Source organism: endosymbiont of Galathealinum brachiosum (genome assembly GCA_003349885.1).
In the GTDB taxonomy this organism is placed as follows: Bacteria; Pseudomonadota; Gammaproteobacteria; order SZUA-229; family SZUA-229; genus SZUA-229.
Window position 1 is genome coordinate 576714 of the sequence record QFXC01000011.1, and the last position, 57671, is coordinate 634384.

53 protein-coding genes (1 of these 53 only partly in view) are annotated in these 57671 nt (G+C 39.0%); 23 read left to right on the forward strand and 30 right to left on the reverse strand.

Going from position 1 to position 57671, the window contains the following annotated elements:
* Nucleotides 1–145 carry the 5' portion of an MBL fold metallo-hydrolase gene (locus DIZ80_11060; GenBank protein ID RDH82805.1) on the reverse strand. 1244 nt of this gene lie to the left of the window's left edge, so the window shows 145 of its 1389 coding nt (coding positions 1–145); the start codon lies at nt 143–145; the stop codon falls past the left edge of the window.
* Between the two features lie 172 nt (nt 146–317).
* Between DIZ80_11060 and DIZ80_11065 the strand changes: the two genes are divergently transcribed.
* Nucleotides 318–524, forward strand: coding sequence for a DUF465 domain-containing protein (locus DIZ80_11065; protein ID RDH82806.1), 207 nt, complete (start codon nt 318–320; stop codon nt 522–524).
* Between the two features lie 49 nt (nt 525–573).
* Here the strand turns inward: DIZ80_11065 and DIZ80_11070 are convergent, their stop codons facing one another.
* Complete coding sequence (locus DIZ80_11070; protein RDH82807.1) at nt 574–2283, reverse strand: hypothetical protein; 1710 nt, start codon at nt 2281–2283, stop codon at nt 574–576.
* A 181-nt stretch (nt 2284–2464) separates the two neighbouring features.
* Here DIZ80_11070 and DIZ80_11075 point away from each other — a divergent pair, with 181 nt between their 5' ends.
* Nucleotides 2465–3016: a prepilin-type cleavage/methylation domain-containing protein gene (locus DIZ80_11075; GenBank protein RDH82808.1), complete on the forward strand. Its 552-nt coding sequence runs from the start codon at nt 2465–2467 to the stop codon at nt 3014–3016.
* 77 nt (nt 3017–3093) lie between these two features.
* Here the strand turns inward: DIZ80_11075 and ntrC are convergent, their stop codons facing one another.
* The 3 genes from ntrC to DIZ80_11090 form a co-directional block, all read right to left on the reverse strand.
* A complete protein-coding gene (gene ntrC, locus DIZ80_11080) occupies nt 3094–4494 on the reverse strand; it encodes a nitrogen regulation protein NR(I) (protein RDH82809.1) in 1401 nt (466 codons plus the stop codon).
* A complete protein-coding gene (locus DIZ80_11085; protein RDH82810.1) occupies nt 4491–5615 on the reverse strand; it encodes a nitrogen regulation protein NR(II) in 1125 nt (374 codons plus the stop codon). Before DIZ80_11085 ends, ntrC begins: the two co-directional genes overlap by 4 nt.
* Nucleotides 5616–5867: 252 nt before the next feature.
* Complete coding sequence (locus DIZ80_11090; protein ID RDH82811.1) at nt 5868–6422, reverse strand: hypothetical protein; 555 nt, start codon at nt 6420–6422, stop codon at nt 5868–5870.
* 229 nt (nt 6423–6651) lie between these two features.
* Here DIZ80_11090 and DIZ80_11095 point away from each other — a divergent pair, with 229 nt between their 5' ends.
* On the forward strand, nt 6652–7680 hold the full coding sequence (locus DIZ80_11095) for a hypothetical protein (GenBank protein ID RDH82812.1): 1029 nt from the start codon (nt 6652–6654) through the stop codon (nt 7678–7680).
* Nucleotides 7681–7683: 3 nt separating this feature from the next.
* Nucleotides 7684–11235 (forward strand): hypothetical protein, encoded by a 3552-nt coding sequence (locus DIZ80_11100; protein RDH82813.1) that lies wholly within the window; start codon nt 7684–7686, stop codon nt 11233–11235.
* Nucleotides 11236–11321: 86 nt separating this feature from the next.
* On the opposite strand, the gene glnA is transcribed toward DIZ80_11100, so the two are convergent.
* Nucleotides 11322–12731, reverse strand: coding sequence for a glutamine synthetase (gene glnA / locus DIZ80_11105; GenBank protein RDH83157.1), 1410 nt, complete (start codon nt 12729–12731; stop codon nt 11322–11324).
* 291 nt (nt 12732–13022) lie between these two features.
* Nucleotides 13023–14174 (reverse strand): hypothetical protein, encoded by a 1152-nt coding sequence (locus tag DIZ80_11110; GenBank protein RDH82814.1) that lies wholly within the window; start codon nt 14172–14174, stop codon nt 13023–13025.
* 114 nt (nt 14175–14288) lie between these two features.
* Here DIZ80_11110 and DIZ80_11115 point away from each other — a divergent pair, with 114 nt between their 5' ends.
* The 3 genes from DIZ80_11115 (at nt 14289) to DIZ80_11125 (ending at nt 16149) form a co-directional block, all read left to right on the forward strand.
* On the forward strand, nt 14289–14570 hold the full coding sequence (locus tag DIZ80_11115) for a heavy metal transporter (protein RDH83158.1): 282 nt from the start codon (nt 14289–14291) through the stop codon (nt 14568–14570).
* A 76-nt stretch (nt 14571–14646) separates the two neighbouring features.
* Entirely contained in the window at nt 14647–15834 is a 1188-nt protein-coding gene (locus tag DIZ80_11120; GenBank protein RDH82815.1) for an MFS transporter, read from the forward strand.
* A 105-nt stretch (nt 15835–15939) separates the two neighbouring features.
* Entirely contained in the window at nt 15940–16149 is a 210-nt protein-coding gene (locus DIZ80_11125; GenBank protein RDH82816.1) for a hypothetical protein, read from the forward strand.
* A 9-nt stretch (nt 16150–16158) separates the two neighbouring features.
* Here the strand turns inward: DIZ80_11125 and DIZ80_11130 are convergent, their stop codons facing one another.
* Genes DIZ80_11130 through DIZ80_11140 form a run of 3 tightly spaced genes read right to left on the reverse strand, consistent with a single transcriptional unit; the run spans nt 16159 to nt 18916 of the window.
* Nucleotides 16159–16389, reverse strand: a complete 231-nt coding sequence (locus tag DIZ80_11130; GenBank protein RDH82817.1) for a SirA family protein — start codon at nt 16387–16389, stop codon at nt 16159–16161.
* A 48-nt stretch (nt 16390–16437) separates the two neighbouring features.
* Entirely contained in the window at nt 16438–17481 is a 1044-nt protein-coding gene (locus DIZ80_11135; GenBank protein ID RDH82818.1) for a tRNA (5-methylaminomethyl-2-thiouridylate)-methyltransferase, read from the reverse strand.
* 52 nt (nt 17482–17533) lie between these two features.
* On the reverse strand, nt 17534–18916 hold the full coding sequence (locus tag DIZ80_11140) for a hypothetical protein (protein RDH82819.1): 1383 nt from the start codon (nt 18914–18916) through the stop codon (nt 17534–17536).
* A gap of 251 nt (nt 18917–19167) precedes the next feature.
* Here DIZ80_11140 and glyQ point away from each other — a divergent pair, with 251 nt between their 5' ends.
* From glyQ to DIZ80_11160, 4 genes are all read left to right on the forward strand, one after another.
* Nucleotides 19168–20100: a glycine--tRNA ligase subunit alpha gene (glyQ, locus tag DIZ80_11145; GenBank protein ID RDH82820.1), complete on the forward strand. Its 933-nt coding sequence runs from the start codon at nt 19168–19170 to the stop codon at nt 20098–20100.
* Nucleotides 20100–22172, forward strand: a complete 2073-nt coding sequence (locus DIZ80_11150) for a glycine--tRNA ligase subunit beta (protein RDH82821.1) — start codon at nt 20100–20102, stop codon at nt 22170–22172. The genes glyQ and DIZ80_11150 overlap by 1 nt, the downstream gene beginning before the upstream one ends.
* 62 nt (nt 22173–22234) lie before the next feature.
* Complete coding sequence (locus DIZ80_11155) at nt 22235–22984, forward strand: 1-acyl-sn-glycerol-3-phosphate acyltransferase (protein ID RDH82822.1); 750 nt, start codon at nt 22235–22237, stop codon at nt 22982–22984.
* 42 nt (nt 22985–23026) lie between these two features.
* Nucleotides 23027–25306 (forward strand): hypothetical protein, encoded by a 2280-nt coding sequence (locus DIZ80_11160; protein RDH82823.1) that lies wholly within the window; start codon nt 23027–23029, stop codon nt 25304–25306.
* 85 nt (nt 25307–25391) lie between these two features.
* On the opposite strand, the gene DIZ80_11165 is transcribed toward DIZ80_11160, so the two are convergent.
* The 16 genes from DIZ80_11165 to DIZ80_11240 all read right to left on the reverse strand — a co-directional run bounded on the left by DIZ80_11165 (nt 25392) and on the right by DIZ80_11240 (nt 39127).
* Nucleotides 25392–25853, reverse strand: coding sequence for an Appr-1-p processing protein (locus DIZ80_11165; GenBank protein RDH82824.1), 462 nt, complete (start codon nt 25851–25853; stop codon nt 25392–25394).
* Between the two features lie 35 nt (nt 25854–25888).
* Nucleotides 25889–26215, reverse strand: a complete 327-nt coding sequence (locus tag DIZ80_11170) for a hypothetical protein (protein ID RDH82825.1) — start codon at nt 26213–26215, stop codon at nt 25889–25891.
* A 70-nt stretch (nt 26216–26285) separates the two neighbouring features.
* Entirely contained in the window at nt 26286–26663 is a 378-nt protein-coding gene (locus tag DIZ80_11175) for a hypothetical protein (protein ID RDH82826.1), read from the reverse strand.
* A 131-nt stretch (nt 26664–26794) separates the two neighbouring features.
* Entirely contained in the window at nt 26795–27229 is a 435-nt protein-coding gene (locus DIZ80_11180; protein ID RDH82827.1) for a hypothetical protein, read from the reverse strand.
* 138 nt (nt 27230–27367) lie between these two features.
* Nucleotides 27368–27799: a hypothetical protein gene (locus DIZ80_11185; GenBank protein ID RDH82828.1), complete on the reverse strand. Its 432-nt coding sequence runs from the start codon at nt 27797–27799 to the stop codon at nt 27368–27370.
* Nucleotides 27800–28343: 544 nt separating this feature from the next.
* The gene (locus tag DIZ80_11190; protein RDH82829.1) at nt 28344–28793 is read right to left on the reverse strand and encodes a hypothetical protein; all 450 of its coding nucleotides are present in this window, start codon (nt 28791–28793) and stop codon (nt 28344–28346) included.
* Nucleotides 28794–28883: 90 nt separating this feature from the next.
* Nucleotides 28884–30263 (reverse strand): L-serine ammonia-lyase, encoded by a 1380-nt coding sequence (locus DIZ80_11195; GenBank protein RDH82830.1) that lies wholly within the window; start codon nt 30261–30263, stop codon nt 28884–28886.
* Between the two features lie 138 nt (nt 30264–30401).
* Nucleotides 30402–30899, reverse strand: a complete 498-nt coding sequence (locus tag DIZ80_11200) for a hypothetical protein (protein ID RDH82831.1) — start codon at nt 30897–30899, stop codon at nt 30402–30404.
* A 170-nt stretch (nt 30900–31069) separates the two neighbouring features.
* On the reverse strand, nt 31070–31294 hold the full coding sequence (locus DIZ80_11205; GenBank protein ID RDH82832.1) for a hypothetical protein: 225 nt from the start codon (nt 31292–31294) through the stop codon (nt 31070–31072).
* Between the two features lie 115 nt (nt 31295–31409).
* Nucleotides 31410–31739, reverse strand: a complete 330-nt coding sequence (locus DIZ80_11210) for a hypothetical protein (GenBank protein ID RDH82833.1) — start codon at nt 31737–31739, stop codon at nt 31410–31412.
* Between the two features lie 151 nt (nt 31740–31890).
* Nucleotides 31891–32322 (reverse strand): aldehyde-activating protein, encoded by a 432-nt coding sequence (locus tag DIZ80_11215; protein ID RDH82834.1) that lies wholly within the window; start codon nt 32320–32322, stop codon nt 31891–31893.
* A gap of 352 nt (nt 32323–32674) precedes the next feature.
* Entirely contained in the window at nt 32675–33223 is a 549-nt protein-coding gene (locus DIZ80_11220) for a threonylcarbamoyl-AMP synthase (protein ID RDH82835.1), read from the reverse strand.
* 88 nt (nt 33224–33311) lie between these two features.
* Nucleotides 33312–35807, reverse strand: coding sequence for a DNA topoisomerase I (locus DIZ80_11225; protein ID RDH82836.1), 2496 nt, complete (start codon nt 35805–35807; stop codon nt 33312–33314).
* 87 nt (nt 35808–35894) lie between these two features.
* Nucleotides 35895–36386: a hypothetical protein gene (locus DIZ80_11230; protein RDH82837.1), complete on the reverse strand. Its 492-nt coding sequence runs from the start codon at nt 36384–36386 to the stop codon at nt 35895–35897.
* A 119-nt stretch (nt 36387–36505) separates the two neighbouring features.
* Complete coding sequence (gene dprA, locus DIZ80_11235) at nt 36506–37627, reverse strand: DNA-protecting protein DprA (GenBank protein RDH82838.1); 1122 nt, start codon at nt 37625–37627, stop codon at nt 36506–36508.
* Nucleotides 37628–37903: 276 nt separating this feature from the next.
* Nucleotides 37904–39127 carry a peptidoglycan-binding protein gene (locus tag DIZ80_11240; protein RDH83159.1) on the reverse strand — a complete coding sequence of 408 codons (1224 nt, stop codon included), beginning with the start codon at nt 39125–39127 and terminating at the stop codon, nt 37904–37906.
* A gap of 155 nt (nt 39128–39282) precedes the next feature.
* Here DIZ80_11240 and DIZ80_11245 point away from each other — a divergent pair, with 155 nt between their 5' ends.
* From DIZ80_11245 to DIZ80_11275, 7 genes are all read left to right on the forward strand, one after another.
* Nucleotides 39283–39789 (forward strand): peptide deformylase, encoded by a 507-nt coding sequence (locus DIZ80_11245; GenBank protein ID RDH82839.1) that lies wholly within the window; start codon nt 39283–39285, stop codon nt 39787–39789.
* Nucleotides 39789–40739, forward strand: a complete 951-nt coding sequence (locus DIZ80_11250) for a methionyl-tRNA formyltransferase (GenBank protein RDH82840.1) — start codon at nt 39789–39791, stop codon at nt 40737–40739. The genes DIZ80_11245 and DIZ80_11250 overlap by 1 nt, the downstream gene beginning before the upstream one ends.
* A gap of 93 nt (nt 40740–40832) precedes the next feature.
* Entirely contained in the window at nt 40833–42182 is a 1350-nt protein-coding gene (locus DIZ80_11255; protein ID RDH82841.1) for a 16S rRNA (cytosine(967)-C(5))-methyltransferase, read from the forward strand.
* 195 nt (nt 42183–42377) lie between these two features.
* Nucleotides 42378–43754, forward strand: a complete 1377-nt coding sequence (locus tag DIZ80_11260; GenBank protein RDH82842.1) for a Trk system potassium transporter TrkA — start codon at nt 42378–42380, stop codon at nt 43752–43754.
* 53 nt (nt 43755–43807) lie between these two features.
* Entirely contained in the window at nt 43808–45217 is a 1410-nt protein-coding gene (locus DIZ80_11265; protein ID RDH82843.1) for a potassium transporter, read from the forward strand.
* Nucleotides 45217–45780, forward strand: coding sequence for an SAM-dependent methyltransferase (locus tag DIZ80_11270; GenBank protein RDH82844.1), 564 nt, complete (start codon nt 45217–45219; stop codon nt 45778–45780). Before DIZ80_11265 ends, DIZ80_11270 begins: the two co-directional genes overlap by 1 nt.
* On the forward strand, nt 45777–46733 hold the full coding sequence (locus tag DIZ80_11275; protein RDH82845.1) for a hypothetical protein: 957 nt from the start codon (nt 45777–45779) through the stop codon (nt 46731–46733). Before DIZ80_11270 ends, DIZ80_11275 begins: the two co-directional genes overlap by 4 nt.
* An 83-nt stretch (nt 46734–46816) precedes the next feature.
* Here the strand turns inward: DIZ80_11275 and DIZ80_11280 are convergent, their stop codons facing one another.
* Nucleotides 46817–47566: a tRNA 2-thiocytidine(32) synthetase TtcA gene (locus tag DIZ80_11280; protein ID RDH82846.1), complete on the reverse strand. Its 750-nt coding sequence runs from the start codon at nt 47564–47566 to the stop codon at nt 46817–46819.
* On the reverse strand, nt 47566–48372 hold the full coding sequence (locus DIZ80_11285; GenBank protein RDH82847.1) for an ABC transporter: 807 nt from the start codon (nt 48370–48372) through the stop codon (nt 47566–47568). The genes DIZ80_11280 and DIZ80_11285 overlap by 1 nt, the downstream gene beginning before the upstream one ends.
* Before the next feature lie 228 nt (nt 48373–48600).
* Here DIZ80_11285 and DIZ80_11290 point away from each other — a divergent pair, with 228 nt between their 5' ends.
* Nucleotides 48601–49311 (forward strand): hypothetical protein, encoded by a 711-nt coding sequence (locus DIZ80_11290; GenBank protein RDH82848.1) that lies wholly within the window; start codon nt 48601–48603, stop codon nt 49309–49311.
* A gap of 81 nt (nt 49312–49392) precedes the next feature.
* Nucleotides 49393–51048: a hypothetical protein gene (locus tag DIZ80_11295; GenBank protein ID RDH82849.1), complete on the forward strand. Its 1656-nt coding sequence runs from the start codon at nt 49393–49395 to the stop codon at nt 51046–51048.
* 92 nt (nt 51049–51140) lie between these two features.
* Here DIZ80_11295 and DIZ80_11300 read toward each other — a convergent pair whose 3' ends face one another.
* Nucleotides 51141–53147: a hypothetical protein gene (locus DIZ80_11300; GenBank protein ID RDH82850.1), complete on the reverse strand. Its 2007-nt coding sequence runs from the start codon at nt 53145–53147 to the stop codon at nt 51141–51143.
* A 264-nt stretch (nt 53148–53411) separates the two neighbouring features.
* On the opposite strand from DIZ80_11300, the gene DIZ80_11305 reads away from it, so the two are divergent.
* Nucleotides 53412–54116 (forward strand): molecular chaperone DnaJ, encoded by a 705-nt coding sequence (locus DIZ80_11305; GenBank protein ID RDH82851.1) that lies wholly within the window; start codon nt 53412–53414, stop codon nt 54114–54116.
* A gap of 117 nt (nt 54117–54233) precedes the next feature.
* On the opposite strand, the gene DIZ80_11310 is transcribed toward DIZ80_11305, so the two are convergent.
* Entirely contained in the window at nt 54234–55349 is a 1116-nt protein-coding gene (locus DIZ80_11310; protein RDH82852.1) for a cytochrome-c peroxidase, read from the reverse strand.
* 580 nt (nt 55350–55929) lie between these two features.
* On the opposite strand from DIZ80_11310, the gene pip reads away from it, so the two are divergent.
* Both pip and DIZ80_11320 read left to right on the forward strand, forming a co-directional pair.
* Complete coding sequence (pip, locus tag DIZ80_11315; GenBank protein RDH82853.1) at nt 55930–56880, forward strand: prolyl aminopeptidase; 951 nt, start codon at nt 55930–55932, stop codon at nt 56878–56880.
* Nucleotides 56877–57314, forward strand: coding sequence for a D-tyrosyl-tRNA(Tyr) deacylase (locus DIZ80_11320; GenBank protein RDH82854.1), 438 nt, complete (start codon nt 56877–56879; stop codon nt 57312–57314). The genes pip and DIZ80_11320 overlap by 4 nt, the downstream gene beginning before the upstream one ends.
* The last annotated feature ends 357 nt before the right edge of the window (nt 57315–57671 follow it).

The following is a 57671-nucleotide window of genomic DNA, read 5'->3' on the forward strand; positions in this document are numbered from 1 at the left end:
AAGGAAAGTCATCATAGTTTTTCTGGGCCTGTTCGTAATCGCCCTGAATAAGCCCGCAATCCAGTAATATTTTATGGTCATTAATCTGTATAAGGTGGCATGAGCCTGTAACGTACTGTGTTGCACCTAGGAATGTAATATTCATAATTAACCTGAAGAGCTCGTAATCGCAACAGAAGAAGATATATTAAGTGTGGCATAAAATGGCCTTACTTCAAGTTTTGTTGTGTATTGCATTGCCCGGTAGTTACAATCGGGTCTATAATGAATGGCCGTTTCGGTATACTATTCACGAAAGACCATTGCATGGGTTTATTATGTCTGATCTGGATCAAGAGTTATTGCGTAAGAAATTAGATGAGTTACTCCTTGAGCATCGTGATCTAGATGATGTAATACATCGCTTTCATATGACAGGTGGTCTGGATCAAATGCAAATCCAGCGCTTGAAAAAACGTAAGTTAGTATTGAAAGAGTTAATTGTGAAAATTGAAGATCGGTTAATACCAAATATTATTGCCTGAATCAGATTGCAATAACCTGATATAAAATTAAAAGTTTTCCAGCAATATATTATATTTTTGAGCTGGACAGCTGAAAGCAGACATTAGACGGTTCATTATGAATCAGTTGTAATTGATACCCATTTCTTTCAGCTAGTTGTGCAGACTGATATAGACCAATTCCATATCCATCTTTAGATGGCAATATTTGTTTAAATAATACGTTTGTTTTTGAGACGGGGACAGGGTCACCATCATCATAGACCGTTATAACTGGTTGGCCTTTTTCAAGTTTGATGGTGGTAGTAATTTCAGTTTCTGGTCTTGTGCGGCGTTTGTTTCTGGCGTTTTCAAGCAGATTTTCAAGAACAGTATCAAAGACATCAGTATCGATAGAGGTATTTTGATCTGTTTCTCCAACAAACTGAATATCACGTCCATGATATCGGCTTTGAAGTTCTGTCCACCAGACATCCATTTGTTTGAAGCTTTTACCAGTGTCAGTTTTAGTCTGTAATTTATCAAGTGTGTTTTGTAAACGTTGAGATAATATAGGTAGTTGTTTGCTAATAAGTTGATGGCTTTCAGCCGGATCATCTGCGGCATGCACAACACCAGTTAATGCCTGTAGAGACTGTAAAATGTTTTTAATATCGTGTGTTAGTTTTGATCCGGTTTCATAAACCGCTTTTAAATGTGTCTGGTTTTTAAGCGTTATTTCACGTAATTTTGAATTATAAAAATAACTCATTAAATGCATAAGTAATTGCGCATGAATTTTTAAAGCTGAGCCCATAGGAATATGGCTATATAGAATCATCCTGATTCCATTATCTTCAAATAATGTTTGTTGTGCACTTACCTCACCGTAAAGGTTCTCGCTTTTATTGTCTGACCATTTAACGCCGCTTACCCAGGAGAGAGTTAATAATTGTTTAATGCTATTTTCGAGATATAAATCAGGTGTTATTTTTTTATTCTGCCCCAGCAATGATGTATGTTTAACCCAGTTTTCAAATGGATTGCCGATATTTAAAATGTGTTGTTCCCATATTTGTCCTATGCCGGCAAGACCATGTCTGGGTAACCATATAAGACTCAGAATAATAAAGAAAACACCAATGGATAATGCCGTAATTAGTAATGACTGGAGATAGTGAATGTTTGAAGTAAAGCTAATTAATATGCTGGTGACATAAAAGCTAAATAACCCAAAACTGATTAAAATACTGTGTAGGTAATCAATTTTGACAGAACGAACTTTTTTACAAGGCCATAAAATAAGTAAAGCACAGGCAAACAATAAAACATAAAAAATAATTTGTTCGAGTTCATGATCAAGTACATTTAAATGAAATAAGCGAGGTGTCAGTATAAGGCTAAGTTGTAGAAATAAAATTACAGCTGAAAGCGCATATAGGGTTCGTTGAAAGCCATTAACAAGAGCGCTTCCGCTAGTTAAGCCAATTAATAAAATGATCCATAGCGCGATAAACCAGTCACCGAGAAGCAAATACAGCGCTATGTTTAGGAGTAAAACAGGTATTAATGTCTTTAGGTGTATTTCTTCAGTCGCATTTAAGGCGGGTTGCCAGAGTAGAAAAAAACCAATGTGTGCGAGTAGAAGTGCTGAAACAAGAGGGCTGTTTTCCGTTGGTTGGTGTAATGCCAGGTGTAGCAATAACAGCATTAACCCAAGGTTAATAAACTCAAACCGGGTGCTGGTGGTGACTCTGTAAATATTAGGTTTATTAAACATATATTGTTGAAACATTGTCATTTGTTGATATTTCAACAGAAGCTATCTTTAAATTGTCGAAATATCAACATAAATTAATGCAAAAAATCACCTTTATTAGCTAAGTTATTGAAATATATGTGCTATATATTTATGGCATGGGCTGTGCAATATATCCATCAAAGCATTATTTTAATTATAAAATCTTTCTGGAGAAAGAATCATGAAAAGACAATCAGGTTTCACATTAATCGAAATAGCCATTGTACTTGTTATTATCGGTTTGTTATTGGGTGGGGTATTAAAAGGTCAGGAAATGATGACCAATGCTAAGATCAAGCGTATTTCTAATGACTATAACGGTATTTCAGCAGCAACATTTTCATATCTTGATCGTTATTCTTCATTCCCGGGCGATGATCCAAATGCAGCAGCGCGTTGGGGTGGTGCAGTTGTAAGTGGTGACGGCGATGGCCTTATTGATGCCGGAGAGCAACCTGACGTTTGGGAGCACTTAAGAGCATCTGGTCTGGTTTCAGGCACGGGTACTACTAATCCCACTCATGCATTTGGTGGTATTATTCGAGTTCAGCAAAATGGTGCAGGTTTAACGGGCACAGTAATCTGCATGTTAAATATGCCAGGTAAAACAGCTGAAATTATAGACAGACAGGTTGATGACGGTAATGGTAATACCGGTGAGTTTAGACAAACTGTTAACTCTGTTACTTATGATCAGAATGTTACCAATCTGGAAGTTTGTAAAAAGCTTTAAGCGCACACTGTAAATTAGCACTTAAAAGGCCTGCATTAGCAGGCCTTTTTTGTTTGATGTTTATAATATAAAAAACTCTATTCCATACCAAGTTCTTTGATTTTGCGGGTTAAGGTGTTTCGTCCCCAGCCAAGCAACTTGGCTGCCTCCTGACGTTTGCCTCCGGTTTTAGCCAGTGCGGCATCAATGAGTATCTGTTCAAATCTTGGCTGAATCTCAGCTAGAATATCTTCTTTTCCCATATTTAATTGAGCCTCAGCCCAGCTTAGTAGTCCGTCCTCCCAGTTTTGAGAAGGTCTGTCCATTGGGCTAACACTTTCAGGAGAAAGCTCGGGAGGCAGATCAGACATATGTATTTCACGGCCAGAAGCCATAACTGTAATCCAGCGACAGCTGTTTTCCAGTTGTCTTACATTGCCCGGCCAGTCAAGGCTGGATAAATAAGCCTCAACATCACTGAGCAGTATTTTGGCTTCTACCTGAATTTCTTCAGCAGCCTGCTGTAAAAATAAGTGTAACAATGCAGGAATGTCTTCTTTGCGTTCGCGCAATGGTGGAATCTGGATGCGAATAACATTGAGACGGTGAAAAAGGTCTTCTCGAAACAGGCCTTCTTTAACCCGTTGTTGTAAATCCTGGTGGGTCGCAGTAATAATTCGAACATTAGATTTAACCGGAGTATGCCCACCAACACGATAAAACTGTCCATCAGCCAGGACCCTTAACAACCGTGTTTGTAAATCTGCAGGCATATCACCGATTTCATCGAGAAACAGGGTGCCGCCATCTGCCTGTTCAAATCGACCTCTACGCTGAGATGTCGCGCCTGTAAACGCGCCACGTTCGTGCCCGAATAATTCTGACTCTAATAAGTCCTTAGGGATAGCGGCTGTATTAATGGCAATAAACGGATGGTTTGCTCGGGGGCTATGTTTATGTAATGCACTTGCTACCAGTTCTTTTCCTGTGCCTGATTCACCATTTATCAGAACGGTGATATTGGACTTTGATAAACGACCAATTGCCCTAAATACTTCCTGCATAGAAGGGGCTTCACCAATAATATCTGGTGAGCCAATTTCCTGAGATGTGTTTTTATTTGCATACTCATCACTTTTTTTGCAGGCGCGTTGGGTTAAATCTACAGCATCATCAATATCAAAAGGTTTAGGCAGGTACTCAAAAGCGCCACCCTGATAGGCAGAAACAGCACTATCAAGATCTGAATGAGCCGTCATGATAATGGCCGGAATTTCAGGGTGTTTTTCGTTTAAGATGCTTAGAAATTCGATGCCATCCATACCGGGCATGCGGATATCAGTAATGATGACATCGGGTTTGGAATTGTTTAAATATTCCAGTGCAGCATCAGCGGTTTCAAAACTACTTACTATAAAGTCTGCAGATTTCAATGCTTTTTCAAGCACCCAGCGAATGGAAGGGTCGTCATCTATAACCCATACATTATGCTCGCTCATTTATGTTCTCCAATTTGTTTCTTTCCATTTTTATGATCCTGAGAAGCAACTGATAAGGGTAAATAAATTGTAAAAATAGTTTCACCGGGGCGGCTGCTCATTTTGATCAGTCCACCATGTTGATTAATGAGTGACTGTGCAATTGATAAACCTAAACCTGTTCCTTCAGGTCGCCCTGTGATCATGGGATAAAATATTTGTTCCTGTATCTCTTCGGGAATGCCCGGGCCATTATCAATAATGTCAGTTTGCAGCACCAGACGGTGATGAGTATGGCCAATAGTAAAGTTACGTAGTGGTCGGGTTTTAAAAGTGATTTCCCCATTTCCGTTTAACGCCTGTACCGCATTACGTGTAATATTCAATACGGTCTGAATCATCATGTCAGAGTCCGCCATAATATCTGGCAGGCTTGGGTCATAGTCCAGTTTAAAATAGACATGTGCATCTTCAGCTAATTCAACCTGAATTAATTGACGAACATGTTCCAGTATCTGGTGAATATTTACATTGTGCTTTTTGGGTACATTGTTAGGGCCTAACATACGATCGACTAATGATTGCAAGCGATCTGCTTCGCCAATAATAATTTGAGTGTATTCTTTTAGTTCTGTACTGGGTAATTCTCGTTCAAGTAACTGGGCAGCACCACGTAATCCACCAAGTGGGTTTTTAATTTCATGTGCCATCCCGCGCACCAGACTTCGTGTAGCGCTTTGCTCGCTGAGTAATTTTTCTTCCCGGGCAATGCGAATGTGTCTATCCATATGTGAAATTTCAAGTATTAACTGTATTTCCTGATCCGCTAACTGGAGCGGGTTGAGGTGGTAATCAATAATGATTTCACGGCCGCCAGGTAAAGAAATAGCGGCTTCATGTTCAGTGACAGGGTGAAAATTTATAATGGCATCGTGCAGACGATCAATAAAATCATCATCGACGTGCATAACTTTATTTAACTGTGAGCCTGCTGCCTGTCTTTTTGATATTTGAAAGAGATTTTCGCTGGCCGGATTTATGTATTCGATAATAAGGCTTGAATTTAGTAGTACGACTGCTGTACTTAGGTTATCAAGAATATTCCGTTGGTAGTTTGTATTAGAATTATTTTTATCGACCATAATATGTAGAGTTGCAAGAAATGAACCAATTGCATTCGATGTATCAAAATGACAGATGGTTGTTTAATAAAACATTATAAATCAATTGGTTGTGAAAACTATACAGTGACTAATATGTCTTATGAGTAGCTGTATTTTATGTGCATTTGTATATGATAGCTCAAATAATAAAATAGCGCACCATATTGGTGCGCCATATGTTGTGTGACATTTATACGGGAGGAAAAGTTTATTTAGATGTTTATATTCAGACTATCTGGGCTGTTTTCTTATAGCGCTCTGACGGTGCAGATGAATAGTGGTCACTTTTGACTTACGTAGGGTTTTGCCCTTTTTGTTTTTAACTGAAACACTGAGTTTGTGCGTACCTCTATCAATATTTTTCATACTTGTTGATGAAGTCGTGAGTTTATTATGCACTGTGTTCCCATCCATGCTCACGCTAAAGTAATGCCCCTGACTGGTGTTTAAAGGTGGTTTAACGGTAATCGAGATAGAAAAATTTCCTTCGTTATTTCTTATAGTCCCATCATTTTCAGGTGAAGTGATTTTAAGGTAAGAATACTTAGTAACCTCTTCTTTAGCGTCATCTTCTACTTGAGGAGCGGTCGAATTATTTTCAGGAGTACTAGTGGAAGGCATTGTCGTTAATGCAGGGGTATCCAGAGTTTCAGCGCCTTTGAATGGCGGTTGGTCCGAGTAGCTGATATTTCCTTCCTGATCGACCCATTTATACATTTCGGCAAGTGTATTAGATGTATTGAAGGTAAGGAGTACAGGGGTGATCAATAATATTAATTTATTCATAGGAATATAGTAGAGGGTTTTAGTCAGCTGTGCAAAGAGTTTACTGTGAGCAGGTTGGCTGTGTCAGAAGATGTGAAAGTCTTCAGGCTAAAGATATAACCACGAGTATTAGTCTATTATTTAGTATTAGGTACTTATTTACACTTCTCATTTTTGTAACGAATAATTGATAGTGTATGCGATAAGAGTAGATGTCTTAAAAGGAATGATATTTATAAAGGCACTTTAAATGAAAAATAAATTTAAGTCTTACAAAATCAGTATGTTGAGTCATTTAGTAGCAGTCTGTCTATTAGTCTCAGGGTGTGATTCAACATCAGATGTATCAAAATCAAGCCAGTCTGAGCAAGTGATTGATGTAGTTAATATCGGACGATTAATTTGTGGCGGTCATCTGCCTTTGGCGGTAGTAGAGAAAAAATACCAGCATAAACTTAAAACATTTAAATTACATACAGTTCAGAATCATGACTGGAAAGATGTAATTGTCGATATGAAATCCGGCAAACTTGCGGGCACATTTATTTTATCACCTCTTGCTATGAATCTTATTCATCAAGGGTTCCCGGGTAAAATTGTGCTTATGGCGGATCGTAATGGTAATGGCTTTGTTCTGTCGAAAAAAATCAAAACGATTGAATACCTGAAAAAACAGAAAGCAATTATAGCAGTGCCACATATATATTCGCAGCATCACGTCTTGTTACATCTGATATTAAAACAAAATTCGATACCTGAAGAAAATATAAAAGTATTAGCTATGCCGCCAAGAGATATGATTAATTCTTTACGTAATGGTGAGATTGACGGCTTTGTTGTTGGTGAGCCTGAGGGTAATCGATCAATAAGTCTGGGTATTGGCTGGATGGCAAGTATATCACCGCAGATCTGGAAGGATCATATGGATCACGTGTTTCTTGCTTCAGATAGTTTTATAAATGACCAGCCTGATAAATTACAGGAGCTGGTTAACCAGCTTGTTAAGGCAGGTGAGTTTATTGAAAACAATGCCCATGAAGCAGCGGTAATGGGAGAGGATTATACAGGTGCGCAGGCAGAGGTATTTGAAAAAGTTCTGACGACACCACCTGACTGGATAACCTATACAAATATGGTTGCAAATGAAAATGATATTAAATCTATGGCCGAAAAACTGGTAGAAATGAAACTCTGGTCAGAGGTTCCAGAAAAATTAATCAACGATTATTTTGATATGAGTTTTGCGATAAATGCAGAACAGAGGATGCGAACAAAATAAGAAATGAAGATAAAATTATCACTTAGACAGATATGGACGTTTATAGTTTTAGTGGCAGTGATTGTGCCAGTTGTGATTGTTATGGTCTGGTACGGATCAACATTATATAAACATGAATTAAAAAGTGCTCTAAAAATAGAGCGTATGGCTAACGAACATTTAAAAAATCTAATTGAATCTGAAATAAGACGATTTAAAACTCTGTTAAGAAATAGAAGTGACCCCCTCTCTTTTTTAGCGAGCACACCTGATAACCCGGAAAATATAAAACAGATAAGCTCTTTAATGGAATTAGTTATAGAGCGTGAATCTGCAGTGCATGGGATTATGTTGTTATCAATGCAGGGTGAAGTTATTGCAGCAATTGATCCTGGTTTAAATTATTCAGGTAATAAAATATTATCTGAAGAAGAGAAGAGTACTGTTCTTAAACATTGGGGTTTTGAAAACGTCAAAGAGTTACCTGAATTTGTTATTCCATCACTAGGTCGAACCTATATTAGTTCACTAATGCATCATCCTGATGAAACGGTTTTTAAAATAGCTGTGTCTGTCGGTATGCCTGTTATCGGGGTGTTGATACTGGAGTTAGGTGTGGAAGAGTTTTTACTGCTAGATAAACGGCATAAGTATTCTGAGCATGGTCTGGGAAGTGAGGTTACACGAGATTACATTCTAGATCGACGTGGTGTTCTGATTACGGGTATAGAAGGCAGTGAAAAAAAACATGGTGAATTGATGACATACATACCAATCGTACGTACGGCATTAATAGGTGCTGAATGGCCTACGGATATTTCATATATTGGTGTTACCGATCAACCGGTATATGGAACATTAACTAACATACCTTCCTTAAACTGGACGCTGGTATCTGAAGTTATTGAATCAAATATTATTAATCCAATCTGGAAGTCATTACTTGAATTGTTTTTAGTAACGTTAGTTGCAATGGTAATTTTTATTTGGCTTATTATGCGTCTTGTAAAGACAACGTTAGTCCCAATTCAACATGCTCGAGAAGCAATCGATCATGTGGCGAGAGGTGATTATGATTATAAGCTGGAACCAACAGGCGTGCATGAACTAGATGATATGATCTACAGAATCACAAATATGACAAAAGCAAGGCAGGTTGCTGAGATTTCATTGCAGGAGAGTGAACAGGATCTGTTAATCACATTAAATAGCATTGGTGATGCGGTAATTGCCTGTGATGCTAATGGTTTTGTTACACGTATGAATCCGGTAGCAGAACGACTGACAGGCTGGTCGATTACTGGTGCATATGGTCGGTTTATAAAGTCAATATTTTCCATAGTAAATGAAACAACCCGTGAGCCTATAGATAACCCGGTTGATAAAGTGCTGACAACGGGGGAAACAGTACATCTTAGTGATCACACTACACTAATTTCCAAAGACGGTAGCGAATATCAAATAGCAGATTCCGCTGCGCCTATACGCAATGAAAATGGAAAAATTCTCGGCATGGTGCTGGTGTTTAACGATGTCACAGAGCAGTATAAATTACGTAAATCAAGTGTTGAAAGCGAGGAGCGGTTTAGTCAGTTAGCTGAAAATGTTAATGAAGTTTTCTGGATTGGATCACCTGACTGGCATAAGGTTTTTTATATTAGTCCTGCTTATGAAAAAGTATGGGGCCAGAGTGCTGAAGGTTTATATCAGAATCCTCGTTTGTGGTTAGAAGCCGTGTACCCTGAAGATCGAGACCAGGTGATTGCAGATATTCCTCAGGATATAAATAACATTGGTGAGTATGTAGAATTTAAAAATTATCGTATACAAACAAAAGATGGAAAAATTTTATGGATAAAAGCCAGGGCATACCCTATTCACGATCAGGATGGAAAAGTGGTTCGTATAGCAGGAATTGCAGAAGATATAACAGAGCAGGTGGGGATGGAAGAATCATTGCGACGCAGTCAAAAAATGGATGCGCTTGGTAAGTTAACAGGCGGTATAGCGCACGATTATAATAATATGCTAGGTGTGGTTTTGGGTTATGCCGAACTATTGGAAGGTGCGCTGATTGATCAGCCTAAACTTGCAGGTTATGTTAGCCGAATAAATAAAGCAGGAATGCGAGGTGCAAAATTAACTAAAAAATTACTGAGTTTTTCCAGACAGAAAAATATAGATGCCCAATGTGTGGATATCAATGAATTGTTGAATGATATGCAGCATATGTTGGAAAAGACATTGACGGTACGAGTTAAGCTTAAGTTTGATTTACAAGGGGATTTATGGCCAGTCTGGTTAAGTAGTGATGATATGGAAGATGTCGTGCTTAATGTGACAATAAATGCAATGCATGCAATAGAAGGTAATGGAGTATTAACTATTCAGAGTAATAATGAATATGTAAATAGTGTTGATGCAAAATTAGTAGGCTTACAAAATGAAGGAGAATATGTCAGGTTAAGTATAAGTGATACCGGTTGTGGTATGGATGAGGTAACAAAAGAAAAAATATTTGATCCCTTTTTTACAACAAAAGGAGAAAAAGGAACGGGTTTGGGTTTAAGTCAGGTTTATGGTTTTGTTAGTCAGAATAAAGGTGCGATAAAAGTATACACTGAGCTGGGAAATGGTACGAAATTCGTATTTTATTTTCCTCGATATCAGGAAAGTGATAATAAAAAAATAATTATAGAAAAAATTAAAGAGTCAGAATCTAGAGGCAATGAAACAATTTTAGTTGTTGATGATGAGGTGTCGTTGCTAGAGTTAAGCTGTGAAATGTTAAGCATGAAAAACTATAAAGTGTTTTCTGCGGAAAATGCGAAACAGGCGCTTGAAATTCTTCAAACAGAGCATGTTGATTTAATGTTATCTGATGTAATTATGCCAGAAATGAACGGATTTGAACTTGCTGAAATTGTGCAAAAAAAATATCCTGATATAAAAATACAGTTAGCCAGTGGTTTTACTGATAAGCGTAATAGTGATGATGTTGATGCTACGCTGCAGAGCGAGCTATTGAGAAAACCATTTAACTCACAAAATCTGTTACAAAAAATAAGATCATTATTAGATAGTAAAAAAATCAGTGTTAAAAGAAATACAGGAAAATTATCTGTAGAAAAAGATCATTTTAAATCAGTTGAGTGGAATGAACAATTGAGTGTAGGGTTGCCGCAAATAGACAATGATCATAAAAAACTATTTTCATTATTCAATCGTTGTGCAGAAGCTATGGAGAGTTGCAGGCTGGATGAGAAAAAAAGTCGTTCTGTTTTAGATGAGCTTGTTGAATATACCGAACACCACTGCAAAAGAGAAGAAGAGTTGATGAAGGTATGTGGTTATCCAGGTATGAGCCAGCATCAGAAAATTCATCAGGAGTTATTAGAAGATATCAAACAGCAGATTGTGTTGTTTGATAATGAAGAACTGACAGAGGACGAATTATTAATATTCTTATCTGACTGGTTGGTTGGTCATATCATGCATGAAGATAAAGCAATGGCAGCTTATTTTGAAGGTAAAGAAAATAAACTAAATCAGATTTTGGATAATGAAATAAAATAATAGAGAAGTTTTGTTTTGGTAAAAAAGAGAATAAAAAAAGCCCCGTTTCCGGGGCTTTTTTTATTCTAAATAAGGTTTAAAACTTATTATAGAGAGTAGTACATGTCAAACTCAACTGGGTGAGTTGCCTGACGTAAACGCTGTACTTCTTCGTTCTTAAGCTCAAGGTAACCATCAATCTGGTCATCAGTGAAAACACCGCCTTTAGTTAAGAATTCACGGTCAGCATTAAGCGCTGCAAGTGCCTGATCAAAAGAGTGAGCAACTTGTGGAATAGCTGCTTCTTCTTCAGGAGGAAGATCATACAGGTTCTTATCCATAGCATCGCCAGGGTGAATCTTGTTTTCAATTCCGTCAAGGCCGGCCATTAACATTGCTGCGAAGCAAAGGTAAGGGTTAGCTGTGTTATCACCGAAACGAACTTCAACACGACGTCCTTTAGGGTTTGAAACGAAAGGAATACGAATAGATGCCGAACGGTTACGTGCAGAGTATGCAAGCATAACAGGTGCTTCGAAACCAGGAACTAGACGCTTGTAAGAGTTAGTAGATGCATTAGCAAATGCATTTAACGCTTGAGCGTGCTTGATGATGCCGCCGATATAGAATAATGCAGTTTCAGACAGGCCGCCGTAAAGGTCGCCAGAGAAAAGGTTATTACCATCTTTAGCAAGAGACATATGAACGTGCATGCCGTTACCGTTGTCACCAACTAATGGCTTAGGCATAAATGTAGCTGTTTTGCCGTAAGCGTGTGCAACGTTATGAATTGCATATTTAGTTTTCTGAACTTCGTCTGATTTTGCAACAAGAGTGTTAAATACAGTACCGATTTCACACTGACCAGCAGTCGCAACTTCGTGGTGATGAACTTCAGTTTCAACACCCATGTCTTCCATCACTAAACACATTGCAGAACGTAAGTCCTGTAGTGAATCAACTGGAGGTACAGGGAAGTAACCGCCTTTAACGCCAGGACGGTGACCGAGGTTACCGGCTTCAGTCTGGATGTGCTTGCTCCATTCCGCTTCGTCAGAACCAATCTTGTAGCTAACAGAACCCATTGAGTTCTCCCAGGTTACAGAATCGAATACGAAGAATTCGTTTTCAGGGCCGAAGTAAGCTGCATCAGCAATACCAGTCGATTTTAAGTACTCTTCAGCACGCTTGGCGATTGAACGTGGGTCACGCTCATAACCTTGCATAGTTGCAGGCTCGATGATGTCACAAGTGATGTTCATGGTCGCTTCTTCGCAGAACGGGTCCATTACAGCAGTTGATGGGTCAGGCATCATGATCATGTCTGACTCGTTAATGCCTTTCCAGCCTTCAATTGAAGAACCGTCAAACATTTTGCCTTCTTCGAAAGTGTCTTCTTCTAAAGTATGAGATGGAACAGAAACGTGCTGTTCTTTGCCGCGTGGATCTGTGAAGCGAAAATCAATGAATTTAACATCATTGTCTTTCACCATTTTTAGTACGTCACTAGCTGTCATATCTGACATGTGGTTGTCTCCAAATGTTAATCTAAAAATTCAGGCCATAAAAACTGACCATAATAAAATTGTGAATCGAAACTTGTCGTATTTAAATATTGAAGCGTTAATCCAGTTATTCGCCCAAAATACTCAAATGCGACAGGTCTCTCGTGTCACAAAAGCTCAGCGGACTATTTTGCACAAAATATGCCACTTGTAAAACCTATTCGTAGGGGGATTTAAAACTAGTTTCCATGTTTTTCTGCACCATTTAAGGGCAAGACTCATATTGCCGCACTATTATGGTGCTTATTTGTATAAAATGGTGACAGATCCTATGCATTCCAGCTTTTTTGTGGCTTTTTCTATCTGTTGATTCAGCTCGTCTGTATTTTTTCCAGACTGAATTATTTTCAGGGGTAAAACTAATTCGATATTAACGCTTCCATCAAGATAGTGCAGAGTTGTATGTAGTAGTTCACGGGTTTCAGGAATATCTTTCCAGTGAGCCGTTAAGTAATTCATTACATCTGCTCTCAGAGGCAGATGTTTGCAGCTGTTTTCCGTGTGTTCATCATCTTCAGGATCGATATGAACGGTAACATCATTAACTTCATCAAACTGTTTGATGAGAGACATTTCAACCGCTTCAGATATCTGGTGTCCTTCAGACACACTAATTGTGGGTGATACCAGTATATGTACGTCGGCAAGTGCACTGTGCCCCATTCTCCGTGTACGTAACATATGCATCTGATTAACGCCGTCAATTGATAGTATGGTTTTCTCCATAGCATCCAGCGTTTCATGTCCAAGTCCGGTATCGACAAGTTCCTGAAAGCTCTGGTGTCCCAGGTCCCAGCCAATTTTACAAATCATCAAAGCAACAACAATGGCTGCGACTGAATCTAATATAGGGTAGCCCCATATAGCGCCAGCAATACCGGCAAAAACAACAATGGAAGAAATAGCATCACTGCGATGGTGCCAGGCATTTGCTTCAAGTAATTTTGACTTAACCCGACGCGCCACAAGCATAGTGTATTGGTATAAAATTTCTTTGCTGACAATGGATAATCCGGCGATAACAAGTGTGATCTGGGTGGGGACAGCAATATTCTCATAGTCCATCAGTCGGTTTATGGCGTCTATACCTATGCCGATACCAACAGCACTTAGTAATACGGCCAGAGTGATAGTGGCGAATGTCTCATATCGTGCATGGCCATAGGGGTGGTCTTCATCTGCATCAATATTGGAATGATGAGTTGCCAGCAGTACCATGCCATCGGAGACAAGGTCTGACAAAGAGTGCAGGCCATCAGCAATGAGTGCCTGTGAATGGCCAATGTATCCAATGACCAGTTTTCCAATAGAAAGCAACAGGTTAACAATAAGCCCCCACCAGGTGGCTTTGTCCATGGCTTTCTTTCGTTGGTTGCTATCTAATTCCACAGGCATCTAGTTATCTAATTTAAATAATGCGCTATTGTCCTGTCTTGTGACATTGCTTGCAAGTCATGCTGTATAATTAAACACTAATTTATTTAGAATCAGGTCAGGTAATAAATGAAAATCGAAATTCAGGTAGAAAATATTAAATGTGGCGGCTGTGCCGGTACGATTAAGAAAAACATGTTAAATGACAGCAGAGTCAGTGGGGTTGAAGTGGATATTGAGCAGGGTATGGTAATTATTGATTCTGCGGATGATGCACGAGCTGATTTTAGTGCGGCGTTACTTAAAATGGGATATCCGGAAAGTGGAACGGCCGAAGGTTTAGCTGCCGCGAAAGCCAAAGCAAAATCATTTGTAAGTTGTGCAGTGGGTAAGGTTGATAACATGGTGAATAAGTAATTCTACTTATTTCTAATTGATAATTTAAAGGCTTTTAAAGAGTTATATAAGAATTACTCCCCCCTGAAATAAAATTATGAGTTCATTTTCCCATAACGTACCAGTGTTGGCTTTCTGTCAGGCCATGTCTATGAGTGGTGCATCGTTAATGGTTGCGAGTGCCGCCCTGGTTGGTCTTGAGCTGGCAGAAGATAAGTCATTATCTACTTTGCCATTAGCGGCTATGTTTATTTCTATTATGTTAACAAGCATTCCTGCAGCAATGTTGATGAACAAAATTGGTCGTAAGGCCAGTTTTCTGTTTGCATCTTTATTTGCTTTAAGTGGTGCGGTGCTTTCAAGCTGGTCAATATTGCAGCATGAATTCTGGGGGTTTGTGGCAGGTGTTTCATTAATAGGTGTGTTTAATAGTTTTGCAAATTATTATCGTTTTACAGCGGCCGATGCAGTTGATTTTGATCATAAAAGCCGGGCTATATCTTATGTTTTAGCCGGTGGAGTTTTAGCAGCGGTGATAGGCCCGAATCTGGCAAGCTATACTCATGACAGTTTTAATGGAGTTGCTTTTGCCGGTAGTTATGCATCGTTAGTTATTTTGTATCTTATGTCAGTAATGGCGTTAAGTTTTTTGAAGCTGCCGGAAGCAGAACACAAAGATGAAAAATTGCAGGTGCAAAGATCGTTAATAGAAATCGTTACACAGCCTGCCTGTATCGTTGCAATAATATGTGGGATGTTGGGTTATGGTGTGATGAGTTTTGTAATGACGGCTACACCACTGGCAATGAATCATCATAGTCATGATTTTTCAGATACCTCTTTCGTTATTCAATGGCATGTATTGGCTATGTTCGCGCCATCATTTTTTACCGGATCTATAATAAGAAAAGTGGGTGAATTAAAAGTTATGTTTAGTGGCGTGCTGCTGGGCTTTACATGTGTATTTGTAAATTTAACAGGATCAACTATTACACATTTCTGGCTGGCATTGGTCTTACTTGGTTTGAGCTGGAATTTTATTTTTGTGGGCGCAACAAGCCTGTTGACGCAAACATATCATCGGGCAGAACGATTTAAAGTTCAGGCATTAAATGATTTTATCGTTTTTAGTGTGGTCGCTTTTGCATCATTGTCTGCCGGTTACCTGCAGTTTCACTATGGCTGGAAAAGCGTTAATCTGGGTGTGTTGCCTTTGTTGATGATTGCACTGTCCAGCATTGTTTATTTAATGATATACACAAAGAAAAACCAGTTTGCTCGTTAAATTTAGCAGGACATTTAATATACTTTTCATCTTGCTGTAATGATTTCGTCATATATTTCCTTAAAAATTATATTTATAAATTAATATAATTAAGAGGAAAATAAAATGAAATTTTGTATTCGAGTATGGAGTGAAAACACGGTGGTATTAATGACAGAAGCCGGGCATGTATTGTCATATTTTAATTCTGTTAAAGAAGCATTAGATGCCTGTTCGCAGTGGTATGACTGTAATGCTAGTGAATTAAAACATAATGTGGCTATTCAATATAAGCAGGTTGGGTTAGAAAGCAGTTCTGTAATGGCTTATGCCTGATTATCAGTCTTAGCTGTCACAGACTTCAATTAAAACAAAAACTTCATCATCCATGTCACGGGTTTCAATAATTTTGTGACCATTAATTCGGCTCCAGGCCGGAATATCATTTAAAGCGCCAGGGTCCGTTGATACAACTTCAAGCGTATCGCCAACCTGTAATTCTTTAATTTTATCCTGAGTGCGTATAACGGGCATCGGGCAAAACATACGTCGTGCATCCAGTTCAAAGTGAGCCAATTTATTAATCTCCGTAAAAATTAAGTGTGATGAAAAGGTGATTTAAAATCACACATACCACTCAGGATCGATTTCAGAAGCAGGCATAGGTTTGACGACTAAAGTGCTGGTGTCTCCATTGGTGCGTCTTGCTTCTATGGTAACACTGTCTGAATTTCTGCCCTGAGAAAATCGGGCGGCTATGCGGGCAGCAAACTCAAGGTCTGCATCGGATGCAACGCCGTCGAGTAATGTCAAAGGGCCGGGACAATCCATGGTTTTAAAAGTAATGTAACTGTTTTTATAACCCTGAAGAAATTTATTTTCACCATCCTCACGACCGATAATTAATTTATAGTGTGCCGCAGGGCGAACATGCCTGCCTACTTTGAGTAACATGATGTCATCCATTTCGTATTCACGATTACCCCGTGCATCCCATAAGTCCACAAGTTTGGCCGAGTAGTTTTCATCGGTAAGGAAGCAGCAACCACCGGCGGGTTTTGCGTAATCTTCAAAACCGTATTGTTTGGCTAGCTCCATTTGAGGTTTGCGGTTACGGCCGGAAAAAGCAAACAGTTCATCACGTTTAACCCAGCCTTCTTTTTCAGGTAACGTTTCTGGTAAATTTTGTGCACATAACGGGCGTAGTAAACGATCATCTGCACCAGACTCTTTTGAAATAACCGGCATGGTGTCTTTGCGTTGAGACATAGGGCGCTGGCCGATGACTTCACCGGTAATAATAAAATCAAAACCGTTTTCTTCAGCCCATTGTTTGGCTTTATTGACCATAAAGATTTTACAGTCCAGGCATGGGTTCATGTTTTTCCCATAGCCGTGTTTAGGGTTGAGTAATACATCTTTATACTCTTCAACAATATCGATAATATGCAGTTTGATACCAAGCTGTTCAGCAGACCATAAAGCGTTATTACGTTTAGGTTTGGATTTATCTTTTTTGCGTATTGCGTGAGTATGGCCTTCGACACAAAATCCGGTAAAGAAGTTAATGCCTTCAACATGGATGCCCTGCTCAAGCATAGCGCGAGCGGCAAGTAATGAATCAAGGCCACCAGAAATAAGGGCGACGGCTTTACGTTGTTGGGACATGGGGGAACCTGGCTAAATATGAAACAGAATGGGTTATTTTATCAGTAAATGCTTATTTCTTCATCAACCAGGGTATCGAGCCTGCCACAGATCGCCATAGTTCAGTATTTTGAGCCGCATATAAAACAGCTTCGTCTTTGTCGCCCGAGCTTAAATGCTCTGGCATGCGCTTAGGCATTTTTATCTTGCCCGATAATACTTTAGGTACATATTTATTGTGAGCCAGGGCCTGTTTCTTTAATATCTTGCTGTTTTTATCGTCACCTGAATCGATAAAAGCGATCAGAGCCTGATCAAATAGAAAAAATGCACCCTGATCCTGTTGAAACTGCTGTGCCAGTTGTCGAGCCTTTTCCAGATCTCTTTTTTGAATATAACAGTTACTCAGGGGGTATCGGTTAAACTGGTTATCAGCGGGATTGAGCGATATAGCCCGTTCATAACAACTGATTGCATGGTTAAAATCTTTTAACTGGGCATAACTACTGGCTAAATTAGTCAGTGCTTCCATAAAGGTGCGGGTTTCTCTAATTAACCAGAAACGGCCAGTATTTTTCTCGAAAAAATCTTTTCCAAGACTATTTTCGCAACCTTCGACCGCTCGAACAAGCAGGTCTTTACGTTCTGCTGAGTTTGCAGCTTCCCACTGTGCTAATAACATCAGCGCATTGATATTGTTCGGGTCCTGTTTAAGAACCTGATGAGCAAGCTGCACTTTCTCAACCGGGTTGTCTGTCGACCAGGCCTGCTGAATTAACTGGTTAGCGTCCTGTCCCGGGTTTGAGTTATTCATAATCGGGATGCCCGCACTATTTTTAACAGCACTGGATGTAATATTGATTTTTGCGGGTGCGGTATCCTGTTTATATTTTTTGGCCAGATCAGCATAACCTTGCATGAGTTTATTGAATTCGCTAAAAATATGACGGGTGACAGACTCAATTGGCAGGGCGCCATTTTGAAATTTGGCAGTAAGTTGTTGTGCATTCTGTAAATTAGAGAAGAAACTTAACATCATCCAGAATGACTGAGGCTGGGCTTCTGCTTTGCAGTCATCCCAGAAATGTTCGGTAAGGGTTAGTCCCAGCTCAAAACCCTTGCTCCACATATGTAGTTGATTATCATTGAAATTTGCCTCGAAAGGCTCAGTAAGCTGGCAGGTTTTTGGAAGGCCAACCATGAAATCGTTGATGTCCTGCGTTATGTGTTGCTGCATATTTGTAATGGCATCAAGGTATTCATCAGCATCTTTGATCAGGTTGAACTGGTCAGCAAATATAGCCGGCATCCAGTCACTGTGTTTGAGCGATGTTGGCGTGCAGTTTATAGCGAACAGATATCCGAAGAGCTGGTCGAGTGAAAGCGTATTGGCAGGGCGTGATTCATCACTTAACCAGATTGCGAGTTGATTTAATGTAATGGTTGATTTGGGCATAATGCTTCAGATGATAAAAAGGAAACGTATTATCCGTTAAAGTAATTCTAATTAGTAGGCTGGATTAAAGCGGTTGAGAATTTAATCGCCAAGAGCATGTTTTTTGTATTGATGGCAAAGAAATTTCAGTCAAAAGTCGTTTATTGAATGTATTCAGAAATAAGCACAAAAATTGAAGGCAAACTTACAGGCCATTTGGTGCTTAATTCGGTATACTAGCGGGCTCGTAAATAAAACAGAATAATATTTAAATGGCACACGACGTATCGACATTTCAGGGGCTTATCGGCGCTCTGCAGGATTACTGGGCGGAGCAGGGCTGCGCAATCATTCAACCACTGGATATGGAAGTGGGTGCGGGTACCTTTCACCCGGCGACATTCCTGCGTTCAATCGGCCCCGAGCCATGGAGAGCAGCATATATTCAGCCCTGTCGTCGCCCTACAGATGGTCGTTATGGTGAGAACCCTAATCGTCTGCAGCATTATTATCAGTTTCAGGTAGCGCTCAAACCTAACCCTGAGAATATTCAGGAGTTATATTTAGATTCTCTGAAAATGCTGGGCTTTGATCCCCTTGAGCATGATATCCGTTTTGTTGAAGATAACTGGGAATCGCCTACATTAGGTGCCTGGGGTTTAGGCTGGGAAGTCTGGTTAAACGGTATGGAAGTTACCCAGTTCACTTATTTTCAGCAGGTGGGTGGAATAGAGTGTCGTCCGGTAACCGGTGAGATTACATATGGTCTGGAACGTCTGGCGATGTATATTCAGAATGCAAAAAGTATTTTTGATCTCGTCTGGACGAGAGGCCCTCAGGGTGTTGTGACTTATGGTGATGTTTTTCATCAGAATGAAGTTGAACAATCTCATTATAATTTTGAACAGGCAGACACAGATTCATTATTCGCCTGGTTTGATACCTGTGAAAAAGAAAGCGCACGTTTAATAGAAGCAGGTTTAGCTTTGCCTGCATATGAGCAGGTTTTAAAAGCATCTCATACGTTTAATTTATTAGATGCCCGTCATGCTATATCTGTTACCGAACGTCAGCGTTTTATTCTACGTGTGCGTACATTATCCCGTGCTGTCGCTAAAACATATTACGAAACACGTGAAGCATTAGGTTTCCCCATTGGTCAATCTGCTCCGTTAGATAAGGTATCAACAGGGGGAGAAAAATAATGAGTAGCCGTGATTTATTAATTGAAATAGGCACAGAAGAGCTTCCACCGAAAGCCCTGAATAAATTATCCGATGCATTTGCATCTGGTATTGAATCAGGCTTAAAAGAAGCGGGTGTTAATTTTGAAAAAATAAAAACATATGCCTCAGCAAGACGTCTGGCAGTATTAATTGATTCAGTAGAAGAGTCTCAGGCAGACCGTAATGTAGAAAAACTCGGTCCTGCTGTAAAGGCAGCTTATGATAAAGATGGTAATCCTACAAAAGCAGCGATGGGTTTTGCCCGGGGTTGTGGTGTCGAAGTGGCAGATCTTGCTACTACTGATACTGATAAAGGTGAACGTCTGGTTTTTCGAATAGAAGAAATTGGTAAGCCGACGGTTGAAATTGTACCTGATATTGTTAGTCAGTCATTAGCCAAACTGCCTATACCAAAACGCATGCGTTGGGGTGATAGTAATGCTGAATTTGTGCGCCCGGTACACTGGGTTGTTCTATTGTTTGGTAAAGATGTAATTAAAACTGAAATTCTTGAAATTAAATCAGGCCGTGAATCTCGCGGGCATCGTTTCCATCACCCTGAAATTATAAATTTACAGACACCAGATGAATATGTGTCACGTTTAAAATCTCCCGGTTACGTTATGGTTGATCGTGATGAACGATTAAAATATGTAAAAGAGCAGGCAGAAGCCGCAGCAAAAAAACTCGGTGGTGAAGCATTAATAGATGAAAATCTGTTGCAGGAAGTCAGTGGTTTAGTTGAATGGCCAGTAGCTGTGTCAGGTGATTTTGATAAAGAATTTCTAGAAGTGCCGGCAGAAAGTTTAATTTCATCTATGCAGGATCATCAAAAATATTTTCCTGTCATTGATAAGAAAGGTGACCTGTTACCTCATTTTATTACGATCAGTAACATTGAAAGTAAAGATGAGAAAAAAGTTAAAGAAGGTAATGAACGTGTTATTCGTCCACGCCTGGGGGATGCAAAGTTTTTCTGGGAGCAGGATAATAAAAAGAAACTGGAAGATCATATAGAATCATTAAATAAAGTGGTGTTCCAGAATAAGTTAGGTTCGGTGGGTGATAAATCTCGCCGGGTTGCAAGCATTGCAGAAGCAATTGCTGAAGACTTAAGTGAAAATACAGATTTTGCAAAGCGAGCTGGTTTATTAAGTAAGTGTGACCTGATGACGGAAATGGTTTGTGAGTTTTCAGACTTGCAGGGCATTATGGGGCGTTACTATGCTATTAATGATGGTGAGCCAGCTGAAGTTGCCGATGCATTAGACGAGCAATATATGCCGCGTTTCGCAGGCGATAAATTGCCAGCTGGTAAAACTGGCCAGATTGTTTCTTTAGCAGACAAACTGGATACACTATTGGGTATATTTGCGATTGGTCAAAAACCCACGGGTGAAAAAGATCCATTTGCATTACGTCGTGCTGCATTAGGTTCGTTGAGAATTCTAATTGAATGTAAGCTGGATTTAGATTTAAAAGTATTGCTTGGATATGCAACGAAAGCGTATGGCGAAAAAGTTGAAGGTGAAAAGGCCATAGATGAAGTAATAAACTTTATGCTGGATCGATTAAAAGTCTATTACACCAGCCAAAATATTACAGTGGATGTTTATGATGCGGTTATTGCGCTTAAACCGACGAGACCAATGGATTTTGATAAAAGAATGCATGCGGTGAATGAGTTTAGAGAACTTGAAGAAGCAGATAGCCTTGCTGCTGCAAACAAACGAATCGGTAATATTTTGAAAAAAATAGAAGGAACATTACCGAATACGATAGAGCAAAATTTATTGCAGGAAACAGCTGAAAAGAATTTAAATGATCAGCTGCAAAAAATGTCTGCAAAAGTTACCCCGAAGCTTGACTCGGGTGATTATTCGGACGCATTGAAGCAACTTGCATCAATGAGAGATCCGATTGATGCTTTCTTCGATCAGGTGATGGTAATGGCTGATGATGATGCATTGAAAAATAATCGCATAGCATTGCTGAATCAGTTGCACAGCATGTTTATAAAAGCTGCTGATCTTTCGCGTTTGCAGTCATGATTAAAATGCCATTCCAAAGATGATGTTCGGGAATGACGAAACACTATTCATAAGGAAATTTAGTGAGTAAAGAGTTTTCAAGGTTTGAATTATATATTCGTTCCTCAATCTTCTGGTTGTTTCATTTTGTGAGCATGATCCTGGTGGTGGCGCTAGTGCTTGTTTTTTTCTGGCTGCCGATTAATCAGCGCTATGCGATTGGTTCAAGCTGGGCAAAAATGAATATGCATTTTCTTCGCTGGTTTTGTAACTTAAAATACGAAATAAAAGGTAAAGAAAATATTCCAGATGATGCAAGTCTGGTTATATCAAATCACCAGTCAACCTGGGAAACCATGTCGTTTCAGGATTTTTTACCAAATCAGTTATGGGTAATGAAAAAAGAACTTTTCCGTATCCCTGTCTTTGGCTGGGGGCTTGCGTTGATGAGTCCTATAGCGATTGATCGAAGTGCAGGTAAGAAAGCGGTCGACCAAATTGTTGAACAGGGTGAGCAGAAGCTAAGTCAGGGGCGGTGGGTTATTGTGTTTCCTGAAGGCACGCGAATTTCTCCCGGTGTAGAAAGCAAATTTAAGATGGGGGCATTTATTTTTGCTTCAAGAATTTCACATCCTGTTTTACCCATTGCGCATAATGCGGGCGAGTTCTGGCCCAAACATAGTTTTATAAAATATCCCGGCACCATTACAGTTTCAATTGGTGATGCTTTTAATGCGAGTGAGATGGATTCATCTGACGTAAAGCAGAAAGTAGAGAGCTGGATTCGGCAGGAGCTGTTAGAAATAGGTGATTCATCTCGCTGGAACCGTTAACTATTTATCGAATGTAAAACTTATAAATAGAAAGAGGGAATTATGTCCAGGTTTATTAAAGAGTATCTATTCCCCGTCATAATGCTGATTATCTTCTCTGCATGTGGCTACTGGCTTGCAAATAACGGTTTTGATTCTGTAAAGCAGATGCGTCAGCTTGAGCGGGTTCCCGCAACTAAAGTAGGCGCTATTTTACCCGGCGAAGTGAATATAACTGCCACAGCAGTAAAATATAAAAGTACAGTCAGTAGCTTTTATACGCATACACCATCTCTTTATTATCTCTATACCGAAGAAGTTGAAGAAACAGACTCTGATGGTAATACAAGCTGGAAAACAATTAATACAGTAAGTAAATCCGTAGATTTTTATGTGTCTGATCAAACGGGTAATGCTTTGGTTAATAGAGGGGCATCAAGAATCGACTGGTCTATGCCCGAAAGTTTTCAGGTGATAAAAGGTGATTATCGTTACACAGAATATCGTCTGGAAGAAAATGATACGGTGTTTATATTTGGTATGGGTAATCTGATCCAGGACCAGCCGGTAATTAATTTTATAAATGCAGGTGAGTATACACCCATAATTTCAAAATACAGCGAAGCTGAAGAACGAAGTGATATGGGTGTCGCAACGATATTAAAAATATGGTTAGGCATTACGTTTATGTCTCTATGTGTTTATTTTGTAGCGTATTTATTTAAAATTCACAGACTGATTAAATATCTAAGTATTCTAACTTTTGTTTTAGCCTTTATTCTAATTGATATGGGTCTGGTTATGATGCAGGAAGACCTTAAAGGCGGTCTGGCTCGTTATAACCAGCAGGAAAAAGCATCGATTTATCGCGTAGAACAACTGCTTGAAAGAGATGGCGTCACATTCTCAGGCTGGTCTGAGTTGTATGAGATGAATAATTTTCGATACAATAACTTACAAGCAGCAAGTAAAGAAAAAACAAACGAAATCAGATTAAATTTATTATTTGCAAGGCAGCAGCTTATAAGGCAAATGGAAGCATTTCCTGAAAAATGGCTAACGGGTTTATGGGGGATGGATAAACCTGAAAAAATTGTAGTGCCTTTAGAGGTAAAGAAAGCATTACAGCTTAGAATAAAAAACTACCAGCCAAGTCGATTATCAAAGTTGTGGCCGCTTATCTTTACGTTAGTAGGTATTGTTCTTGCGGTTGTGTTTTCCTGGTTTGGTATCAGGCAGGTTAAGTTAAAGCGGTATATCGAGAATATACCGACCTCAAGCACGTCAGGTGTAGTTTATGGTGTGTGTGAGGTGAAAGGTCGTCTAATTATAAAAGAGAGCGGCGATAGCCTGAGTTCACCTTTAACAAAAAGTTCCTGTAGCTGGTTTCATTATCTGGTTGAAGAGCGTAGAGGTTCAGGTAAAAATGCACGTTGGGTAACCATTGAGGAAAACACAGAAAGCATAGATTTTTATTGTGAAGATAATGATGGAAAAGTACAGATAGATATAGATAATGCAGAAATCATTACGAAACATTGTGAGGTTAATCGAAGAGGTTCCAGACGTTACACAGAAAAAACACTCAGACTTAATGATGAGTTATATGTGATTGGTTATGCAAATTTAAATAATCAACTGGGTTCAAATCTGGCAATAGGTTATTCGAGTGAGCGAGAGCCTTTTATTGTGAGTAACCGAACTGAAAATGAAGTGATGATATCAAAAGCAAGGCTTGGTATTTTTAATTTAAATATGGCATTTAGCTCTGTAGTACTGGCTTCTTTATTGTTATTCGGAATGGCGGGTGGTTTTGCAGCAACTGACTTTCTTATGTCGGCATTAATTGCACCTTTGTTTATGTTGTTAATAATGATTATTTTACACTATAACGATATTGTATTTTTAAAACAAAGAGTCGAAAGAAATAAGTCTAATATACAGGTGAGTTTAAAAAAACGTTATAACTTGCTACCAAATATTGAGGTGCTCGTTAAAGAATATGCGAAACATGAAGCTGATGTATTTAAAGAAGTGATTGAGTTTAGAACGCTGTTTAAAAAATCTATCAAAGATATTAATAAATTAGACGACTTGTCAAACAGGCAGAAAAAAATAAAAATTAGCATAAACTCCCTGCAGGAAAAGTATCCGGAGTTAAAAAGTAATCAGTTATTTGAAAAAATGATGGATGTAATTAATGCGATAGAAAATGAGTTAATGTATATGCGTGTTGGTTATAATGATGCGGTTGAGGTGTATAATACACGAATACAATCAATACCGGATGTTGTTCTTGCTAATATGTTTGATTTTAATGAAGAGAAATTTATAGTGAAATAGACGATAGATTTGTTGTTCCTGATTGAAAAATATAATGGCCTGTTTTAGCTAAAAAGCATGCCGTTGGAGCGAATTGTTGATCGGGTCATTCATATTTAACAAATATCACTTTAGCGTTGCTTTCAATCGATGACAGAGCTTCATTCATTACGTTTAGTGCCCATTCATCTCCTCTGTTTCCCGATCCAGAACCAATTAATGGAAATGCCACACTTATATACTTTTTTTGATTAACAATTTGCATCGCAGAAATTACAGACTGCTTTACTGAGTATTCAGTAGCAAACCAAAACATATTAATACCGGCAACATGAATAATCGCTTTAAAGTTTAATCTTCCAGCACTTGTTTCACGTGATTCACCTAATGGAATTGCTCCATATTTAGCAAGTTCTTTGAAATGTTGGGTTCCGCATGCTTTTTTTATTGCACCTGACACACCTTGAGGTAGTAATAACCACCATGGAATAATATTGCGATTCCAGCTATTTACTATGACCTCTACGTCCTGTTGAAGAATGTTTCCACTAATTAATTTAGCTTTCATAATATGCTCAATAGTTTGCGCCTTGTTAAGATTGGTTAGTTACTTCTGTTCGACTTATAAGATAAATATTTATTTAATTGATTAATAGTGACACCTGTTATACAAGAGATTAACGCAGTTATGAAGATAAATCCTAGCTTAGGGTTTGAGTTCATGAGGATTGCGGGCATAACAATAATAAGAATTAGCTTCACAATATCTTCAATTATTGTTTCACCTAGCAACACTAAAAGGCTAGATAATAATGCACCAATCGAAGCTGAAACTATTAATGTCCAAAACTCAACATTAAATCCGAATTCGATAAGACTGATAAATATACTCAGCCATGTGATAATGAATGCTATTAATATGTAGGGCATGCGATAATCTCTTTAGTTAATCATGGCTCTTCTAAGCGTAGCTTGTTAGTGATTTAGCAGATATTGTTGATTATTTGTCCCAAATAACTGTATCAAGTTGTTCCAGTGCCTGATAAATTATAATTGCCTGTTTACCATCTTTTGCGGGAGTTTTTCTAGTGGACTTTAAAAATGCGTGAATAATGATTAAGTTTCCCTCTTTTGATTTATAAAAAAGGACTCTTGCTGATTCATTGCCATTGTCAATTCTGAGTTTATAAATAGTACCTTTATATTTCCATATTTTAGAATTTAATGCTTTAAGATGTTTGCCATGATAAATGTCTCCATACTGCGTGTAAGATTGAAATTTATTGTATATCTTAATACGAAGACCGCCAGATATATTGTCTAAAAATAAATATAAAGGGAGAGTCATTTTGTTTTTTTCAACTAAAAGTATGTTCATAAACTCACGATAAAAAATAAATTAAAAATTATGTTATTAAAAAACACTAAATTAACTGGTTCAAGAACACACGCATTTTAATATTGGCAACAATTTTGCTCTGATTCAAGTTATTAGGGCTTGTTTCTAGTTTAGTATTGGATGACATGTCTCATAGATTTCGAAGAGGCAGGGCAGAGTTCTTTGAATTGTCTGGTTTTTTTTATTTCAATAGGTAGTTCAAACTTTTTTACTACTGAATACCCGAGCATCATAAAAAAATCTACTGTTGACTCTGTTAATAAATAGAGTTCATTAACTCCTAACTTATGTGCTTTTCCTTCTAATAATTTGACTATTAGTTTTCCTATGCCTTGTTCTCTGTGCCCGGGTTTAACTATTATTGATCGAAGTAGGCCAATCTTGCCATAAACCTCGATGCCACCAGCAGCAATTATTTCTTCGTTATTTTCAACAACAATAAAGTTATTAATGTGCTCGTCACAGTCTTCAGAAGGTAAGTTTCCAGTATAAAGTAATTTTTTAATTACTTTTAGATCTTTATGGGTGGCTTCCCTGTGATTCATTTATTATTGGAACCCTAATGCCAGTTAAGAGTGGAATAACCCAGTAGTAAGGTTAAAAATGTAATGTTTTGTAATTAGTTGGTGCCAGAGCGCAATCATTCTACAACGGATGCTTAATGTTTCAGGCGCCATAACAAACTATGATACCAAAGCATTGATAGAGTATGAAATAAGAACTATAGCAATAATCGCCATAATTATATAACTAGCAAAGAATAATTTTTGCTGTTTATCTGTGCCGACTTTAATACCTTCATGGCGAAAGCTAATGTTTTTTGCTGCTTCTCTACCTGATGTGTCTAAATATATTGCACCGCCAATCAGTGATATTATTGGCCACCACTCATGATTGAAAATCATAAGAACACCAGCTAAAGGTAACCACACAAGTGTCACTAAATCCCAATAAGCTGCGTATAGTTCTGATCTTTGTAATATTTTATCTGTAAACTCAGGTTTCTCTTGAATACCCAGTCGCTGTGCTAATCTGAAATTGACAGATGAAATTATTTGGGCAAGGTATAGTGCGCCACCTATAATCAATATTCCCCATCCTATAATTACTTGCACAGTTTCTCCTTATTTACTAACGTAACGTCTCATTAAGAATTGCTGACGCAGTTGGATAATTAAAATTGTAGTGCTTAGTAGTATAAATTAAAATTGCCACAGAAGTTAAGGGGTAGCAGGCTTTCTTAAATGATTTGTTATGAGCTTTTTTTTCATTGAGCTCAATTGCTTTTCTTTGTTTCTTGTTTAGGGCTAAACTGCTCGCGATCTTATTCTTTCTAATTCCTCAGGATTAATTGAGAGCTTCCCGATAACCATTTAGGCTAATTGAGGTCCTGGTAATAAATGCAGAGTTTGCATGCTTCCAGCTTGCTCTGGAATCTTGTTTTTATTTTTTTAAACTGTTGGCTATGGCTTTGACATCGGACATCATTAATTTACCAGCATTTTTTAGATAAGTCTTCGCGTCGAGCACAATCATACTCTGTACAATCAAAATATTTGTAACATACATCTTTGTTTTTATCTGGAATGTTGATGGTTTGCTCCTAATGGTCTGATGAGTTAAATAGAGATCAGACGGTAGTCCCGTTTGAGCTTTTTGTTAGGCAATGTTTTGGGTAAAAGGTGACACACCATTTAGAGTGGCTTTGCCATATTTGTTTTTAACCATATTTACTACTTGGTTCTGAAACTTATCTATCGCTAATGCTTCAAATTGCACTTCCATTTTTATTTCATGTTTTTCTTCTTTTCTTTGGTTGCTGGCAATATTAGCTTCTATATTTACTAATGCAGCTGTGTGGCCTGTGACAGAGAAACAATAAAAATAAATTGACGCAAAAGAATAGCTGTTTTTTTCCCCAGCAGAATAATATATATTTTCAGAAACTGATTTAGGGAACCCCATTAATGAAAGGGCTAAGTCGGACAATTCACTGTAGTTAGTATACACTTCTGTCTCGCCATAGAACTTTCCATTAGATGATTTGATTAGTATTTCCACTAGATCCTGGTCTTGCCAAATTATGTCTAAAGATATGAAAATTTCCATATTATGTATCTTTCGCCTAACGTTTGAGCTAACAGGCGTGCGAAGCCTTAGCGTAGCACGACCGGTTGAGTGATGTGTTTGTGCTAACTCTCAACACTCTGTGATACTAACAGCAAGCCCGCCTAATGATGTTTCTTTATATTTATGAGACATTTCTAAACCGGTTTGCTTCATCGCTTCGATACAACTGTCCAGTGGCATAAAGTGTTTGCCATCACCTCGAAGCGCAAGAGATGCTGCAGTATAGGCCTTAATGGCTCCAAAACCGTTTCGTTCAATACACGGTACTTGCACAAGACCATTAACAGGGTCGCAAGTCATTCCAAGATGGTGTTCGAGAGCTATCTCAGCAGCATTTTCTACTTGTTGCGCTGTACCACCACGTATCGAGCATAAACCAGCGGCGGCCATTGCTGCCGCAGAGCCAACTTCGCCCTGACAACCTACTTCAGCGCCAGAAATAGAGCTACGATGTTTAATTAAACCACCTATGGCACTGGCCGTAAGTAAGTAATCACGCACCTGTTCAATTGTACCTTGTTCATGGGTAACGAAATAGTAAAGTACAGCCGGTATGACGCCAGCAGCACCATTAGTTGGTGCGGTGACAACCATATGACCCGCGGCATTTTCCTCGTTAACTGCCATGGCATAAGCGCAAAGCCAGTCGTTAATGTTTGCAGTCTCCGGATTATTTTTTATATCCTGATATATGTCTTTAGCACGTCGTGAGATATCCAGGCCGCCAGGTAAAGTTCCTTCTGCTGCCAAACCTCTTTGTATACATGTCTGCATGGCTTCCCAGATTTTATCTATACCATTAAGAAGTGCGGTTTCATCAAGGTGCTCAAGCTCATTAACGCGCTTCATCTGTACAATCGATATTTGATTGTCCTCTGCCATCTGTAACATGGTGTTGGCTGAATCGAATGGGTATCGGCACGAGTCAGACGACACCATTCTAAGTGGTGCCTGTAATTGATTTATTTCGGCCAACGTGTTGATGAAGCCACCACCAATTGAAAAATAAGTTTCTGAATAAAGCGCCTTATTATCACTATCAATAAGTTCAAAAATCATGCCGTTAGGATGTTCGGGTAAAGGGTCACCTTTATCAAAAACAATATGGCTACTTGGATTAAATGAAATCGTCTGATTTTTTTCAAAAGTAATATGGCTAATTTGCCAAATTTGATCAATTAATGTGTCTACATTTTTATCAGTTAAATCGGCTGGGAGATAACCATGTAATCCGAGCGCAACTGCACGGTCGGTAGAATGTCCCTTCCCAGTAAACGCCAAAGAACCTTTGAGCGTGCAACTAATATATGAATCTTTTAAGTTTAGCGCATTGAATGCCTTATCTTTTATGCGGTTAATGAAGTCATTCGCAGCAACCATTGGCCCGAGTGTATGCGAACTTGATGGTCCGATACCTATTTTAAATAGCTCTAAAACACTGATAAACATAGAAGGCTAGTTACTCATTTATTGATTAAACGCTCATGAACTCGTTTACGTATATAACGCTGAGGTAAGTGGCAGAGCGTAAGCGGAGTCCAAGCATGTGAGTTTTTTTCACATGCTAACTTGACTGTTTTGTTAGGTTTAATTGCGCTGACGTAGAAAACCACAAAAACCAATTAAACCGCTAAAGAATAGTATAATAGATGGTGGTAATGGAACAGCAGATATTTCACGAATAACGGCATTTTCATTCGTATAACTGAATTCAGTATTTTCATAATAAGCAACAAAGCTATTTAAAGTAAAGGAGAATGGGTCGCCTATATATGAGCCGCCTGTATTACGCTCTGTGCCTAATTGAAATGAGGCTCCTCCTGGTGAAGGGTAACCAAAATATACTAAATCATTAATATCAAAATCAAATGTATATAATCCAGTATACGTTGCTTCAAAACTAATGATTTCAGGGGTAGTTATATATGTGTTAAGTTCAGCCCCGAAAGATGTTTCAAATTGCCCGCTTAATTGACCCCCATCAGACCAACCGCCTAGCTCAAAGCTATACGTACTGGCACTTGTATTTTTTACAAATACAAAAACTGTTATCAATATTAATAAGCATGTTGATATTATTCTCATTTTTTATTCCTTTATAAACCTAACGCCCAGTTAAGACGCGGCAACCGGTAGGGTAGTTAAAATTGTAGTATTTTATAGTATAAATTAAAATTGCCATGGAAGTTAAGGGTTGACCGTCTTTCTTAAACGCCTTGTTATGTGATGCATAGATTGGATTGGTTGCAACAATATTAACGACATGATTTGCCATGCTTCTTTTCTTCTTTGCATTCTTCTGAATAAGGGTAAAGTAATAAATTATCTTTTATGTCTTCATTGTTTTCCCAATGCTCTTTATATTCTTTTGATTTATCTGGCTCATAAGAATGATAGCTAGCACAACTCATAAGTAGAGTTAAAGAGAGCAATATAATTATATTTTTTGTTTTAATGATCTTGTAATTCCTTTTGCACATAACGCCCAACTAAGAGGAAAATAACCCAGTAGTAGGACTAAAATTGTAGTTGTTGGTAGTGTAAGTTAAAACTGCCATAAAAGTTAAGGGTTAATTTTCCTTCTTGAGTGTCTTGTTATCCGCTTTTTTGTACATGCAGCTGAATGCTTTCAATACCAGAAATTGTTGCTTCATTACTCCATGCATCTAGCTCTGTTTCAATGTTTCCATGTATAGCCCAGCCTCTACCTACAATTTGTGCTTTAGATAATGAATAAAGTATAACTTCTGGCCATTTTTCTTTTGTTGTTTTTATTTCAAATGAACAGATGTAACCACCTTTATGATATGGCTCTATATTTAGATTTACATATTCACAATTAAGATTATTAATGAATTTACTAAATAGCTTTTTAGTTTTGTCTTCATTGTTTGTATTGGTGAATAATTTTAAATGTATATTCATTTCTTTTTACGCATAACGCTTTGCTAATGGGCTGCTAACCCAATAGGCTAATTGTTTGTAATAGTGATTAGTAGTGTACGTTAAAAGAGCCATAGAAGTTAAGGGTTTGTCAGTCCGATTGAGCTACTTGTTAGGCCATTAGCAATTGGCATTAATGTTCATACAAAGGGCCATCTGTGCCGCGTAAAAACTTGGGTAAATCATCTATTACGTTTACCACGCGTTGTTCGTAGAAAAAATGCATGTCGGATTTTAAGTGCTCAGGAATTTCATTGTTATTACATTTAGATATCAGAAATTGCGATACCACACGCCAATCCATGACGTTTGTATTAAAAACTGTTTCTCCACATTTTTTACAAAAACACCTGGTCATATCCAATGAAGGGTGTTTATAAATAGCAAGGTCTTCCTCGCCTTTCACAATGAGCACATCATCTTTATTCCATGCTGTTACAGCATGAAATGGAATATCTAATAAATCGCGGCAATCTTCACAATGGCAAGTTGCGTGCACAATAGGGGAATTTTGAATTTTTATTTCTATTGCACCACATTGACAATGCGCTTGATATTCTTTCATGCTATTCCTTATGTGGCCTAACAGTTAATTAGACAGAAAGTGGGATATTGAATATTTGACATTCTGCCTATTTCTTTTGTATTTTGTCTGTAAGTTATGCATTATTTGGTTAGATTTCAACTTTAATTATATAAGGATGTGCCTATGACTAATATGTATGGTTAGTAGTCATGTTTCTTGTTTCTGAGAAAAATTTATTATTAAATAAAAGAGATATAATATACCAGATAATTTAGTGCGTCGGTATGTTCGTTATGCCGAGCTTTATATTAAGGATCATTCAGATCGTTTAAAAGGCCATACTGCTGATACTGTGGATAAATATTTACAGGCGAAAGGCAGAAACTTTGTTTTATCTGATAATGGTATCGGTTGTTATGTCTTTAATTTGAGAGGGTTGTCCGGTACGTTCACTTTGATCGTCAATATATAAATCAATATTATTAAAAAAATAATCTTCACTTTGCTGGCTGGTAGTGGCAGGCTCTGCCTCAGCTGGGTTGGCGCTTGTTGATATTAAGGGCTGGTTGATTAACTGACATAAATTAATTATAAGTGGGTATTTAGAAATGCGAACAGCTACTTTTTTATGTTTTCCGCTGACCCAATTTGGTGTGAGCGAAGATTTATTTACCAGCCAGGTTGTGACTGGTTTTTCATTTAATATTTTTTGCTTTTCATTTTCAGATATTTCTATATAAGGAGAGAGTTGTTTCAGGTCGCCTGCAACAATAATCAGGCCTTTATTAACAGATCTATTTTTGAGTTTAAGAATACGATGAACTGCTTTTTCATTTAGTGGATCACAGCCCAGGCCAAAAACCGATTCTGTTGGGTAAGATATAATGCCGCCATCTAAGATTATTCTTGCAGCTTGCTGGATTTGTGAAGTTGATGACATATGTTTGAGGGTGCGGTCGAGTTGATTGACTCGGGTATGCCCCTTTAAGCTTGGGGTATACCTTCATAACGTGAGATAGAGCAGGTTGTTAATCTGCTGATTTCTTTTTCACTGCTTTTTTCTTTGCGGTTTTCTTTTTAGCGGCTTTTTTCTTTACTGTCTTTTTCTTCGCGTTTTTTTTCTTTACTGTTTTCTTTTTAGCCACTTTCTTCTTCGCGACCTTTTTCTTGGCAGCTTTTTTCTTTTTGCCTTTTCTTTCTGGAGCGGCTTCAATTAATGCCTCGCACTCTGCAAGTGTCAGGCTGGCAGGTTCTCTGTCTTTAGGTATTTTGGCGTTTTTATTGCCATCAGTTATGTATGGGCCATAACGACCGTTCAGCACCTGTATTTCAGAGTCATCGAATGTTTTGATGTATTTGTTTGCTTCAAATTCCTTCTTTTCACGAACAAGAATCATCGCGGTTTCAAAATCAATATTGTAAGGGTCTACACCTTTTTCCTGGAATTCCTTACGAATTGAAACAAAGAACTTACCGAATTTAACGTATGGGCCAAAACGACCGACATTAGATGAAACTTCTTCACCTTCATCCGTTTCACCAAGTAGCCTTGGAAGAACAAATAAGTCATAGACATTATCCATTGTAATGTCATTCATTTTCTGCCCGGGTTTTAAGCTGGCAAAACGTGGTTTGTCTTCATCGTCTTTATCACCAATTTGTGCAAACGCACCATAAGGCCCCATGCGAACAGTAATGGGTTTTCCACTTTCTTTATCTGTGCCTACATCACGACTTTGAGCAACATCTGCACGGCTGACATTTTCATCTATGTCTTCTACTTTCTTAATGAAAGGTGTCCAGAAGTTTTCCATGAGTGGTAGCCACTCGCTTTCGCCACGAGAAATAGAATCAAGTTCATCTTCCAGGCGTGCGGTAAAGTCGTAATCTACGTAGGTTTCAAAATATTGAGTTAAGAATTGATTAACAATTCTGCCCATATCTGTAGGTGTAAAACGACGATTCTCGTTTTCTACATATTCACGATATACCAGTGTAGAAATTATATTTGCATAGGTAGAAGGTCGGCCAATGCCGTATTCTTCTAATGCTTTTACCAGGCTTGCTTCAGTATATCTTGGTGGTGGCTTGGTAAAGTGCTGGTTAGTGATAACTTCCAGCAACCTTAACTCTTCACCTTCTGTTAATTCAGGTAAAAATTTCTCATCGTCATCTTTTTTCTTGTCGTCTGCTTCGTTATCGCTTTCCGTTTCGGCATCATCCTGATCTTCCATATAAACAGCCATGAATCCCGGGTGTTTAATTGTTGATCCATTTGCACGGAACTGATTGGCATCGCCACAGTTTAAATCAACTGCAACTGTATCTAATGTGGCCTGCACCATCTGGCAAGCAACGGTACGTTTCCAGATGAGCTCATATAGTTTGAATTGATCAGGCTTTAATGCGCTTTTTATCTGGTCGGGGATATGATTTGCCGACGTTGGGCGAATTGCTTCGTGAGCTTCCTGCGCATTTTTAGATTTATTTTTAAATACACGGGCTTCATCTGGCAGGTTTTCTTTGCCATAACGATTTGAAATTAATTCACGTAATTCATCTAATGCATCTTGAGATAACATTAATGAGTCGGTACGCATATAACTAATTAAACCAACAGTTTCACCGCCGCCTATATCAATACCTTCATATAATTGTTGTGCGGTTCGCATTGTTCTTTGTGCTGAAAACCCGAGTTTTCTGGAGGCTTCCTGCTGTAATGTCGATGTGGTAAAAGGTGGTGATGGATTTCTTTTGGTTTGTTTCTTGGTTATTTTAGAAACGACCAGTTTGCCATTGGAGGCACTGAGTAATGATTTTTGAGCGGTTTCAGCCAGTTCGGTATTATTTATTGTGAACTGAGAAACTTTTTCATTATTGTAAATGCGCAGTTTGCTAGAAATCTTTTTATTATCTTTTTCAGTGTCAGCAAGGATAGTCCAGTATTCTTTTGAATCAAAAGCTTCTATTTCTTCTTCGCGGCTAACAATCATACGCAATGCAGGGCTTTGTACTCGACCTGCAGATAAACCGCGTTGAATTTTCTTCCATAATAATGGTGAAAGGTTAAAGCCCACCAGATAATCTAAGCCACGTCTGGCCTGTTGAGCATTAACCATCGGCATAGATAATTCACGTGGATTATCTACCGCTTCTCTTAATGCGCGTTTGGTAATTTCATTAAAGGCAATCCGGTGAACTGTTTTGTCTTTGAGTGAGCCGTCTTCTTTCAGTAATTCATATAAGTGCCATGAAATGGCTTCTCCCTCGCGGTCGAGATCGGTCGCGAGATAGAGGGTGTCGGCTTTTTTAAGGGCTTTCTTTATGGCATCAACATGTTTCTCATTTTTTTCAATGAGCTGATACTTCATGCTGAAGTGATCATCCGGGTCTATGGCGCCTGTTTTAGGTATCAGGTCACGTACATGTCCATAAGAAGCAAGTACATGAAATCCTTTGCCCAGATATTTTTTTATGGTTTTGGCTTTTGCCGGAGACTCTACAATTAACAGGCTATTACTCATGTAATACTCATGATTTTTGTTATTTTTAATAAATTATGTTTTTGATGGTAGTAAATTTTTTTCAACTTTGTGTAATTTTTTAACAAATTAGTTCAGGTAATTAGATTCATTTGTATCAAAAAGCTGGTTTTCCATCCATGCATACGCATTTTCTTCACCTGGCTGGCTGTACAGTACAATCATAATAATCCATTTAAGCTGTTCCAGTTCAAGTTCTACATCCAGAGCGATGACACGATCCAGAATCACTTCGCGGCTAACATCTGAAATTACCTGACTTTGTTCCAGGTGAATCAGAAAGCTAATGCATTGAGGGTCTAGCAGCATTTTTTCAAGCTCACTAAAAATCCGCACGGATTGTGTACTGATTATGGGGCTATTTTCAGAGGAAGATAACAGGTCAGTATGAATATTGGCCAGATCTTCTAACCAGTCAAAGGCCAGTAAAATTTCATGCTGTGGGAAACCTAAGTTTTCCAGATGGTCGAACATCTGTTCGTTTTCCGGAAAAATCTGACTTTCATCAGTGATGATGTTTTCAAATAAAAACATCAAAACATCAACTACATTTTGTTTCATTCTTTCTCTCTTAGTTTTCACGCTATTTATAAATAGTGTGAAAAAACAACAACTTTAATCTCTCATAACAATAATTCATTGTGTTAGGAGTCATGCTTTTCTTGTGATTCATACGCTTATCAGGCGCGTGAATATAACCCGTTTTGCGAAACAACCTGGTCTTTTAGCTCGAGTATTAAGAGCATTGAGGCAATGTCAGACGCATTTAAATGGCTGCGTTCTACTAGTTCGTCAATCCCGACAGGTTCAAACTCCATGTGTTTTAACAGAGTCTGGTAACTGGAATCAAGCCCATCCAGTGAATTATTTTCAGGGGATTGTCGTGTTTCTGCGGCGCTAGTATGGCGAATTGGAATGGAATTTACCAGTGGTAACAGTTCTTCAAGGATATCTGAGGCTGTTTCTACCAGCTTAGCGCCTGATTTAATCAGCTTATGACAGCCTTTTGCCAGAGGGTTATGGATTGAGCCCGGAATGGCAAAAACTTCTCGTCCCTGCTCCATGGCGTGGCGTGTAGTAATGAGTGAACCACTATTTACTGCGGCCTCTGTTACTAATGTGCCAATACTCAAACCACTGATAATTCTGTTTCGTCGAGGAAATAAGCCTTTATGAGGATCAGTGCCGACGGGTGATTCGGTAATCAGGCAGCCATTTTGTGAAATTGCTTCAGCCAGCCGGGTATTCGCTTTGGGGTAAATGGTATGCAAACCATTCGCAACCACAGCTACGGTGCCGGCTATACCCTTTAACGCACCCTGATGGCAGGCTGCATCGATGCCATGAGCCAGACCACTGGTGATGGTCAGGCCTGCATTAGATAAATGACGGGCAAAATCTTCAGCTATCTGTTTGCCAGCCGCGGTGGGCGTGCGACTACCAACCATGGCGAGCTGGGGTTGTTGTAAGTAATCAATATCACCAATGTAAAACAGGGCATAAGGTGGATCGTTTATTTCCAGTAACTGTTGGGGAAAATTTTTATCATCCTGAAACAAAATGCCATGATCTGCATGGTCAAGCCAGGCCAGATCACGCTCGATGTCTTTATTATCAATACCCTGAATTCTGTTTATCTGTGCATCCGTTAGATGAACTTTGTTGAGCTGGCTTATTGAAGCATCAAAGATATCACTGGCACTGGAAAACTGATCTAACAGCTGATGTATTATTGAAAAGGGCAGGTTACAGCGTACCAGCTTGAGCCGGTTATGTAGGTCATTATCGGATAATGCTGCCATAACGTGTCCATATGAGGTGGTTTAGAGCGATAGTTTATAGCTAAAGAATTCAGGATGGCAAATGGAAGTGTTTATTTTTGTGAGTTATCGGCTGAAATATTCTGGCTTTGTGTTCTGTGTCACCCGTTCTGCTTAAATTGTTAAACTGGAGTGTTTGGCAGAAATTGTTACCAGGTTCTGGTGTTTGCCATTTCGTTTCACACAAATAAAAACTGGCCCCTAATCATTAGGCGGCCAGTTCAAGTTTCATGCTTTATAGTTATTATGGGTCAAAATTTATCTTGGTTTATCAACCTTGTCGCCATTGCTAATTGTGCGGGTTGATTTAAGTATCAGGCCATAACTAACCTTATCAAACACCTTAAATAACATCATAAGGCCGCTTCGTTCATCTGGTAATAAGATTTCCAGTTTATCTTCATCGTCCCGATCACGACTGGTGCGGTCAAGGAAACGATCTTTTGCGTAACCGCCTGCCTGGTAGGTGGCGAGCAAATGGCCTACCTCAAGGTTGTCATTACTGCCTCGGTTGATAACCGCTACCTGATATTTTGCTATAGATGAAATTGCATCAAATAGAGAAATGACTTTTCCATCAACATAGTTGTCTGGTAGGCGAGGGAAGTATTGCTGGTCAATAGCGCTTTTATCGGTAGGTAGTAAACGATCACCAACCAGAACTTCACGTGAGGTGCTTAGTAGAAGGCCTGAAGAAGGTGTGGCGTATTTGTGTATTCTAATTTCACCCGCATAAACAACCTCAAAACCCAGTAATTCATCTGTGTCCGGGTCTACCAGTCTATTGCCTTCACGGAAAACACTGTAACGGCTACGTTCTTTATCTAACTCGCCTCTAACGTAAACTTTGTTGTTAGCGCCTAAAACAAGATGAGCGTCATCACTGCCTACTATATAAGGTGCATTTGCCCACTCGTCTTCAGATACAACCCGTGGTCGGGTCAGGAACTGGCGAACAGCATCTGCTGGTATGCTTGGGATTGCTTCATTCAGGGTTTGTCTATGAATTGAAGGTGATAATTTAACAACCTTACGGCCACCGGTATCAGTGCTTTCACGGCGAATAACATCTTCGCCTTCCGCAGCGCGTGCAACCTGTATTCTAGGTACGCCATTGACATAGGTTAGTGTCAGTATATCTCCTGGATAAATCAGGTGAGGGTTTTGAACCTGTGGGTTACGTTGCCAGATTTCAGGCCAGAACCAGGGGTCCTGTAGAAACATACTGGCAATATCCCAGAGCGTATCGCCCTTTTTCACGATATACTCACGGGGGTGATCAGCGGCTAACTGAAAACTTTGTGTGCTTGTAGCCTCATCTTCACTGGCTTCAGTAGCGTCGGGTGTATTAACGGGTTCAATTGAGCCAGACTGTGGTTCAAATGGTGCTGGTTCGTTATTTTTTGCCGTAGGTGTGCTAGAGCAGGCAGAAATTAATGCTGCAGATGCAAGTAAGAGTGCAAAGCGTCCATATTTGGGCATGAGTGCTTTAATATCCAAGGTATGAATCCCCATATTTATCCGTGGTTTTCAAGAGTTTAGCTGATAAACTTGAATTAATGAAGTAAGTTTGTTCAGTAAATAATAGTTTATTTACAGGTTTTTTTACTGTTTATTAAAGAATAAGTGAGATTTGTATGTCCATACTGGAAATTTTGAAGTTTCCTGATGACCGATTACGTACCATAGCAAAGCCTGTGGAAGCGGTTACCGAAGAAGTAAAACAGTTAGTTGATGACATGTTTGAAACCATGTATGCAGCACCGGGTATCGGGCTTGCAGCTACTCAGGTTAACGCGCATAAGCGTATTGTGGTGATAGATGTATCGCCAGATAAAGATGCACCATTGTGTCTGATTAACCCTGTTATTACGGCAAAAGATGGAATTGAGCAACATGAAGAGGGTTGTTTATCTGTTCCGGGTATTTATGAAACCGTAGAGCGGGCCGAGCGTATCGAGTTTACGGCACTGAATAGAAATGGTGAAGAATATAAAATGAGTGCGGATGATTTGCTGGCAGTCTGTGTTCAGCATGAGTTAGATCATTTACAGGGTAAGCTGTTTGTTGATTACCTTTCTCCGCTGAAGCGTAATCGCATTAAAAAGAAAATGGAAAAACATCAGAAAACGGCGGATATGTAGTGAGTGACAAACCCCTGAAGATAATTTTTGCGGGTACGCCTGATTTTTCGGTAGCACCTTTAAAAGAGTTGATAGATTCTGAGCATGATGTGGTGGCAGTTTATACCCAGCCTGATCGTCCAGCTGGCCGCGGCAGAAAACTAAGCCCAAGCCCTGTAAAAGCCTGTGCGCTTGAGTATGGGATTCCTGTTTATCAGCCAGAAAAATTAAAAGCAGCAGAAGACCAGCAGCCTCTTATTGATTTAAAGGCGGATTTGATGGTGGTTGTGGCATATGGAATTATTTTGCCAGAAGTTGTACTTAATGCGCCCCGTCTCGGTTGTATTAATATTCATGCCTCTTTACTGCCTCGCTGGCGGGGCGCTGCTCCAATTCAACGTGCCATTCTGGCTGGTGATACCGAGTCAGGTATTACCATTATGCAGATGGATATAGGGCTGGATACGGGTGATATGTTGTTAAAGACCAGATGTGATATTGAAACGGATGATACCGGTTCCAGTTTGCATGATCGTCTGGCGCTAATGGGAGCTGAGGCATTAATGGAGGCGCTACCAGGTATAGCAAATGAAACCTTGAAAGGTGAGAAACAGGATGAAAGTCTGACAAACTATGCAAATAAATTGCAAAAAGCCGAAGCGTTGATTGACTGGAATAAATCGGCAACTGAATTACAGCGTCAGGTAAATGCATTTAATGCATGGCCGGTAGCGCAAACACCAATTGAAGTTAAAGGTAAAACGCAGATGTTGCGTATCTGGAGAGCGCAGGCGGTAGAAGGTTCCGGTGAGCAGGCTGGAAAAGTAATTAGCTGTAATAAGCAGGGTATTGATGTTGTCACGGGAGAAGGGCTTTTGCGCTTGTTAGAAATTCAGATGCCGGGCAAAAAACCGATGGATGTAAAAGCCTTTGTGAATGCAAATGATATTAGTGGAATACTATTAGGTTAAATTAAATTTACATCCGCGTTGTAGTTGATATTTAATACAGCGGTCACAAAAATTACAATAGCCCGTAATGACAGGTTGCAGTACAAGAAACTCATGACAAACAAACAAAACGATACATCAATTACATCCAGAAAAGTTGCTCAGACTATTTTGTTAGCAGTATTAAAAGATGGACAGTCACTGTCATCGCTTACTCATTTAACAGATAATATTGAGCCGCGTGATGCCGCTTTTGCGCGCATGTTAAGTTTTGGTGTATTGAGATTTTATCAACAGCTACAGGGTTTGCTTAAGCCGTATATAAAAAAAGCACTTAAATCAAAAGATCTTGATATTCAGCTGGTTATGTTAATGGCTATTTATCAGATTATGCATACCCGCGTGCCTGATTTTGCGGTTGTAGATAGTGCTGTAAAGCAGGTGCGTAAATCCAGAAAGAAATGGGCTGCCAATATGGTAAATGGTGTGCTGAGAAACTTTCTTCGTGATATTGAAGGTAAAGAGCCTGAAGATGTAATTAATGAATTAACTTCAGAGGAAGCATGTTTTGCACATCCCCAGTGGATAATCGACAGTTTAAAACAGGACTGGCCTGATAGCTGGCAGAAAATACTGGCAGCGAATAATCAACAGGCGCCAATGACTTTAAGAGTCAATCAGCAACAGACGAGTGTTGATGAATTTATTCAGGCACTTGAAAAAGATTCGGAAGTGAGCGCAGAGCAAGTGCCCGGGCTACCATCAGCAGCTATTCTGCAACAGGCTCGAGATGTAAAGCAGTTGCCGGGTTTCAGTAAAGGCTGGTTTTCAGTGCAGGATGCAGGTGCGCAGTTTGCTGCGTTAATAATGCAACCAGCAGCAGGTGATAAAATACTCGACGCCTGTGCAGCGCCGGGTGGAAAAACAGCACACATGTTTGAGCTGCAACCAGATGTGCAGATTACGGCATTAGATATATCAGAAAGTCGGCTGAAACGAGTTGAAGAAAACTGTCAACGATTAGGTTTTAATCCCACGTTAGTTGCTGCGGATGCACGAGCAGTTGATAACTGGTGGCAGGGTGAATTATTCGACAAAATATTACTGGATGTACCTTGCTCGGCAATGGGTGTTATCAGGCGTCATCCAGATATAAAAAGTTTAAGAAGAGAAGATGATATTGAAGCGCTGGTACAGTTACAGCGAGAAATTCTGCTAAAAAACTGGGACTTATTAAAACCCGGTGGTCAACTTTTATATGTAACCTGTTCTCTACTTAAAGCTGAAAATGAACAACAGATAGAATGGTTTCTGGAGCAGGTTGATGATGTTGTCTCGGAAGAATTACCGGACGTTATAACACAATTCAAAAGTCAGTCACCAGTATCTCATGGAGTGCAGTTATTTCCAGTTGATGGCGTAACTGATGGTTTCTTTTATGCGCTGCTAAAAAAAAGTAAATAACCGGCTTAATTCTATATAGTCTGCCTGTATGTAATCTGTTTTCAGATTAATGCTGGGTTAAAAGACAGGTCAGGTTTTAACCTGTGTCATTGAAAGTGTTTAAGAGGTGAGTAGCTGAAAAATTTCACCGTGTTTTACTGGAAAATAGTCCACAAAGGCGTACACTTCGCGAATAAACTTATATGAAATTAAGATATGAAGATTCTAATTCTGGGTGCTGGACAGGTAGGTTCTTCAGTCGCGGCAAATCTTGCGTCTGAAGCGAATGATATTACGCTGATTGATCACCGTGTAGAAGTGCTCAATGAGCTGCGTGATCGACTGGATATACAGACAGTTGTCGGTAATGCGGCGCATCCGAATATTCTCGAGCAGGCGGGAATTGAAGATGTAGACATGCTGATAGCTGTAACCAACAGTGATGAAGTAAATATGGTTGCCTGTCAGGTTGCCTGGTCTTTGCATCACACCCCTACAAAAATTGCCCGTATCCGTTCCATTCAATATTTAAAACACAATGAGCTGTTTAGAGGTAACGCAATTCCAGTTGATGTCATTATCAGCCCGGAAGAAATTGTTACAAATTATATATTTAACATAATTGAATACCCCGGAGCACTACAGGTGCTTGATTTTGCTGATGGTAAAGTCGTGTTAGTTGGTTTGCGTGCATATTATGGTGGGCCGCTGGTAGGGCACCAGTTAAGCGAGTTGCCAAAACATACACCGGGAACCGATACGCGTGTTGCGGCGATTTACCGACGAGGCCGTGCAATTATCCCGATGGGGCATACCGTGATAGAAGCGGGTGATGAAGTGTTTTTTATTGCTGCCCGTGGTGATATTCGTGTTGTTATTCGAGAATTGCGCAAACTTGATAAGCGTAATAAACGCATTATTATTGCTGGTGGCGGAAATATAGGAAAACGGTTAGCCGAGCGACTTGAAAAACGGCATCAGGTAAAAATTATAGAACGTAATGCTGATCGTTCATTTCACCTTTCACAATCGCTGGATAAGTCAGTTGTATTGTTGGGTGACTCGGCCGATGAAGAATTGTTGCTAGAAGAAAACATAGATAGCATGGATGTTTTCATTTCAGTTACTAATGATGATGAAGCCAATATTTTATCAGCTATGTTAGCTAAAAAACTTGGCACAAGAAAAACTATGTCGTTAATAAATCGTCCTGCTTATGTTGATTTAATGGAAAATCAGGAAGCAATTGATGTGGCAATATCTCCTGAGCAGGTCACTATCGGAGCTCTGCTAACGCATGTCCGTCGTGGTGATATTGTTGCTGTACATTCGTTGCGCCGGGGTGCTGCAGAAGCAATAGAAGTGATAGCACATGGCGATAGTGGAAACTCAAAAGTTGTCGGGCATCTTGTTGAAGAGATTGAATTGCCTGAAGGTACAACTATTGGAGCAATTGTGCGGGGTGATGAAGTAATTATTGCACATCATGATACGGTGATTGAAGCTGAAGATCACGTCATAATGTTTCTAGTAGATAAGAAAAAAATTCATGATGTTGAACACCTGTTTCAGGTTGGCATTACATTTATTTAAGGTAGTATTTTTTGCATTTCACAGTCATACAACGTATTTCAGGTATATTGTTAATGCTCTTCAGCTTTACATTAATACCGCCTGTAATTATTGATTTTATCTATCAGGAAAATGCAGCAGATGCGTTTTTCACCTCTTACCTTTCATTGCTGGCCGTAGGATTTGTTTTATGGCTACCCGTAAAAAACTCAAAAAAAGATTTACGTTTAAGAGACGGATTTATAGTTGTTGTATTGTTCTGGTTTATATTAAGTGTGTCCGGTACATTGCCGTTGCTTCTTTATGAACAGTTAGATATTTCTATTACAGATGCCTTTTTTGAATCAGTATCCGGGTTAACGACGACAGGTGCTACAGTATTAACCGGGCTTGATGATTTACCCCATTCAATTTTGTTTTATCGACAGGAATTACAGTGGCTAGGTGGTATGGGTATTATCGTTTTAGCTGTAGCCGTTCTACCTATGCTGGGTATTGGTGGTATGCAGTTATACAAAGCAGAAACACCCGGCCCGATAAAAGATAATAAATTAACACCACGTATTACTGAAACCGCAAAAGCTCTCTGGTATATATATTTAACATTAACCGTAACATGCGCATTATCATACTGGGCTGCCGGAATGAATTTGTTTGATGCCGTAACGCATAGTTTTTCTACGGTAGCTATTGGCGGTTTCTCAACCCATGATGCAAGTTTAGGTTACTTTGATAGTGTGGCAATAAAGGTTGTCGCAATCGTATTTATGTTTCTGGGCGGGGTTAATTTTGCTTTACACTTCGTGGCATTTCGGAACTGGAATGTTAAAGCATATATAAATGATACTGAATTCAAGGTTTATTTTCGTGTTCTAATTTTGGTCTCAATAATCGTTGTTGCATTTCTGCACTTTTCAGGTGCAACTCAAAATCATTCAGATTCAATATTGTTGGGTGTGTTTCATGTGGTTTCAATGGCGACAACAACCGGTTTTTCTACAACTGAATTTCATTTGTGGCCAACAGTTTTACCGGTGCTTTTGATTTTTACCAGTTTTATTGGCGGCTGTGCAGGTTCAACCGGTGGCGGCATGAAAGTGATACGAGTTATTTTGTTATTAAAGCAGGGTGTGCGCGAATTACAGAGGCTGATTCACCCAAATGCAGTGATACTGGTTAAGATTGGAAAAAAACCAGTGGCCGATTCAATTATTGATGCAGTATGGGGTTTCTTTGCAATTTATGTTGCCGTATTTGTGATTATGATGTTGTTGTTAATGGCAACAGGTCTTGATCAGGTAACTTCTTTTTCGGCGGTTGCTGCAACGCTTAATAATTTAGGCCCGGGTCTGGGTGATGTTGCTTCTAATTATTCGGGTATTAATGATTTTTCAAAATGGGTTTTAAGCTTTGGCATGCTTCTGGGGCGTCTTGAAATATTTACGTTACTGGTTTTATTAACGCCTGCTTTCTGGAGAAAATAATGCCTGACTGGGATGTTGTTTATTCGGAAAAATCAATTGCTGATGCAACTCCTTGCAATGTATTGAAAGAGAATGAATGTTTATTGCAGTCTGGAGGTGTGGCGCTTGATTTTGCGAGTGGGCTTGCGGGTAATTCTGTTTATTTGTCTCAAAAAGGATACGAAGTCGTTGCCTGGGATAAATCGTCGATTGCAGTGAATAAAATCAACGAATATGCGGAAGCAGAAAATTTAAATTTGAAAGCTGAAATGCATGATCTGGAAAATAAATTACCAGATGTAAAAAATAAATTTGATGTTGTTGTAGTAAGTTATTTTTTAGATCGTGAAAATTTACGTTATTTATTTCATATTTTAAAAAAAGATGGAATATTGTTTTATCAAACATTTAGCGGCGAACAGTATCAGGGGCAGGGTCCATCTAGATCCGATTTTAGATTGAAGAAAAATGAACTGTTAGGTGTTTTTCCAGATATGGAACTGTTATTTTATCAGGAAGATGATTGTCGCTCAGATGATACTCGTGGAAGGCAGGGACAGGTTTATTTCGTGGCGAAAAAATGAATCAAAAAAAATTATCAAATAAAAAAAGTTCACTGGTATACGATACCAGCTTTAAATTGAGTTACCTTAAACCCGGGTACTGGGGCGTATGGATTGCTGTTGCCTTTTTATGGGTATTAATGTTATTGCCAGGCTCTTTTCTGGATGCGCTGGCAAATAAACTGGGCGATATTTTCAGGAATGTAAATAAAAAGCGTCGCAGAATAGCACGAACTAATATTGATTTATGTTTTCCAGAATTAAATGAGCATGAAAAAAAAGAGCTGGTTAGAAGATGTTTTCGTCATCAGGCAAGAAGTATTTTGTACTATGGAATTATCTGGTGGGCCCCCGGATTTATCTTGAAAAAAAGAATTGTTTTCAAAGGTCAGGAGAATATTGAAAGCTCTTTAAGTAATAATCGGTCAGTGATTTTTATGGCGGCCCATAGTCTTGGTTTGGAAGCGGCTGTTTCAGCGGCGACAATGAATTACCCTTCTTCCGGCCCTTTTAATCCTATGAAGAATAAACTGGTAGACTGGTTAGTGGCGAAAGGTCGTTCCAGGCATGGTGGTATTTTGTATACACGTGACGCCGGTTTGAGACCAATAATTAAAGATGTACGTGGTGGTTGCACTATGTTTTATCTACCGGATGAAGATTTAGGTGCTGATCGTTCTATATTTGTTCCCTTTTTTGGTGTGGAAAAAGCCAGTGTGCCCGTATTAGGCAGGTTGGCCAAATCATGCAAAGCAGATGTGCTTCCCTGTATGGCTTGTTATGATGAAGACAAACATCATTATGTTATTCATGTGTTACCCGCTTTGCCTGATTTTCCAACTGGAGATGATTATGAGGATACACTGGTGATGAATAAATCATTAGAAGAAATAATCAGATTATGTCCGTCACAGTATTTCTGGATTATGAAATTATTTAAAACAAGACCGGATGGGAAACAGAAGTTGTATTAGTCATAAGGTATTCGGTGTGGATCCGGGTAAGTACGGAGCGAATTTCTACTCTTTCCATGTATATATAAAATTTTCCTAATCTATTATTTATCAGGAATGTCAGGGCAGCCTTCACTCATTAGTGGTTTCATTGTTGTTAATAAGCTCTTAAATAAAGTCGTATTTGATTGCTCTTCAGCGGCTAATAATTCTTTAAAATGCTGTCGCTGTGTCGGCATAGAAAAACAGGCCGGACATGAATCAGGAATGACGGGTAGTTCTGCGCTAATAGAAAACTCACGTGTTTGTCGCTCACGGGCATAAACGAGTGGGCGGATTACTCTCAGGTCACCTTCATCAATAACATAGTTCGCCTTCATGGTTCTAAGTTGGCCTCCATGAAAAGCAGACATCATAAAACTTTCAGCCAGATCATCCAGATGCTGAGCTAGTGCAATGACATTAAAATTATTTACACGAGCAGTGTTGTACATAATGCCGCGTTTTATGCGTGAGCAAAAAGCACAATAAGACGGTTTTCCCATATGCTCTTTAGCCATATCCATAATCGCTTCGCGGCGATAATGATATTCAACACCCAAATCTTTTAAATAAGGAATCATCGGTGATGGATCAAAGTCACCTGCCATGGGGTCTACTGTCATAGCAGCGAATTCAAATTTTATCGGTGCATGGCGTTGAAAATGGTTGAGAATATGTAATAACGCAAGTGAGTCTTTGCCGCCGGATAAACCCAATAACACCCTGTCTCCTTCATGGATCATATTAAAGTCCATAAGTGCACGACCTGTCTGTCGAAGTAAGGTTTTAGGTGGTTTAATAAATTCAGTCATTACCTGGTCGATCCGGGTTTATCTGACGGTGTTTCTGGCTCATCAAAGTCAAATAGTTCATCTTCATTAAATTCAATTTCCTCTTCAGGAGGGTTGCCATCATAAACCAGATTCTGGCGTCGTTGTAAGAAGGCTTCTCTGATAAAGGTATAACGATCAAGCGCTGCTTCATTTAAAATATTTTCAGCTTTAAGTAAGGATGCACGGGTATCAACTGCTTTAACAACGGTTACGCCCCATGAAAGGCCGCGCTCACGATGTTCCATCGGAAAACCATTTTCTACTTCCTGCCAGACAGGGTCGAATTGAGCGCTATCGACTAGAAGTCCTGCTCCATCACGTATTGTGCTCGGACCCCAGAAAGGAATAACTAAGTAAGGCCCTTGAGGTACACCCCAGTAACCGAGTGTCTGGCCGAAGTCTTCCTGATGTTTTGGCATATTCATATCACTTGCCCAGTCTATAAGTCCTGCAAGGCCGAGTGTGCTATTAATAATGAAACGACCTGTATCTGAAGCAAATTGAAGGGGTTTAAGTTGTAATAGATCGTTAAAGATAACAATTACATCATCCAGATTGCTGAAGAAATTGTTCACACCTTTAATTACCGGGTCTGGAGTAACAGCGTCATAACCTTTAGCAACTGGTTTTAATAGATATTCATCGAAGCCGTCATTAAATGCGTAAGCTGCACGATTGTAGCTTTCTAGTGGATCTCGAGGATCAGAAGGGCCGCTTACACTCGCGCAGCCGGTAGTTATAAGAGATGTCAGTAGTATGAGGTATTTTATGTATATAGATTTCATTGTTTATGTGATTTTGGATTTGACGATAAGTTAACAACAGCATTGAATCAGGTCAATTAAAAGCTGACTTATAGGCGTTACTTTTAAAAAATAGACAGTGGATATGGTTGTTGGTTGCAGTTAATCTATTTTAAGGAGACTTAATTTATTGAACTATAATCATATTAATAACAAATATTAGGGGATACCGTGTTTTACTATCTTGTCAGAATTATCAGGCTTTGCGCAATGTGGGCTGATTTTATTACCCTGACAGTATTGTTGTATGGATTATCATGGCTGCCTGAAAAACTTCTTGGACGTTGGTACTTTCGTCTGTTCAGGGTCTGGTGTAAATCATTTGTAAGGGCATTAGATGTAGATTTAAAGCTGCATCAGAAAAATCTGAATGATATACCGCGTAATTATATTCTTATTGCGAATCATCCATCTGCATTTGAAGATATTGGTATACCTGCATTGTTTGAGGTGCACTCTTTAGCAAAAATAGAAGTTAAAAAATGGTGGGTGGTAGGCAGAATATCATCTGCAGCAGGTAATCTTTATGTTAAGCGTGAATCCAGAGAATCAAGGAATCAGGCCGCAGAAACAATGAGAAAAGAAGTGGAAAGCGGAAGAAATATCGCGTTATATCCTGAGGGAGGCTGTAAGGGTAAGCGAATTTTCGAATCATTTCGTTATGGTGCGTTTGATGTGTCGATGAAAACAGGTGTGCCTATATTACCTGTGTTTCTGCACTATGAGGCTCAGGATGATTTTGAGTGGCGTGATCCGCATACTTTACTAGATAAGCTTTATCATTTTTTAAATACAGAAAATAGTACGGCAAATTATTATGTGTTTGATGCAATAGATCCGGCGCAGTTTAAATCTAAAGAAGAATTTACAGAATATACCTGGCAGTTATATAAAAACTGGCAGGAAAAATATATGGAATAAGCGTTGGCAATTCATAATATCCAGGAATCAAATGCATTGCTGCTCTACAGGGTAGGGCCGGTATTAGTGTGCTCACCTACAATGCCAGTAGAGGGGGTTGTAATGCCGCCTAAATTAACTGTGCCGCCGGGTGCTAGCATTGCTGAGCCCGGTGTATTCAAATCATTACACGGTTTAGTCAGGCTGGTTGATTTGCGTGTTAGATTCGGAGTAGACGAGGATGATTTCACTAAACCCGGCAGAATTGTAATTGTTGAAGTTGAGGGAGGTCATGCAGGTTTCTGGGTGGATGAAATTGAAGATGTAGTTAGTTTTCCTGAATCAGGGTGGTCGCAGGTTCCTGCTTATATTCCCCGTAATGTATTTAGTAGAGTATTGACACAAAAAGAAAATATAAGATTGTATGCCGATTTTGAACAGTTAGATAAATTTAAAACATCAGGTTATTTACGTAAGCATATAGAGAAGATTAAAAAAGCAGAGGCAGAGAAGATTGCTGATGTTAGATCTAAAGAAGCGTATAAATCTACAGTGGCGAATTCAGTCGTGCAAACAGCAGAGGTTAGCGCTGAAGTTAATCAGAAAATTAAAGATAATAAAAAGATTAAATCAGACGTATCATCAGTATCTAATAAAAACGAAGAGAATAAAATAAACTCAGTCGCTTCTGTTTTGACTGGAGCGAATAAAATTCATGAGCAGAAGCATATATTTAAAAAAGAAGATGATAGGCTAGTTAAAGCAAGACCTTTGTATAGCGAGGGTAAGGAAAATTTAAAAAACAAGAAAGAAAATTATAAAAAACCTGATATTTCAAAAGTGATTCCTGGTGGCATCAAGATGAACGCGGGAACTGATAAAATAAATATAACATCAAAATCTGAATCTAATTCTTATGAAAATAAATATAAAAAAATAGACTCGGTTCGACCTTATGAAGTTGATAATTCAGCTGATAATACGGTTTTATGGGTCGGGATAGCAGTTGTTTTCTTTGCAGGTATAATTTATTTATTAATCGATGCGTTTGATAGTGAAGAAACAGGTGGAAGTAGCAGGTATTATATAGCAAATAAAAAAAGTGAAGTGATAGAAAATATTAAAGATAGTTCAGATATAAAATATGATGAAATTGTTGGCGTAAATGATCGGAGTATTGTACGGGATTTTTCGACAGAAGATAAGGCTGTTGAAATATCAAAAAATGAACATGGTGTGCTTATTGTTATAAATGAGTATGACGAAACTGATGTTACTGGAAATGATGAAACAGATGATTTTATTGGACCTGATATTGAAGTTGAAAAAAATAAAATCGAAATATTAAGTGATGATTTTAATGATAAAAAAGTGATAGATGAGGCGAGTGATAAAGAGTCTGAAAAATCAAATGAAGATAAGTTATTATTGGATAATGATGAATTAGCTGGATCTTCTTCTGAAGAAAAGACAAATGAAGGCAGGTTAATAAAAGAAGAAAAATTTGATAGTAAGGAAAGTTTGGCTGTCGAGGAAGAACCTGCGAAGGAAGTGTCATCCAATGAAGAAACAGTATCCTTAACGAGAAAACATATACATGTAGTTGTTAAGGGTGACACCTTATGGTTTATTGCAAAAAAATATGTTAATAATCCATGGCGTTATCCAGAGCTCGCTAAACTTAGTCGTATAAAAAATCCTGATCTGATATACCCCGGGGACAGGGTGACGATAATTATTAATTATAAAAATAATTAGAGCTGTAAAATAAGCGCTGTATTTTGTGAATAAAAAAAGCAACCGTTATAAGGTTGCTTTTCAGGTTATTGAAATTGAAAATTGTTTAATAGTTACGTATTGAAATCACTTATTACACTCTGAATGCTTTGTGTTGCCATCGCCAGTTCATCTTCAGCTGATCTTACCTGTGATGTTCCCTGGGCTGATTTTTCAGCTAATGTACTAATAGAGATAATGTTGCGACTTATTTCTTCAGATGTTGCGCTTTGTTGTTCTGATGCTGCTGCCATCTGATCAAGTTGACCATTTATTGTCTGTATTTCACCTGCAATCTCACCTAGTGATTCGGCAACTTTTTCAACCTGATCACTGTTTATAGTCACTTCTTTTATTGCGTTATCCATCGCTTCTACAGCATCATTTGCACCGTTTTGTAATTGATCTATTTTAGAGCGTATTTCATTCGTTGATTCCTGTGTTTTGCTTGCAAGTGTTCTAACTTCATCTGCAACTACTGCAAAACCTCTTCCCTGTTCACCTGCTCGAGCGGCCTCAATTGCAGCATTTAATGCAAGTAGATTTGTCTGATCTGATATGTCGCGTATAACATCTAAAACAACGCTTATATTGTTTGATTCATTTTTGAGATTTTGTATAACTTTAGAGGCCTTATCAAGGTCGTTAACAAGATGCTCAATACCGCCTAACGCTTCAGTTGAAACAAGTGCGCCAGACCCGGCTAGATCATTAGCCTGTTTGGCTGAAGTTGCTGCAGTTGCAGCGCTAGTGGCAACCTCCTGAGCGGTTGCAGTCATTTCTTCTACAGCAGTGGCTACCATTTCTGTTTCACGGTGCTGTTGTAAAATGTTATCAGATGATTCTGATATGATAGAAGTCATTGATGCTGATGCATGTTCAAGCTGGCCAACTGAGTTGGTTAAATTATTGATCATGTCTTTTAGTTGATTTGAAAAATAATTTAATACAACCGCGATCTGTCCTGCTTCACCAGCCTGATTTTCATTCAGGTTTATATTGAAATTACCTTGAGACATTTGTTCGAGGCTAGATGATACCTCTGTCACGATAGTATTAATCTGTTTTGCACTAGACCAGGCAATCCCTACGCCAATTATAATAGCAATAATCATCGCAGTTATTGATATAAAAATTGCGGTGTCAATTTTTCCAAGTAAGTCTTCAGATGCATTACTGGTGCCTTCCAGTTGTGCGTTACTTATTTCAGTTAATTTACCAGAAATTTGATTAATTAAAGGTTCTATCTGGTTGCTTAGTAAGAGCTGGTCTGCCCTCCAGTCACCTGACTTAAATATTTTATAAACCTGATCCAGTAATTTAAGGTGACGTTTACTATCAGAAGCAACCGAATCAATAGCTTCTTCCTGTTCAAAAGTGTAAAGGTTTGATTTTTTCTGTAGGGCATTTAATAAGGTAACATGATTATCTCGGTAAACACGTGTTTGTTTTTCTCTGGTATCACTTGGGTTGGCAAGAAAAGCACGGTTAGATGCTACGATATTCATCCAGTTGTGACGTATGTCAGATATTGCAATGAGTAATTTTTTGCGTTGTTGAGTATTCCCTTCTTCTAGTTCAGAAATTATTGCCTGATCAAGGGATGATAATATGGATTGATTTAGTGGATTAATTTTTGTGTTTGAAAGTGCTAGTGCCGGGTAGTTATCTACAGGGTTCTCAATCAGATATTCTATTTCAATAATGTATTCATTAAAGTCACCAACAAGGGTATGTATTTCATTTATGCTGGATGTGAGTGAATTGTTTTCTGATACATTGCCAAGATGTGAAAAAGTATCGAGGTGCTTTTCCAGTGTTTCTAAACTTGAAGCCAGATCTTTTCTATCATTCGACTTATGGGTAATCATGTATGCATTAATTATGCGTGCAGTATTGTTTAGGCTGGCGGTGATTTTTAGAGCCTCGACCATTGTGGGTTGGGCCTTAGATGCAATATAGTCAGTCCCCTTGTTTACCTGTACTAGAAAGAATATTGAAGTAAAAGCAATTATGGCAGTCAGTGCCAGCATGAGCCCGAATCCAAGCCAAACTTGTAGCTTAAGCGTTAATTTTCGCATAAATATACCGTGATTTTGTGTGTTAATTGGGCATCCGGGAAACTGATAGTATTGATTAGAATAGTTATTGGCTATCAGCTCAAGTAATTCGGATGTTATGTATTTAGCGGCATCCGGTGCAGTTACTTTAGTCCTGTTGTTATAGGTTTTATTATTCCAGGTAACATTTAATAGTATAGAATGAAAATATAGCTTTGCAGGCTTAAATAATAATTCAGTAGATTATTACAATGCCTGTTTCCCGTTGAAAAGAAAGGTTAAGATTTGATACGTTTTATTCTGTTATTGCTGGTGCTGGGTTTTGCGTACTATCTGGTATATCGATACCGAAGGCTGGATGCGGTTAAGCAGAAACAGCTTATAAAATTTCTAGCGATTATATTAATAAGTGTTTTATTGGCGGTACTTGTTCTTACCGGGCGTCTTAACTGGTTAATAGCTGCTGTAGGGGCATTGCTACCGCTGATTCCCCGGGCTGCTCGTTTCTTAATGGGGGTATGGCCGTCTGTTAAGCCCTATTTTCAGCGTTACCAGCAAAATAGAAAGTCGAGTATGCATAGTCGGTTTATACATCTTCAAATTGATATGTTAAGTGGCGAGTTACAGGGCGAAGTATTAGAGGGCGGTTTCGCTGGTCAAAAGTTGAATGCTCTGTCATTAGAACGGTTGTTATTACTTCTTGATGAATTGAAGCCGCTTGATAGTGAGTCCGTTTCCCTGTTGGTTGCCTACCTGGATCGCATGCACTCGGGTTGGGCTAAAGATGAAAGAGGGAGGTATGAGCAGCCTGCATCAGATTCGGTAATGAGTGAGAGGCAGGCCAGAGATATATTGGGCGTTACAGAAACCGCCGATAAAAAAGAAATTACAAAAGCTCACAAGCGGTTGATGCAAAAGCTGCATCCCGATAGAGGAGGGTCTGATTATCTGGCGCAGCAGATAAATAAAGCACGAGACACTTTATTATAAGTCACCAGGTTATCTGGCCGGTGTTTCTATGGCTTACATCATGGGGGGTAACGTCAAAATGACGTATTCCCATGATGGTAAAATTTACTGGTTTGTATTGCTCATCATAAATATGCGTTATTCATTGTTATAACCGTCAGTAAGTGTTTTTAAGAAGGCGATAATATCGTTTTTTTCCTGTGCGCTTAATCCCAGATTTCCCAGCTCTTCAGTATTTACATTATTCGCAACCTCTGGAATAACGCCGTCATTATTTCGTTCGTTGTAAAAATCTAATACCTCTTCGAGTGTATTGAATACACCGTTATGCATATAGGGCCCAGTAATAGATATGTTACGTAGAGTAGGGACCTTAAATTTACCGTTTTCAGAAATATCGGCTAATTCACCGCCTAAACCAAAATCAATAAAGTTAGCACCGTCAGGATTGAATTCCAGATCCTGACTCAGGAAAGGGGATACTGGATTGGCAGGGGTGCCCAGGTTGTCAAAGCTAAAATCGGTGAACAGGGCGGGAATGTCATTGTTTTCGTTAGTGCTCGGATGACAGGCAGCACAGTTTCCCTTGTCCTGGCGGTTGAATAAATCCAGTCCACGTATTTCCTGAATTGTCAGGTTTGTGTCGCCCGCAATGAAAGCATCAAATTTAGAAGAAAAAGGAGATACTTCTTTAGAGCGTTCAAAGCTGGCAATAGCATCAGCAATTTTATCGAAAGCCAGATCTACATCATTAAATATTGTTTCTCCATAAATGGCTTTGAAGTCAGAGGCGTAATCTGAATTACTTACCTTTTCGACAACTGATGTAGCATCAGCATTGGCCATTTCAACCGGATTAAGGAAAGGCTGTTTAGCCTGATCTTCAAGTGTGGCAGATCGGCCATCAAGAAATTGACCACCGAAAAATATACCCTCTTCCGTATCAAGGTGAAATTCCGGGCTAAATGATGAGTAAGCTGCTGTAGGGGTGTTGCGGTTTCCAAATCGATCGGGATGAACGCCTCTTGATACGGGAATTTCCCTGTCCGGGTCTGCGAAACCAGCACTGGGCAGGTGGCAGCTTGAGCAGGCCTGTCCCGGTGGTGTTGATAAATTGGTATCAAAAAATATCTGTTTACCTAATTGTTGTTTTTCGAGAGATAAACTGTCAGAGGTGTTGCTGGTATCGCAGGCGAATAAGCTGACTGTAAGTAGTAAAGTTAAAAAAATATTTATCTGTTTTAGTTGTGTCATTGTGCAAGCCTTTTATTTTATGTAACGCGAATGATAATGATTCGCATTACTAAGTCAAGTGAGTAGGCTCCTTATTCTTCTGTAAAGTGAAATTTAAGGCCTGTTGAGTATTGAGAGGTTTAGAGATGATTTACGTTTTTTGGAGTAGATCTGTTATTGAGCGCAAACTCTGAAAGAGAGGGTGCTGGAATGTTAACCCTGTGGGAAAAAGTTAGGGTAATTAATAGCTCTTCTTTATTGTGGTTGATGAGATGCATTTATTGCAGGCAATAAAAAACCCGGCGATCCGTGCCGGGTTTTGGACTTCCGTTGCCCTTGGTGATTGATTATGGCGTTGTAGCTAGCTCCGTTTTTTCATATACTCCTGTATAACATTCTTATCTTCCGTGGATTCCTTATCCATGTATTTCCTATTGTGCTACTTCCTAACTATTCCCTGTGTCCTTGTTTTGCCATGTCCTTGTGTCCATGTAAGTATTATGGACAAACGTTCAAAATGTCGCTATCAGTTGAATCAGGTGCTTAATGTCAGAATTCTCACGTAACGAATGTAGGATAAATCCTACATGGTATAAAAATAATGAGTAATTTATATAATTCTATAAAACCATACGTAAGTCATCACTTGCAGGTAGATGATTTACATACTCTATATATAGAAGAATGTGGAAACCCGGCGGGTTTGCCTCTGGTGTTTTTACATGGCGGGCCAGGTGCCGGTTGTGCGCCATATCATCGTCGTTATTTTGATCCGGATGTGTACAGAATAATTTTATTTGATCAGCGGGGATGCGGAAAATCGACACCACATGCCAGTCTTGAACGAAATACCAGTTGGGATCTGGTTGCCGATATAGAGGTGATCAGGCGTCATCTCAATATTGATAAATGGGTGGTTTTTGGTGGCTCGTGGGGGTCAACCTTAGGTTTGTTATATGCGCAAACACATCCGGCTAGTGTGAGTGGTCTGATTCTTCGCGGTATCTTTCTTGCGAGAGATAAGGACGTGCAATGGTTCTATCAGCAGGGCACGAGTAAGCTTTTCCCCGATTACTGGGAGAAGTTTATTGAGCCGATACCAGAGTCGGAGCGTGGTGATATGGTTGCAGCCTATTCCAGACAGTTAACAGGTGATGATGAAATTCAGCAGTTACGAGCTGCCAGAGCCTGGTCTGTCTGGGAGGGGATGACAGCAACCTTACAGACAGATAAAACGGTAGTTGATAGTTTTTCAAATTCACATACGGCGCTCAGTGTGGCTCGTATTGAATGTCATTATTTTATGCATCACTGCTGGCTTGAGCCAAATCAGCTAATTAATAATATAGATGTAATTCGAAATATACCCGCATATATAGTGCAGGGTAGATATGATGTAATCTGCCCGGTTGAGCAGGCCTGGGAGTTATCGAAGGCGTGGCCAGAAGCAAAATTGTCAATAATAGGTGATGCGGGTCATGCAATAGTTGAATCTGGCATTACGAATGAGTTGTTAGATGTGATTAAAGAGATGAGTAAAAAATTAACATGATTGCGTTGATACAGAGAGTAAGTCATGCAAATGTGGTGGTCTCAAATTCGGAGATTGCTCAGATTAATAAGGGTTTATTAGTGCTGCTGGGTGTTTCAAAAGGGGATGATGCTGCAAAAGCAGATAAGCTGGTCCATAGAATGTTGGGTTATCGTGTGTTTGAAGATACTGAAGGTAAAATGAATTTAAGTGTTAAGGATGTTGGCGGGGAGATCCTGCTGGTGCCACAGTTTACGCTTGCAGCCGATACAAAGAGTGGAATGCGCCCCGGGTTTTCAACGGCAGCTCCTCCTGAAGAAGGAGTATTCTGGTTTGATTATGTGGCAGGGAAGTGTAAAAAAACACTTGGAAAAGTTCAGTTAGGTGAGTTTGGTGCAGATATGAAAGTGGGATTATTAAATGATGGCCCCGTAACATTCTGGCTCGAGACATAATGTATTTTTATTGATGCATTCTTTTAATCTATAATGTCGTGGTGAATTTATATAAAATTTAGAAGAAGTGGATATTTATGTTTTTATAATTTATATACATAAAAAAAGCTAAATATTTATAAGTTAATGTTTGTTTAGGGTTTTATTATAAATGGCATGTTATATGCGCTAATGTGATTGTGTCGGCCTATAAGCTTAATGAATTGCTTGGTCGCAACCATAAAAAATACTTATTCAGAGAATATTGAGAAATTATTAAAAATATCAATATTAAATATAAATACATGCTTGACACTCTGCGGCGCTTCAAGTTTAATTGATCTAAATCAATATTCGATTTGATGCTCATTTAGATCG

Excerpts from the sequence above, each read along its gene's own strand:
- DIZ80_11075 (RDH82808.1), top strand. The coding sequence starts at position 2,465 with ATGAAAAGACAATCAGGTTTCACATTAATCGAAATAGCCATTGTACTT.
- DIZ80_11200 (RDH82831.1), bottom strand. The coding sequence starts at position 30,899 with ATGAGAATAATATCAACATGCTTATTAATATTGATAACAGTTTTTGTA.
- DIZ80_11270 (RDH82844.1), top strand. The coding sequence starts at position 45,217 with ATGCCTGACTGGGATGTTGTTTATTCGGAAAAATCAATTGCTGATGCA.
- DIZ80_11165 (RDH82824.1), bottom strand. The coding sequence starts at position 25,853 with ATGAAAGCTAAATTAATTAGTGGAAACATTCTTCAACAGGACGTAGAG.
- DIZ80_11230 (RDH82837.1), bottom strand. The coding sequence starts at position 36,386 with ATGAAACAAAATGTAGTTGATGTTTTGATGTTTTTATTTGAAAACATC.
- DIZ80_11295 (RDH82849.1), top strand. The coding sequence starts at position 49,393 with ATGCCAGTAGAGGGGGTTGTAATGCCGCCTAAATTAACTGTGCCGCCG.
- DIZ80_11310 (RDH82852.1), bottom strand. The coding sequence starts at position 55,349 with ATGACACAACTAAAACAGATAAATATTTTTTTAACTTTACTACTTACA.
- DIZ80_11205 (RDH82832.1), bottom strand. The coding sequence starts at position 31,294 with ATGTGCAAAAGGAATTACAAGATCATTAAAACAAAAAATATAATTATA.
- DIZ80_11265 (RDH82843.1), top strand. The coding sequence starts at position 43,808 with ATGCTCTTCAGCTTTACATTAATACCGCCTGTAATTATTGATTTTATC.
- dprA (RDH82838.1), bottom strand. The coding sequence starts at position 37,627 with ATGGCAGCATTATCCGATAATGACCTACATAACCGGCTCAAGCTGGTA.
- DIZ80_11065 (RDH82806.1), top strand. The coding sequence starts at position 318 with ATGTCTGATCTGGATCAAGAGTTATTGCGTAAGAAATTAGATGAGTTA.
- glyQ (RDH82820.1), top strand. The coding sequence starts at position 19,168 with ATGGCACACGACGTATCGACATTTCAGGGGCTTATCGGCGCTCTGCAG.
- pip (RDH82853.1), top strand. The coding sequence starts at position 55,930 with ATGAGTAATTTATATAATTCTATAAAACCATACGTAAGTCATCACTTG.
- DIZ80_11280 (RDH82846.1), bottom strand. The coding sequence starts at position 47,566 with ATGACTGAATTTATTAAACCACCTAAAACCTTACTTCGACAGACAGGT.
- glnA (RDH83157.1), bottom strand. The coding sequence starts at position 12,731 with ATGACAGCTAGTGACGTACTAAAAATGGTGAAAGACAATGATGTTAAA.
- DIZ80_11140 (RDH82819.1), bottom strand. The coding sequence starts at position 18,916 with ATGCCCAAATCAACCATTACATTAAATCAACTCGCAATCTGGTTAAGT.
- DIZ80_11260 (RDH82842.1), top strand. The coding sequence starts at position 42,378 with ATGAAGATTCTAATTCTGGGTGCTGGACAGGTAGGTTCTTCAGTCGCG.
- DIZ80_11215 (RDH82834.1), bottom strand. The coding sequence starts at position 32,322 with ATGAAAGAATATCAAGCGCATTGTCAATGTGGTGCAATAGAAATAAAA.
- DIZ80_11090 (RDH82811.1), bottom strand. The coding sequence starts at position 6,422 with ATGAATAAATTAATATTATTGATCACCCCTGTACTCCTTACCTTCAAT.
- DIZ80_11070 (RDH82807.1), bottom strand. The coding sequence starts at position 2,283 with ATGACAATGTTTCAACAATATATGTTTAATAAACCTAATATTTACAGA.
- ntrC (RDH82809.1), bottom strand. The coding sequence starts at position 4,494 with ATGAGCGAGCATAATGTATGGGTTATAGATGACGACCCTTCCATTCGC.
- DIZ80_11100 (RDH82813.1), top strand. The coding sequence starts at position 7,684 with ATGAAGATAAAATTATCACTTAGACAGATATGGACGTTTATAGTTTTA.
- DIZ80_11190 (RDH82829.1), bottom strand. The coding sequence starts at position 28,793 with ATGGAAATTTTCATATCTTTAGACATAATTTGGCAAGACCAGGATCTA.
- DIZ80_11245 (RDH82839.1), top strand. The coding sequence starts at position 39,283 with ATGTCCATACTGGAAATTTTGAAGTTTCCTGATGACCGATTACGTACC.
- DIZ80_11160 (RDH82823.1), top strand. The coding sequence starts at position 23,027 with ATGTCCAGGTTTATTAAAGAGTATCTATTCCCCGTCATAATGCTGATT.
- DIZ80_11255 (RDH82841.1), top strand. The coding sequence starts at position 40,833 with ATGACAAACAAACAAAACGATACATCAATTACATCCAGAAAAGTTGCT.
- DIZ80_11285 (RDH82847.1), bottom strand. The coding sequence starts at position 48,372 with ATGAAATCTATATACATAAAATACCTCATACTACTGACATCTCTTATA.
- DIZ80_11085 (RDH82810.1), bottom strand. The coding sequence starts at position 5,615 with ATGGTCGATAAAAATAATTCTAATACAAACTACCAACGGAATATTCTT.
- DIZ80_11195 (RDH82830.1), bottom strand. The coding sequence starts at position 30,263 with ATGTTTATCAGTGTTTTAGAGCTATTTAAAATAGGTATCGGACCATCA.
- DIZ80_11225 (RDH82836.1), bottom strand. The coding sequence starts at position 35,807 with ATGAGTAATAGCCTGTTAATTGTAGAGTCTCCGGCAAAAGCCAAAACC.
- DIZ80_11135 (RDH82818.1), bottom strand. The coding sequence starts at position 17,481 with ATGTCCCAACAACGTAAAGCCGTCGCCCTTATTTCTGGTGGCCTTGAT.
- DIZ80_11180 (RDH82827.1), bottom strand. The coding sequence starts at position 27,229 with ATGAATCACAGGGAAGCCACCCATAAAGATCTAAAAGTAATTAAAAAA.
- DIZ80_11290 (RDH82848.1), top strand. The coding sequence starts at position 48,601 with ATGTGGGCTGATTTTATTACCCTGACAGTATTGTTGTATGGATTATCA.
- DIZ80_11170 (RDH82825.1), bottom strand. The coding sequence starts at position 26,215 with ATGCCCTACATATTAATAGCATTCATTATCACATGGCTGAGTATATTT.
- DIZ80_11275 (RDH82845.1), top strand. The coding sequence starts at position 45,777 with ATGAATCAAAAAAAATTATCAAATAAAAAAAGTTCACTGGTATACGAT.
- DIZ80_11175 (RDH82826.1), bottom strand. The coding sequence starts at position 26,663 with ATGAACATACTTTTAGTTGAAAAAAACAAAATGACTCTCCCTTTATAT.
- DIZ80_11300 (RDH82850.1), bottom strand. The coding sequence starts at position 53,147 with ATGCGAAAATTAACGCTTAAGCTACAAGTTTGGCTTGGATTCGGGCTC.
- DIZ80_11095 (RDH82812.1), top strand. The coding sequence starts at position 6,652 with ATGAAAAATAAATTTAAGTCTTACAAAATCAGTATGTTGAGTCATTTA.
- DIZ80_11150 (RDH82821.1), top strand. The coding sequence starts at position 20,100 with ATGAGTAGCCGTGATTTATTAATTGAAATAGGCACAGAAGAGCTTCCA.
- DIZ80_11120 (RDH82815.1), top strand. The coding sequence starts at position 14,647 with ATGAGTTCATTTTCCCATAACGTACCAGTGTTGGCTTTCTGTCAGGCC.
- DIZ80_11320 (RDH82854.1), top strand. The coding sequence starts at position 56,877 with ATGATTGCGTTGATACAGAGAGTAAGTCATGCAAATGTGGTGGTCTCA.
- DIZ80_11110 (RDH82814.1), bottom strand. The coding sequence starts at position 14,174 with ATGCCTGTGGAATTAGATAGCAACCAACGAAAGAAAGCCATGGACAAA.
- DIZ80_11240 (RDH83159.1), bottom strand. The coding sequence starts at position 39,127 with ATGCCCAAATATGGACGCTTTGCACTCTTACTTGCATCTGCAGCATTA.
- DIZ80_11210 (RDH82833.1), bottom strand. The coding sequence starts at position 31,739 with ATGAATATACATTTAAAATTATTCACCAATACAAACAATGAAGACAAA.
- DIZ80_11125 (RDH82816.1), top strand. The coding sequence starts at position 15,940 with ATGAAATTTTGTATTCGAGTATGGAGTGAAAACACGGTGGTATTAATG.
- DIZ80_11220 (RDH82835.1), bottom strand. The coding sequence starts at position 33,223 with ATGTCATCAACTTCACAAATCCAGCAAGCTGCAAGAATAATCTTAGAT.